This is a genomic window from Butyricimonas sp. Marseille-P2440 (assembly GCF_900091675.1).
Lineage (GTDB): Bacteria > Bacteroidota > Bacteroidia > Bacteroidales > Marinifilaceae > Butyricimonas > Butyricimonas synergistica.
Map to the genome: position 1 here is coordinate 1,862,494 of NZ_LT594610.1, position 57,671 is coordinate 1,920,164.

53 protein-coding genes (2 of these 53 only partly in view) are annotated in these 57,671 nt (G+C 48.9%); 7 read left to right on the forward strand and 46 right to left on the reverse strand.

Annotated elements, in window-relative coordinates:
• The 12 genes from BN8899_RS18890 to BN8899_RS18945 form a co-directional block, all read right to left on the reverse strand.
• Positions 1-3,417: the 5' portion of a SusC/RagA family TonB-linked outer membrane protein gene (locus BN8899_RS18890; RefSeq protein ID WP_231932428.1), read on the reverse strand. Its footprint begins 54 nt before the window's first position; 3,417 of the gene's 3,471 nt are visible here — the first part of the coding sequence; its start codon is at positions 3,415-3,417; its stop codon lies off the left edge, out of view.
• Between the two features lie 52 nt (positions 3,418-3,469).
• Positions 3,470-3,982 (reverse strand): hypothetical protein, encoded by a 513-nt coding sequence (locus BN8899_RS18895; RefSeq protein WP_065220523.1) that lies wholly within the window; start codon positions 3,980-3,982, stop codon positions 3,470-3,472.
• Positions 3,983-3,989: 7 nt separating this feature from the next.
• The gene (locus BN8899_RS18900; RefSeq protein WP_065220524.1) at positions 3,990-5,648 is read right to left on the reverse strand and encodes a S8 family serine peptidase; all 1,659 of its coding nucleotides are present in this window, start codon (positions 5,646-5,648) and stop codon (positions 3,990-3,992) included.
• 6 nt (positions 5,649-5,654) lie between these two features.
• Positions 5,655-8,012, reverse strand: a complete 2,358-nt coding sequence (locus BN8899_RS18905) for a S9 family peptidase (protein ID WP_065220525.1) — start codon at positions 8,010-8,012, stop codon at positions 5,655-5,657.
• A gap of 38 nt (positions 8,013-8,050) precedes the next feature.
• Entirely contained in the window at positions 8,051-8,587 is a 537-nt protein-coding gene (locus BN8899_RS18910; protein WP_082987134.1) for a TlpA family protein disulfide reductase, read from the reverse strand.
• The gene (locus BN8899_RS18915; protein ID WP_065220818.1) at positions 8,584-9,078 is read right to left on the reverse strand and encodes a peroxiredoxin family protein; all 495 of its coding nucleotides are present in this window, start codon (positions 9,076-9,078) and stop codon (positions 8,584-8,586) included. The genes BN8899_RS18910 and BN8899_RS18915 overlap by 4 nt, the downstream gene beginning before the upstream one ends.
• 48 nt (positions 9,079-9,126) lie before the next feature.
• Complete coding sequence (locus BN8899_RS18920; protein ID WP_065220526.1) at positions 9,127-9,642, reverse strand: TlpA family protein disulfide reductase; 516 nt, start codon at positions 9,640-9,642, stop codon at positions 9,127-9,129.
• Positions 9,639-10,145, reverse strand: coding sequence for a TlpA disulfide reductase family protein (locus BN8899_RS18925; protein ID WP_065220527.1), 507 nt, complete (start codon positions 10,143-10,145; stop codon positions 9,639-9,641). The genes BN8899_RS18920 and BN8899_RS18925 overlap by 4 nt, the downstream gene beginning before the upstream one ends.
• Before the next feature lie 31 nt (positions 10,146-10,176).
• Positions 10,177-12,042, reverse strand: a complete 1,866-nt coding sequence (locus BN8899_RS18930) for a TlpA family protein disulfide reductase (protein ID WP_065220528.1) — start codon at positions 12,040-12,042, stop codon at positions 10,177-10,179.
• A 32-nt stretch (positions 12,043-12,074) separates the two neighbouring features.
• Positions 12,075-12,632 (reverse strand): hypothetical protein, encoded by a 558-nt coding sequence (locus tag BN8899_RS18935; protein ID WP_065220529.1) that lies wholly within the window; start codon positions 12,630-12,632, stop codon positions 12,075-12,077.
• Between the two features lie 15 nt (positions 12,633-12,647).
• Entirely contained in the window at positions 12,648-14,078 is a 1,431-nt protein-coding gene (locus BN8899_RS18940; RefSeq protein WP_065220530.1) for a hypothetical protein, read from the reverse strand.
• A gap of 95 nt (positions 14,079-14,173) precedes the next feature.
• Positions 14,174-14,743: an RNA polymerase sigma-70 factor gene (locus BN8899_RS18945; RefSeq protein ID WP_065220531.1), complete on the reverse strand. Its 570-nt coding sequence runs from the start codon at positions 14,741-14,743 to the stop codon at positions 14,174-14,176.
• A 237-nt stretch (positions 14,744-14,980) separates the two neighbouring features.
• Between BN8899_RS18945 and BN8899_RS18950 the strand changes: the two genes are divergently transcribed.
• On the forward strand, positions 14,981-15,571 hold the full coding sequence (locus BN8899_RS18950) for a DUF4251 domain-containing protein (RefSeq protein WP_018335937.1): 591 nt from the start codon (positions 14,981-14,983) through the stop codon (positions 15,569-15,571).
• A 121-nt stretch (positions 15,572-15,692) separates the two neighbouring features.
• Here the strand turns inward: BN8899_RS18950 and coaD are convergent, their stop codons facing one another.
• Positions 15,693-16,166, reverse strand: a complete 474-nt coding sequence (gene coaD, locus BN8899_RS18955) for a pantetheine-phosphate adenylyltransferase (RefSeq protein ID WP_018335936.1) — start codon at positions 16,164-16,166, stop codon at positions 15,693-15,695.
• Between the two features lie 206 nt (positions 16,167-16,372).
• On the opposite strand from coaD, the gene BN8899_RS18960 reads away from it, so the two are divergent.
• A complete protein-coding gene (locus tag BN8899_RS18960) occupies positions 16,373-18,220 on the forward strand; it encodes a biotin/lipoyl-containing protein (protein WP_065220532.1) in 1,848 nt (615 codons plus the stop codon).
• 127 nt (positions 18,221-18,347) lie between these two features.
• On the forward strand, positions 18,348-19,349 hold the full coding sequence (locus BN8899_RS18965) for a hypothetical protein (RefSeq protein WP_065220533.1): 1,002 nt from the start codon (positions 18,348-18,350) through the stop codon (positions 19,347-19,349).
• Between the two features lie 80 nt (positions 19,350-19,429).
• Here BN8899_RS18965 and BN8899_RS18970 read toward each other — a convergent pair whose 3' ends face one another.
• From BN8899_RS18970 to BN8899_RS18990, 5 genes are all read right to left on the reverse strand, one after another.
• The gene (locus BN8899_RS18970) at positions 19,430-19,939 is read right to left on the reverse strand and encodes a hypothetical protein (RefSeq protein WP_018335933.1); all 510 of its coding nucleotides are present in this window, start codon (positions 19,937-19,939) and stop codon (positions 19,430-19,432) included.
• Positions 19,940-19,971: 32 nt separating this feature from the next.
• Positions 19,972-20,679 carry a hypothetical protein gene (locus BN8899_RS18975; RefSeq protein ID WP_065220534.1) on the reverse strand — a complete coding sequence of 236 codons (708 nt, stop codon included), beginning with the start codon at positions 20,677-20,679 and terminating at the stop codon, positions 19,972-19,974.
• A gap of 223 nt (positions 20,680-20,902) precedes the next feature.
• The gene (locus BN8899_RS18980) at positions 20,903-21,316 is read right to left on the reverse strand and encodes a hypothetical protein (protein WP_018335931.1); all 414 of its coding nucleotides are present in this window, start codon (positions 21,314-21,316) and stop codon (positions 20,903-20,905) included.
• A gap of 120 nt (positions 21,317-21,436) precedes the next feature.
• A complete protein-coding gene (locus BN8899_RS18985; RefSeq protein ID WP_197496246.1) occupies positions 21,437-22,921 on the reverse strand; it encodes a RagB/SusD family nutrient uptake outer membrane protein in 1,485 nt (494 codons plus the stop codon).
• 12 nt (positions 22,922-22,933) lie between these two features.
• Positions 22,934-26,137 carry a SusC/RagA family TonB-linked outer membrane protein gene (locus BN8899_RS18990; protein WP_065220535.1) on the reverse strand — a complete coding sequence of 1,068 codons (3,204 nt, stop codon included), beginning with the start codon at positions 26,135-26,137 and terminating at the stop codon, positions 22,934-22,936.
• Between the two features lie 374 nt (positions 26,138-26,511).
• Between BN8899_RS18990 and BN8899_RS18995 the strand changes: the two genes are divergently transcribed.
• On the forward strand, positions 26,512-27,672 hold the full coding sequence (locus tag BN8899_RS18995; protein WP_148375538.1) for a DUF4468 domain-containing protein: 1,161 nt from the start codon (positions 26,512-26,514) through the stop codon (positions 27,670-27,672).
• Positions 27,673-27,729: 57 nt separating this feature from the next.
• Here BN8899_RS18995 and BN8899_RS19000 read toward each other — a convergent pair whose 3' ends face one another.
• Positions 27,730-28,368 (reverse strand): SanA/YdcF family protein, encoded by a 639-nt coding sequence (locus tag BN8899_RS19000; RefSeq protein WP_065220821.1) that lies wholly within the window; start codon positions 28,366-28,368, stop codon positions 27,730-27,732.
• A gap of 202 nt (positions 28,369-28,570) precedes the next feature.
• Here BN8899_RS19000 and BN8899_RS19005 point away from each other — a divergent pair, with 202 nt between their 5' ends.
• The gene (locus BN8899_RS19005; protein WP_065220536.1) at positions 28,571-29,731 is read left to right on the forward strand and encodes a DUF6051 family protein; all 1,161 of its coding nucleotides are present in this window, start codon (positions 28,571-28,573) and stop codon (positions 29,729-29,731) included.
• Positions 29,732-29,800: 69 nt separating this feature from the next.
• Here BN8899_RS19005 and BN8899_RS19010 read toward each other — a convergent pair whose 3' ends face one another.
• From BN8899_RS19010 to BN8899_RS19090, 17 genes are all read right to left on the reverse strand, one after another.
• Complete coding sequence (locus BN8899_RS19010) at positions 29,801-31,666, reverse strand: SLC13 family permease (RefSeq protein WP_065220537.1); 1,866 nt, start codon at positions 31,664-31,666, stop codon at positions 29,801-29,803.
• Positions 31,667-31,778: 112 nt separating this feature from the next.
• On the reverse strand, positions 31,779-32,651 hold the full coding sequence (gene atpG, locus BN8899_RS19015; protein WP_065220538.1) for an ATP synthase F1 subunit gamma: 873 nt from the start codon (positions 32,649-32,651) through the stop codon (positions 31,779-31,781).
• Between the two features lie 82 nt (positions 32,652-32,733).
• Entirely contained in the window at positions 32,734-34,308 is a 1,575-nt protein-coding gene (gene atpA / locus BN8899_RS19020) for a F0F1 ATP synthase subunit alpha (RefSeq protein ID WP_018335923.1), read from the reverse strand.
• A gap of 19 nt (positions 34,309-34,327) precedes the next feature.
• On the reverse strand, positions 34,328-34,879 hold the full coding sequence (gene atpH, locus BN8899_RS19025) for an ATP synthase F1 subunit delta (RefSeq protein ID WP_065220539.1): 552 nt from the start codon (positions 34,877-34,879) through the stop codon (positions 34,328-34,330).
• 11 nt (positions 34,880-34,890) lie between these two features.
• Positions 34,891-35,388, reverse strand: a complete 498-nt coding sequence (gene atpF / locus BN8899_RS19030) for a F0F1 ATP synthase subunit B (protein ID WP_065220540.1) — start codon at positions 35,386-35,388, stop codon at positions 34,891-34,893.
• Positions 35,389-35,397: 9 nt separating this feature from the next.
• Positions 35,398-35,655, reverse strand: a complete 258-nt coding sequence (gene atpE, locus BN8899_RS19035; protein WP_018335920.1) for an ATP synthase F0 subunit C — start codon at positions 35,653-35,655, stop codon at positions 35,398-35,400.
• Between the two features lie 31 nt (positions 35,656-35,686).
• The gene (atpB, locus tag BN8899_RS19040) at positions 35,687-36,787 is read right to left on the reverse strand and encodes a F0F1 ATP synthase subunit A (protein WP_065220541.1); all 1,101 of its coding nucleotides are present in this window, start codon (positions 36,785-36,787) and stop codon (positions 35,687-35,689) included.
• A 7-nt stretch (positions 36,788-36,794) separates the two neighbouring features.
• Positions 36,795-37,028 carry an ATP synthase F1 subunit epsilon gene (atpC, locus tag BN8899_RS19045; protein WP_018335918.1) on the reverse strand — a complete coding sequence of 78 codons (234 nt, stop codon included), beginning with the start codon at positions 37,026-37,028 and terminating at the stop codon, positions 36,795-36,797.
• Between the two features lie 114 nt (positions 37,029-37,142).
• A complete protein-coding gene (gene atpD / locus BN8899_RS19050) occupies positions 37,143-38,651 on the reverse strand; it encodes a F0F1 ATP synthase subunit beta (RefSeq protein WP_018335917.1) in 1,509 nt (502 codons plus the stop codon).
• A 146-nt stretch (positions 38,652-38,797) separates the two neighbouring features.
• Complete coding sequence (locus BN8899_RS19055; RefSeq protein ID WP_065220542.1) at positions 38,798-39,190, reverse strand: hypothetical protein; 393 nt, start codon at positions 39,188-39,190, stop codon at positions 38,798-38,800.
• A gap of 100 nt (positions 39,191-39,290) precedes the next feature.
• Entirely contained in the window at positions 39,291-40,949 is a 1,659-nt protein-coding gene (locus BN8899_RS19060) for a tetratricopeptide repeat protein (protein ID WP_065220543.1), read from the reverse strand.
• A 17-nt stretch (positions 40,950-40,966) separates the two neighbouring features.
• Positions 40,967-41,905 (reverse strand): PstS family phosphate ABC transporter substrate-binding protein, encoded by a 939-nt coding sequence (locus BN8899_RS19065; protein ID WP_065220544.1) that lies wholly within the window; start codon positions 41,903-41,905, stop codon positions 40,967-40,969.
• Between the two features lie 113 nt (positions 41,906-42,018).
• On the reverse strand, positions 42,019-42,843 hold the full coding sequence (locus BN8899_RS19070) for an energy transducer TonB (RefSeq protein ID WP_018335913.1): 825 nt from the start codon (positions 42,841-42,843) through the stop codon (positions 42,019-42,021).
• A gap of 3 nt (positions 42,844-42,846) precedes the next feature.
• Positions 42,847-43,518, reverse strand: a complete 672-nt coding sequence (locus BN8899_RS19075) for an ExbD/TolR family protein (protein ID WP_065220545.1) — start codon at positions 43,516-43,518, stop codon at positions 42,847-42,849.
• A gap of 34 nt (positions 43,519-43,552) precedes the next feature.
• Entirely contained in the window at positions 43,553-44,155 is a 603-nt protein-coding gene (locus BN8899_RS19080) for an ExbD/TolR family protein (RefSeq protein WP_018335911.1), read from the reverse strand.
• 24 nt (positions 44,156-44,179) lie between these two features.
• On the reverse strand, positions 44,180-44,995 hold the full coding sequence (locus BN8899_RS19085) for a MotA/TolQ/ExbB proton channel family protein (protein ID WP_018335910.1): 816 nt from the start codon (positions 44,993-44,995) through the stop codon (positions 44,180-44,182).
• 338 nt (positions 44,996-45,333) lie between these two features.
• Positions 45,334-45,726 carry a hypothetical protein gene (locus BN8899_RS19090; RefSeq protein WP_040371206.1) on the reverse strand — a complete coding sequence of 131 codons (393 nt, stop codon included), beginning with the start codon at positions 45,724-45,726 and terminating at the stop codon, positions 45,334-45,336.
• Between the two features lie 260 nt (positions 45,727-45,986).
• On the opposite strand from BN8899_RS19090, the gene BN8899_RS19095 reads away from it, so the two are divergent.
• Entirely contained in the window at positions 45,987-47,324 is a 1,338-nt protein-coding gene (locus BN8899_RS19095) for an MATE family efflux transporter (protein ID WP_065220546.1), read from the forward strand.
• A gap of 107 nt (positions 47,325-47,431) precedes the next feature.
• Positions 47,432-48,130, forward strand: coding sequence for a 6-phosphogluconolactonase (gene pgl, locus BN8899_RS19100; protein ID WP_065220547.1), 699 nt, complete (start codon positions 47,432-47,434; stop codon positions 48,128-48,130).
• 107 nt (positions 48,131-48,237) lie between these two features.
• On the opposite strand, the gene BN8899_RS19105 is transcribed toward pgl, so the two are convergent.
• From BN8899_RS19105 to ettA, 10 genes are all read right to left on the reverse strand, one after another.
• On the reverse strand, positions 48,238-48,600 hold the full coding sequence (locus BN8899_RS19105) for an RNA recognition motif domain-containing protein (RefSeq protein ID WP_065220548.1): 363 nt from the start codon (positions 48,598-48,600) through the stop codon (positions 48,238-48,240).
• Positions 48,601-48,800: 200 nt separating this feature from the next.
• A complete protein-coding gene (locus tag BN8899_RS19110; protein ID WP_018335905.1) occupies positions 48,801-48,983 on the reverse strand; it encodes a hypothetical protein in 183 nt (60 codons plus the stop codon).
• A gap of 83 nt (positions 48,984-49,066) precedes the next feature.
• A complete protein-coding gene (locus BN8899_RS19115) occupies positions 49,067-49,915 on the reverse strand; it encodes a leucine-rich repeat domain-containing protein (RefSeq protein ID WP_065220549.1) in 849 nt (282 codons plus the stop codon).
• A gap of 350 nt (positions 49,916-50,265) precedes the next feature.
• Positions 50,266-50,706, reverse strand: coding sequence for a hypothetical protein (locus tag BN8899_RS19120; protein ID WP_065220550.1), 441 nt, complete (start codon positions 50,704-50,706; stop codon positions 50,266-50,268).
• Positions 50,707-51,309: 603 nt separating this feature from the next.
• Positions 51,310-51,993 (reverse strand): tyrosine-protein phosphatase, encoded by a 684-nt coding sequence (locus BN8899_RS19125; protein WP_018335820.1) that lies wholly within the window; start codon positions 51,991-51,993, stop codon positions 51,310-51,312.
• A 3-nt stretch (positions 51,994-51,996) separates the two neighbouring features.
• Positions 51,997-54,318: a GumC family protein gene (locus BN8899_RS19130; protein ID WP_231932430.1), complete on the reverse strand. Its 2,322-nt coding sequence runs from the start codon at positions 54,316-54,318 to the stop codon at positions 51,997-51,999.
• A gap of 41 nt (positions 54,319-54,359) precedes the next feature.
• Positions 54,360-55,127: a polysaccharide biosynthesis/export family protein gene (locus BN8899_RS19135; RefSeq protein ID WP_065220552.1), complete on the reverse strand. Its 768-nt coding sequence runs from the start codon at positions 55,125-55,127 to the stop codon at positions 54,360-54,362.
• 376 nt (positions 55,128-55,503) lie between these two features.
• Positions 55,504-55,632: a hypothetical protein gene (locus BN8899_RS21305; protein ID WP_255366265.1), complete on the reverse strand. Its 129-nt coding sequence runs from the start codon at positions 55,630-55,632 to the stop codon at positions 55,504-55,506.
• A complete protein-coding gene (locus BN8899_RS19140) occupies positions 55,622-56,428 on the reverse strand; it encodes a hypothetical protein (protein WP_065220553.1) in 807 nt (268 codons plus the stop codon). The genes BN8899_RS21305 and BN8899_RS19140 overlap by 11 nt, the downstream gene beginning before the upstream one ends.
• Before the next feature lie 11 nt (positions 56,429-56,439).
• Positions 56,440-57,671 carry the 3' portion of an energy-dependent translational throttle protein EttA gene (ettA, locus tag BN8899_RS19145; protein ID WP_065220554.1) on the reverse strand. The gene runs 445 nt beyond the window's last position, so the window shows 1,232 of its 1,677 coding nt (coding positions 446-1,677); its start codon lies off the right edge, out of view; its stop codon occupies positions 56,440-56,442.

Consider the following 57,671-nt stretch of genomic DNA (forward strand, 5'->3'; position numbering starts at 1 on the left):
CGACGACGCAGAGCCCGATTGGGAGGTCGGATCCTGTCCTTTCAGCTTCTTGGAACTCCAGGTAAAGAGATTGGAAGTCGAGAACGACAGATACATGGCGCTCACTCGCATCCTCTTGCACAAGTCATCCGGCAAACTGTACCGGAAACTGAGACTTTGCAATTTCAAATAATTGCCGCTCACGACCCGAATATCGGCGTTATTGTACATTTGCCAGATATTCTCCCCGAATTTATAAGAGTTTTCATTTTTCCACCAAGGACTGTCTACGGTTTTCGCATAATCCGCCGAGGACAAAATGCCCGGGATATTGGTCCGTTTCTCGTCTCCCGGCTTTTTCCAACGGTCCACTAACTCACGGCGCAAGTTCTGCACCGGTTGCGGGGCGCTCACGTTGGAACTCGTGTTGTCATACAGCTTCATCAAACGTATCTTGGAACCAATGCTGTAAGCCAAATTAAAACTCAAGGTAAACTGACGGTAACCGAACGTGTTGGAAATACCCCCTTGCAAATAAGGCACCCGGCACCCGGAATAATCCATCACCGTCAGGCACACCCCGTCATTCGTCATCTCGGCATATTGCTCCCAATTTTCCTCCCCGATCCGGGCAAAAGTAGGCGCCCCGTTTTGCGGGTCCAAGCCGGTAAATTCATACGAGAAGAAGGAATTCAACGGTCTTCCCGCCACCTGCGCACTTCCGTTCAGGTAATCTTCATATGTGTAATCATCATGCAAAGTCCGATCCCCTTTCTTGTTCTCCGTCACCTTGTTGATCAACTTATTCAACACTTGTCCCAACTGCGGGTCGATACGCCAAGTAAAACCCCGTTTCCCGCCACTGGCAGCACCTATGCCCGGGGGGATCGGGTAGAGTTGGAAGGCAAATTCCACCCCGGTGTTCTCCACCGTTCCTTGGTTAACGGTGTACTGGCGTACACCGTTAACAATAGATATTTTTTTCTGAAGAAAAGCATTTTTCGTCTTTTTGTAGAAATAAGAGAAACTACCCCTTACCCGGTTCTTGAAAAAACTGAAATCTACCGTCGTGTTAAAACTGGCTGTCTTTTCCCACGACAAATTCGGGTTGGGGAATTTATGAATCGTTGACCGGTAACTATCCATCTGGGAATGCCTATCCCCCTTCTTGATGATCAATTCCGGGCTCTCAGAATCCAACATATTTCCCTGGTACCCGAACGAAGCCCGCCAGGAGAGATCATTCACCCATCCCCAATTCGGCATCAAATCCTCCTTCATGTTCCAACGGGCGGAAAGCGACCACACGGGCAACAATTTATCGTTCGCCCGGCTACCGAACTTGTTGGAAGCATCGATACGCATATTGGCATTCAGGATATACTTGTTCTGGTAGGAATAAGACACCGTGGCATACCCCGACACCGCATTTTTCAACTCATCTTTCAACACGCCGCGGGCATCCTGCGTGGACACCAGCCACTTTTCGAAATCCGGATAACTCTCCGCATCGAACGTGGAAATCAACATGCCCCGCTCTTTCAGGTATCCCCGGTGCGTCTGCTTGATCCCCGTGTACTTCGTGGAGGAAAGCTCTCCTCCCACGGAAGCCGTGATCAGGTGATCCTGCGCCTCATCCAGGAATATATTGTAATTCAACTGCCCGCGCAACATATAGTTCGTGTTCTTCGTGTTCTCTTTCCGCAATTCGGCTCCGAAAGGCATCAACACTTCCTTAAACTGGCTTCCGTCATATACTTTACCCGCCAAGGCAGCTGCATACGCTGATTTCTCCCCGAAATAGGTTTCTTGGTCCGAATTGTTGATCGTGTACGAGAAAGTCGCTTCCGCTTTCAGGTTCGGGAAAATCTTATATCCTAACTGGGTCGTCAAAGAGAGTCCGCTCATATTCATTTCCTGTGACGTGTTGTCCCGTTCCTGCAAAATATTATAATTCACATCAAAATTTCTCCCGTCAAACCGTTTGGGATAATACCACATCGACCCGTCCTCGTTGTATGCAGGTACACCGCGACTGGTATTGTAAGCATACCCCATTAACCCCACCTCGCTGGGGGTATAGTGCTTTTCCTGTACATTTCCGGACAAACCGAATGACATGGTGAATTTATCGTAATTCAAATTCAACCTCATCATCGCAGTATAGCGGTCACCTTGTTCCTTTTTCAATACCCCGTTCTCCCGGCTGTATCCCAAGGAGGCGTAATACTTCATATTGGCGGACCCTCCGGAAATTGACAGGCTGTGATTGTGAGAGAACGCATCCCGGCAAATAATATCGAACCAGTCCGTGTTATTGCTCTCGTAAAAACTGACCCTCTCCACAAACTCCTCGTGAGTGATCTTACCGCTATAATAATCCCTCAAAGCAGCCTCGTACCCCACCCACGAACTGATGTTCGAGTAACTCAATCCTTTCTCTATCGCCTCGCGGGAATAATCGATACGCTCCAAGGCATTCATCACGTTTACATTCCGGTCCGAATAACGGGAACGCCTCGTGTAAGTTCCTGTAAAACCGTAAGACACGGTCGGGGGACCGGGTTTTCCCTGTTTCGTGGTGATCACTATCACCCCGTTTGCCGCCCGCGTACCGTACAATGCCGTGGCGGAAGCATCCTTCAACACGTCGATCTGCTCAATATCATTCGGGTTCAACCCGGAAATCGCATTACCCAACAGATTCACGAAATCCAAGTCATTGATCTGCTCCGGACTCACGTTCACGGGGTCGGTCAATGGAATACCGTCCAAAACCCACAACGGCTCCTGCGTCCCCAGTATCGTGGAAGTACCCCGGACCCTCAATCGCGGGGCGGCACCCACCTGCCCGGAATTCTGCATAAAGATCATGCCCGGTACATGCCCCTCCAGCATCTTGTCCACCGTGGTAATCCCCGGCATCATGATGTCGTCCATCTTCAATGAAGTCACAGAACTCGTCAAGTGCCGTTTCTCGATAGTCTGGTATCCGGTGATCACCACTTCTTCTATTTCCTGGGTTTCATCTTCCATGATTACTTTCAGATCGGTTTGCCCGGTAAATTTAATCTCTTTTGGCTTTTTTCCGATAAAAGAGAAACAAATAATTATTCCGTCCGTCTTCTCCGGCAACGGAAGTACAAATTTCCCATGGGCATCCGTGACCACGCCCCGCGTGCTCCCTTTGATAACCACATTCACTCCCGGCAAAGTATCCCGGTCTTGCCCGAGTACCACGCCCGTCAATACTTTCAATTTCGCTTGCGGCAATGCCTGTCCGTCAAATTTCAGGGTGGAATACCCCGCTCCGGTCGAACCGTGGGCCAGCGTCCCGACGGAAATCATCACAAATGCCACGATCAGTTTCACCATCCCGCTCCACCGAGCAGCTGCCGAACTTTTCCCGTGTAAAAAATAGGTACAATTTTCTCTCATAAGTATGTATTGGTTAAAATAAAACATCCATTTTCATCATGATATCAACACATTATACTTTTTTCCCTTTAAAAACGACTTTCGGTTCCGCCACCATCGGGACGACCACCAAAGTCAACTGGACCTCCATTTCCCGGTTTTGGATCTTTCCCTGGTGGGAATAATTCAAGGTTTGCGTGTTATAACTCACGCTCCCCTTCCCCTCCAAACGGTAAATCGATTCAGCCTGAGTCACCGTGCAGACAGACGGTTCCAGAACAATCCCCTCCACGGGCATCTTAAAATCTACCAGTTCCATGCACACCTCCTTTTTCTCGTTCAACTTCACTTCCACTTTACAAGGAATCGGTCCGTCCGGCAAAAGCTTCTGCCCGTTCGCCGTCATATTGGCCGCCATTTTCTTCAAATGATCGGGCAACACGATCGTCGCTTCCCCCTCGTAAATACCCAGCAGAGGAGCAACATCCTCCACCTCCGCCCCTTTCTCCCGGGTACAAATCCGATACACGGCAACCGTGGCAGCGGCAAGCACAACTATTCCGATAATGAATAATGTCCGCTTCATCTGCCGTCTATTTTGATTTTTTTACATACATCTCTTCCGCGATCTTCACGGCTCCCAAGGCATTCAACACGCCCCCGGTGGCACACAACTCCCCGAAATCAACTTGCTCCGATGCACCGCTCAATCCCGGTCGGGTCACCTTCTCCCCTTTCCGGGATGTCACCCCTTCCAGTATGGCCTGTTTCACTTCCCGGGCGCTCAATTCCGGGAAATAGTTCCAAATCAGGGCTGCCACTCCCGTCACCACCGGAGCCGCCATGCTCGTTCCCCGTAAATTCTTATATTTATTACCCGGTACGGTAGAATAAACGCCATCCCCGGGAGCGAAAAGATCGACTTCCCGTTTCCCGTAATTGGACGATCTTGCCGGCTGTCCCGACATCCCGATAGAACCCACGGCAATCCAATGCTTCAAATCCTTTTTCCCGGCCGCATGTTTCGACGGGTACAAATGATGTTTCTCGATCGATGCTCCGTCATTCCCGGCCGCGTGTACCAATAAAATGCCTTTCTTCTCGGCATAGCGCAACGCTTTCGCCACCATGTCCTGACCGGGAGAAGTACGTTTCCCGAAACTCATGTTGATCACCCGGGCGCCGTTGTCCGCTGCGTAATAAATGGCCGCCGCCACGTCCTTATCCCGCTCGTCGCCATCTCCCTCGTGCAGGCGGATAAACATCAGTTCCACGTCGGCAACGCCGTCCATGCCGACACCGTTATTCCGGGCAGCCCCCACGATACCTCCCACGTGCATCCCGTGCAACGAACTCTTTTTCCCGTCAAGACGGTTGTTCCCGTATTTCCGGTCGGCACCATCGTGAAGACGGTCACCCAAAGCCGCACGCTCCTGCTCGGAAATCTTCGTCACTTCGATCCGTTTCCGGTACTCCTTTTCGGCTTCCTGCACGAAACTGCCCCGTTGGGCATACAATTTCGTCCAGGACATCAGCGGATTGCTTCGCAATTTCCTGAGAAAGAACTCGTAAGCCGCAACCCGGTCGGCATCCGGTTCATCCTCCTTCATGATCGAGGCCAAATCCCTGCCGGAAAAGGCTTTCCGATCCGTGTCTATCGCCCGCAATTCCTTTTCAAATTGCTCCGTGTACCGCTCGGCTACCTCCGCGTCGGCTACATTTTGCTTTGCCTGGCCGATAGAAGAGAACGGCTCTACCTCCTCTTTGAAATAACGATATTCCCGACGTTCTTTCTTCGACAAACGGGCGATATCCTTTCCATCGAACTTTTCCGACAGGACAAGGTATTCCCGGTCCGCCTCCAGACTCCCGGTTTCCAGCTGGGTGCCATCCTTCCGTCCCGCAAAATTCCACCCGTGCACGTCGTCCACGTACCCATTCCCGTCATCGTCAATCCCGTTTCCCGGAATCTCGCCCCGGTTCACCCACAGCACGTCTTTCAAATCTTCATGGTCCAATTCCGCCCCCCCGTCGATAATCGCGACGACCGTCTTTGCCTTCGGCTCGTATTTTTTCAAATAATCATACGCTTTCCAAATCTCCGCACCGAAGAATTTCTCGGTATCCATGGATCCCATCTGCCAGTATTGCGCCGGCAAGACTTTGGGCTTCTGCCCGCCTTTCGGCTGGGCAGAAGCGGCATAAGCCGCAAAAATGAAACTAACACATGATATAAATATTCTCGTATCCATTATATCTTACTTTCTTAAATAATCATCCAACTCGATAAACTCCTCGCACGAATAATCCCCTAACAGGTATTTGGCAAAATGGAACCACATCTTCCGCTCGAAGAAATCCAAATGGGTGCCATTGTAGGCATGTTCCTGCCCCGGCAAAATCACCAGATCGAAATTCTTTCCCGCCAGCAACAAGGCATTCACCAGGCGAAGCGTGTGTGCCGGGTGCACGTTCTGGTCCACATCGCCGGTCACCAGCATCAAATGGCCCTTCAGGTTCTTCGCCAACTCGATGGTCGTGGGTACCTTGAATTCAAACTTCGTCTTCCCGCTCACCGCGCTCGAATCCTTGGCGGTTTTCGCGTTCTTCTTCGGCGCACCCTCGGCTACCTCCTTGATCCCGTGGAACGTCTCGCCCCACCATTTGTTGTAGATCGTGTTATCATGATTCCCGGAAGCCGACACCGCCACCTTATAGAAATCAGGGTAAGTCAAGATAGCCGCCGCCGACATGAATCCTCCCCCGGAATGCCCGAATATCCCCACCCGGTCACGGTCTATAAAGGAATACGTGTCAGCCAATTGCTCGATGCCGTATTTATCGTCTGCCAAAGCGTAATCCCGCAAATTGCCGTACCCGAACGTGTGATACCATCTCTCCCGGAAAGGCACTCCGCCCCGGTGGCCGAACGTCACCACCACGAATCCCACTTGAGCCAACGGCATATTGAAATACCCGGTAAGCGTGAAATAACGCGGCACCGCATCGGCCTGAGGACCGGGATACACATACGAAATAATCGGGTACCTCTTCGTCGAGTCGAAATCCACCGGCTTCCACATGTAACCGTACAAGTCGGTCACCCCGTCAGCGGCCTTCACCCGGATCGGTTCCGGCATCTTCCAACCCGTCGCGTACAAGCGGGACAAATCGGGTGAAGACAACTCGCATATCAACTTCCCGTTATTATCCCTCAACACGCTGTGCGGTTCCAGGTCCGGACGGGAATAATTGTCCACCAGGTAACGAAACGACTCCGAGAAAGTGACATCGTGCATGCCCTCTTCCGGGGTCAACACCACCACTTTTCCCTTGTCGATCGAAGCCTTGTTCACCCGCGCGCAATAGGGATTGCCTCCTTTCACCTGCCCGTAAGCCTCGAAATAAATCTCCCGGCGCACCGTGTCGGTCTTCAACACCCGGCCCGTCGTCCAATTGCCCGCGGTGATCGCGTTCAACAAACGCCCGTCGCAGTCATAGTGATACAAGTGCCCGTAACCGGTACGTTCCGACCACCAGATAATGTCATTCCCTTCGCGCAAGAATGAAACATGAAAATAATCATCATTCCAATAAGGCTTGCTCACCTCATTGAACATCACTTTTACCTCGCCCGTCTCCGGATCGATTTTACAAAATTCCATCTCCTCGCAAGTACGCTTTTTCCGGGTGAAGAACACGTGCTTCGTCACGGTCGCGTACTTGACCGGCAGATAGAGCTGGTATTTCTGTCCACTCCACTTCTCCGTGGCAACCTTCACCGGCTTCTTCTCGTCCACCCGGAAGAAAAACACCTCCGGCCGGCTCCCGAAATCATCCCCCGGGACGGCAAACTCGTATTCATTCAACGCGGGACGCTTCCCCAAACTGTTCACCACGGCGAACTTCTGCGACTTGTAATTCCGGTAATCCGTACGTTCCGCGATAAAACTTTTTCCCCCGGCAAACCAGGTGACATTCCCCTTGGCGGGATTTTTCCCCTTGTCATGCACCGCAAACGAACACTCCTTCGCCCCGTCCGTCGTCAATTGCGTTTCTACCGAATCTGCCACGGAAAGCAGGTAAAGATTATGCTCTTTCACGTACACCACGTACGTGCTGTCCGGGGAATACGTCCCCACGTACGTCTTTTTCTTCGGCTTGGATGCAGATACCTTCCGAGGTTCTTGGGGCATCGAATCTAGGCAAACCACCTTCCGGCTCTTCAGGTCGTACTTGAACGGTTTCTTGGCGACCTCAAAGAAACAGACATCATCATTGCCTTCAAAAAACTTAAATACCAATCTCAAATCCGTCGGGTTCATCACCTCCCCCGTTGCCTTGCTGATCTCCCCCGCCATGTATTCCCGGTCGAACATCTCCCGATGGGATTTCCGCTCCGGATCGACAAAATAATAACGGGTCCCCTCCGTCGTCGTGTAACGGTAATAAAACTTCTCGCTCTTCTTCAGGAAAGTAGGACTCACCTTCGTGCTGCCCACCAGCGCTCTCAAACTCCGGTCCGTGAACCGTTCCGCCAACTTGTAGTTGGCATGCTGTCCCATTCCCGAAAGGGCGAACAGGCAAGGGATTATCCATAACAAATATCTATTCATCACATACAAAATTTACAATCCGCGTTCCAATAACAACACTATTTTCTGCTTTTTTTCTTTTTATATTTCTTCAATATCTTGGTGATAATCTCATCCGTCAGATCATTGGGGCTTCCCTCCCAGCGGACGATACCGCTCGGGTCGATCAACAACGCCCAGGGAACGAATATCAACTTCATAGCCTTGTATGTCAACCGTTCCGGGTCTATCCCTTTGTAATAATCGGCATCAGGCTCCTCGGGTAAACGCACCTTGCTATGATTTACCCCGATAACCACCATCCGGTCCTTATACTTCGTATGGAATTTATTTAATTTGGGCACCGCCTTCCAACAAGGAGGACATCGAGAACCGTAGACCTCAAACAAAATAAACTTTCCTACGGTATCCGGTTCTTCCGTCAACCACTCCCGTACCACCAACTCCGGAGCCCTTTGGTTCAAATAAGACTTTGCAAAACCACGTTCAAATATTTTAGCGTTATCCGTTTTACCGCCATCTTGATCTTTTTTTCCCTGAGCGGAAACAGTCACTCCCAAGGTAACAGCAAACAATATCAATACAATACGTTTCATTTCTTATATTTTTTAATGATGTCCTTCAATATTTCTTCCGTCAATCTATCCGGAGTTCCCTCCCAACGTACAATTCCTTTCGGATCGATAATCATCGTGTAGGGTACGAATTTCAATTCCAAATCGCCGATCATGCTCTTTTTCGTGTCTACCGCACTAAAAAACTCTATTTTTACCCTTTCTGTCGCTTTCACTTTTTCTGCCGGATCAGACCCCATTCCGATAAATACGACCCCATCTTTGAACTTCTTGCTCAATTCATTCATATGCGGCATATATTTAATACACGGTCCGCAATTGATTTTCCAAAACTCAAGCACGATGAACTTCCCCGTCGTATCCGGTTTTGCCGAAACCCATTCCTCAACGGTCAACTTCGGGGCTTTTTTTCCTAAAAAAGATTTCACCATACCTTCACCCCAATAAATACCCTGTCCCTTCACCCCGACGACAAACATCACCGCAAATACCAACAATACAAACTTCTTCATAAATCGTAAATCATAAATCACAAATCCTCCACCGCATCCCATGAAACACTACTTTCTGCTTTTCTTCTTTTTATATTTCTTCAATATCTTGGTGATAATCTCATCCGTCAGATCATTCGGGTTTCCCTCCCAGCGGACGATACCGCTCGGGTCGATCAACAACGCCCAGGGAACCACTCTCAATACTAATGCTTCACGTGTTACATTATCTTTATCCACCCCTTTGTAATAATCAGCATCCGGCTCCTGCGGCATGCGGGCCTTATGACTGTTCACCCCGATGATCACCATCCGGTCCTTATACTTCGCGTGAAACTCGTTCAACTTCGGTACCGCTTTCCAGCAACCGGGACAAACTGTTCCATATATCTCAAACAAGATGAACTTGCCTGTCGTATCCGGCACCTCCGTAAGCCACTCCCGCACCACCAACGGCGGCGCCGGCTGGTTCAAGTAAGATTTCACGTACTTGTACACTTGATCTTTATTACCCTTTTTCTCCTGGGCGGAAACAGACACTCCTAAAATCAAGGCAAACAATAGCAAAACAATCCTTCTCATCATTTCTTGTATTTTTTAATAATTTCTTGCAATATCTCTTCCGTCAAGTTCTCCGGTCCCCCTTCCCAACGCACAATTCCCTTGGGATCAATCACCAGCGTGTGAGGGACAAACCTTAATCCTAACTCCTGCTTGGTTGTCATTTTCGTGTCTACAGCAATGAAAAACTCGATGATTTTCACCCAATTCGTCATCTTCACCTTCTCCGCGGACTCTGACCCCAAAGCGATAAAAACCACCTCCTGCTTGAATTTTTTGTTCAATTCATTCATGTGAGGCATATTCTTGACACACGGGTTACAATTGGTTTTCCAAAACTCCAACACGATAAACTTCCCCGCCGTATCCGCCTTAGCCGACACCCACTCCTCCACAACTAACTTAGGAGCTTTTTTATTCAAAAACGACTTCACCAACCCCTTTTCAATATACCAATCCCTCTTCTCCTGTCCCATCACCCCGGTAACAAACATCACCGCAAATACCAACAATACAAACTTCTTCATAAATCGTAAATCATAAATCGTAAATCATAAATCACAAATCCTCCACTGCCTCCCGCAACTTCTCCCGCAACGTCTCGCATCCCATGAACCCCAACGACTCGTACCGTACCTTCCCATCTTTCCCTACTAAAATGTAATAAGGATTCCCTTGAATGTTAAATTGTTTCACCAACGCACGGTCCTGCTTTTTCGGCAACCGGTAATGATCGCCCCCGATATTGGGTATCATCTGCTGCCACAACTCATCCGGCGAAGCCTCGTTCGTCAGGAACACAAAAGCCACTTGGTCCTTGAACTCCTCCTCCACGGGGTGCATCATCTTCATCGCCTTGATACAAGGCACACAAGCCGTCCCCCAACAATCGATAAACACCACCCGTCCCCGGTAATTCTTCAGGATCTCCTCGAACACCTGCTCGCCCGCTACCTCCTTGGGCAACGTGCATATCCGGTATCCCGGTTTGGAAATATGCTCCTTCCATAATGCCGGTCCCTCCGCGTATGCCGTCTCAAATGCCTTCACCACATCCGGATTAGACATCGTACGCACCACCGCCATCTCCTGTTCCCGCAACGGCAAACAGAGAGCGATACGGTTCTGGCACGCCAACGCCCGATAGGCATCCAACACGTATCCCGTCCCGAAAACGCCCTTCACCTCATCCTCCGACTTAAACAACCGGAAAAAAAAGTCTTTCCCCGACCACTCCGCCAGCATCAAATCATAATTATTCAGATCAATCCCCGCCAACCGCTCAAAACACCCCGCGGTAACCCGAGGCAAGCGCGCATCACCCATGCCCCAGCCATACACGTTCACCATGCACGCCCGAACACGTTGAATCCGGTTCACGCAAGCCAGCTGGAGCTCCAACCCGGCATAATAGCGGTACTCCTCACTCAAGGAACGGTCCCGCTCCAAAGCCTCCAAGGCCTCCCGGTACGCCTTCAGGCAAAGATCAACATACTTGTCGAAATCCACCGCAACATCCTTGTCCCAAGACAAATCACCGGAATCCGCGTTTAAATCCAGGCGAGCCAACAGCCGTTGATTCAAATCCATCCGGTTGCCCCGGAAATACCCCGCAGCACGGCGCTTCCCGTCCCGGAAATAGGTGCTGTACCGCAAATTAGCTTCCCGCAAATCGATATACAACTCGGCGTTCTCCCCCGGATCCACCACTACGCCGATATTCCGGGCACCGCAATGCACCTGGAACAAGGTGGTCATATACTGGTTCACCTCCAACACCACCGAACCGTCCTCGCCCACCAGCATCTCCTTACTTCCCGGCATCAGCCCGTCCCACGAAATCGCCAGCAACTCGCCCATCTCCCGCTTGTACCCCAGCAAATGCACCTCCAACCGGGTCCGCCCGGAGCGGTACACCGGCTTCTCCCACGAGCGGGTATGGTCAAATTTATACTTTCTCAAATCTGCAGGCACCCGCTTCAACACGTCGGTGCGCTTTTTCTCCAACTGGATATCCAGGATTTCATAAGATCCCCCTTTACCACTCTTGTAAAAGACTAAATCCACCGACTTCACGGACTCCGGCAAAGCGGGGAATACCAGATCGAAACACGGGTTAGCCGCATCGATCTCCACCCCACTCATGATATTCGAGGGCAACGTTACGCCCCGGCACTCCCGCAACGCGTAATGCTGTCCGTCCGCTTGCAGGTAAAGCCCGCTATTCACCTTCGTCAACCGTCCCCCGCAAGCCGAGGCGTCCAAGGTCACCACCGTTTCCTCGGGGCCCAACGTCACCTTGCGGACCTCCACGTCGTCCACCGTCCGCCACGTGAACAACGGCTTCTCGATAACACGAGTCTGCCCGATGCCGCTGAAACAGGATAGTAACAGCAGCACAACAAAAATACTTTTATTCATCATGCTAATTCTTTAACTCTATCTTTACCAAGACTCTACCTTTTCTGGAACGTCGTCTTCATTTTCACGCCATCCTTTGCCGTCGATAACACCAGATCCCAGTCCCACTCGCCGGACACCATCTTTACCGGGGGAAATACCAGCGTCAGCATGCCATGCTTGGCATCCCACGTCAACGCCGTCTTCGTGTCCGCGGGCAACTTCCCTTCCTGCACGGATTTAATCTTATACGTGCGATCCGGGCTTCCCGTCTGCAAATAAGCAGTCGTGTCAATTCCCCTCAGCTTTCCCTTGCAACCGCTCACATCCAGGCAAACCATGCAAATCGTATCGTTGATCACGTACTTCAACACCTTCACCTGCTTGTTCGTGGAAGAGACATTCACCGGGGTAATATTCTGTGTCAAACGGATCATAGGCTTTTGCCCCGAAGCCGCAGCCGCTTGGAACAATTTCTGGAAATCGATACTTCCCTTTTTGACCGTATCCGTTGCAACTGATTTACACTCTCTTTCTGACAAACTCTTTCCGCTGTTCGCGTACAAACCACCTCCGATAAACGCGAACACGACTAAAATCAAAATTCTATTCATCCCTTTAATATTAAATTATTCTGTATAACGTTCTACAATATCCGGCACATTAATATTTATCGAATAATCATCTGTCCTGTAACGCCGAATCTGGAAATACCAACGGAAATTCGAGTCCCAATCACCTTTCAACGATACACCCGGTTGCGGGCAGGCCATTCCGCCTTTCCCGATAAACCGGAAACGGATTTCGGCTTTACAAATTTGATTGGTTTCTATATACGGGGTCGACGGATCGTCTACATTCGATAACGAAGGATCTCTTACCCCCGGCACATAATCGACACTCCTCGGATTCATCTCGCTCCACAGCAACAAAAAGGAAACTTTATACGTATTCTCACCCACCTTTTCAAACTCACTGCTATTCTTCAAATAAGCCATGGCATCCTCATCCGTCCGTTGGTTCGGGTCTTTATGCGCAACGTCAGTTAAGCCTCTCCACGGATCAAGATACATCACCGCACTAATCAAATCATCGGAACTACGGAATGTACACTCCACCCACAAGGAATCCCGTCCGAAAATACCTTCTTCGGCATCCAGCCACGAGAACTTCACGCCTTCCACCTCCACGTCTTCCACGGGTATATATTCGTGTTGGTCGCTTACTTTATTAAACACTTGTATCTCATTCAGCCAAAAGGCGTCGATCGGCGTCAAGGTAATCTTGTCCGGAATGTCATAATACTTGGTATAATTAAATATGCCACCACCAGTATTGCCGATATTTCCCCCGAGAGAAAAACGGGAATCCGTCACCAGGCCATTATTACCGGCAATCAAGAAGGAATACAGCTGCTCGTACATCACTTGCCCTAAACTCCCCAGATAAGCCGCACGCCCCCGGGCAGACTTCAAAAACTTGGAATCGAACTTTTCGCCGTCACACCCCGCAAAGGTGATCGCGTGGTCCGGTACCCCACGCCCGCTCGGGTCCAAGTACACCGTGTTGATAAACGACCCGGTATAGGAGGGCAGATACACCAAAAAATGATTGCTCCGCTTTTCCGAGGGATTCGTCGTGAAATATTCCATCACCTCATTCGCCATCTCCCGCGCATCGGCAAGTTTCATCTTGGCAGTTTCCCGCTTGCTCTTGATATACGACATCTGGATATAATTCTTGTTCGAGTCGTTCACGACCAACCCGAACGTCTTGTCGTACTTGTAACGCGCCATATTATCCTTGAAAAAAGCTTGCGTGTTCAAGGTAAGTCCGGACAAACGTTTGTGCCACAATTTCAACGTGTCCATATCCGCCGGCACGTAATACACCACATTCAGACAATAATGATCTTCCGGGCTCGCACTCCAGGTTTCACTCAAAGGTTTGTTTTCCTCTGCTTCCGACTTCGAGGAGGATACATTATAAGCATCTACCGTACAGGCCGCTGCTAATACGGAAAACACAAAAAATAAGCACCATTTTCTATTTTTTCTCATAATCCTATTGGTTTTGGTTATCCTATAAATTTGCCCCTACGACAGGAAAAAGAAAAAAATGGGTGACAAAAATCAATAAAAAATTACGAAAAAAATCAATTACCTCCTAAAACCACCAATAAAACAACAAGATAAGCCCCCTCGCTTAAATTAGACCGTAATGTAGCCAAAGCCCGGGAAAGCGCCGTCTTCACCGTGTTAACGGAAACGCCCAATTCTTCCGCCACCTCTTTATAGCGCTTGTCATCCAGAACGATTGCCGTAAAAATCTCCCGGGTACGGTCGGGCAAGCGGTCAATTTCACGGTAGATCTCCTCGACCCGGTCATTCCATTCCGCATCGTCCGGGGTTTCCGTGTCGGAAAACTCCAGCAGCGACTCCACCGGCTTCATGGTTATTCCCGCCCGGGACTCCAAAATATTCAGGCAACGATTCCGCACAGCCTGGTACAAATAAGAACGCAAATAATGATCGATCATATCGAAACGCTTCCGTTCCCAAAACTTGATAAACACTTCTTGCACCACGTCCTCCGCCTCCTCCTGCCGCGGCAAAAATTTCAAGGCATGCATCACCAAGGGACGATAAAAATGCCGGAAAAGTAATTCCAGCCCATGTTTATCCCCCTGCTTCAAAAGCACCAATATTTTATCCGCTTCTTCCATGCAGCCCATCGATTTACGACCCCAAATCATCACCCCCGAAACCTATCCCTCATCAAGAATACAAAAATAGACTTTTTTCCTCTCTTTCCAACTTTAGAAATTATTTTTCCGCTTTAAAACACAGAAACCATAAATTATTAAACTTTTTTTCAACGAGAAATTAAACCCTCTCGCTCTTATTGCCGTATATGCCATAGAACAAGCTAAACTAATTAATAAAAACAAAAAAGAGACGCTATGAAAAAAGTTATTTTTTTATTGGCAATGACTACATTCCTTTTCAGTGACTTTGCCATGCAGGCACAAACCAAAAAAGAAACAAGGGAAAAGAGAAAAGCACACAGGGCATGTATGCGTATGCACCGGAAAATGGTACGTGAACAACAAAATATGATCGCTTATCAGGATGCCGTAAAAGCCCTCAAAAGCAACAGTTGGGTATTACAAGCCAACACCCTGTTCAACAATTTCGGGGGAGCAATACCTGTTACCAACAACACGAACTTCGTGGCCATGGACAACAACCAAGTATCCGTGCAACTGGCATTCAACGGGTTTAACCCCGGACCAAACGGGCTAGGCGGAATCACGTTGACCGGCTGGCCTTCCAGCATCAACCAGAGAGTGGATAAAAACGGCAACATCACCTACACGTTCAACGTCATGGGAGCCGCCCTTTTTGCCCAAGTAACCGTGCGTATGAGTTACGGCAGTAACTACGCTACCGCCACCGTAAGTTCCAACACGAACGGACGGGAATTAACCTTCTCGGGCAATCTGGTTCCATATAGCCAGTCGAATATATTCCAGAGCGGATTTAGTTTCTAGATAACTATATAAATACTCTCGTTTAATATTCAATAACTCAATTTCACACGTGAAGAGGGCGTTTCCGAACGCCCTCTTTAGCTTATATCCGATAATAACCCATCTAAATCAAAAGGTCTCCTTATTGTCGTAAATCCTCCGTTGTAACATGAGAAGGCAGAAATTTAGTCGCATCGCCACCATTCATAAACACATCCCGGACAATCGTCGAACTGATAAAAGTATGCTCGGGCGACGTCAGCAAGAACATGGTCTCCACATTGGAATCCATCGCCTTGTTAATCTGTCCCACCGCCCGCTCGTACTCGAAATCGGCAGCCGTACGCAATCCCCGGATAATAAAACCGGCATGCTGTTGCTCACAGAAATCCACAGTCAAACCGGAATAACTCATCACGCTTACCTTATCCTCACCCTTGAATACCTTTTCGATAATCGCGATACGGGTATCGACATCCAAGAACTCTCGCTTTACAGCGTTAATACCCACGGCAACAATGATTTTATCAAAGATTTTCAACCCTCTTCTCACGATTTCCTCGTGACCGATAGTAAACGGATCAAAAGATCCCGGGAACACAGCAATTCTTTCCATGACGCATTTTTTATAATTCACTTGATGCTTTAAAATAAAACATCCGATCTCAAGTTACAAATTAAAATCATCTTTGTCAATTATCCAAAAATTTGTTAGTTTTTCTTCGTTTTTTCGAGAATTTTATTAGGAAAACTCCTTTCTTTTCAATAGATTTGAAGCATTAAAAATAGAATAAACACATAACAATTAAATTCTTATAAAACATGACACGAAAATTACTCATCAGAGATTTGACATTAAGAGACGGTCAACAATCTTCATTCGCTACCAGAATGAATCAAAATCAAGTGGACCGCGTGTTACCTTTCTATAAAGACGCTAAATTCTACGCGATGGAAGTATGGGGCGGTGCTGTACCCGACTCCGTGATGCGTTATTTGAACGAGAACCCGTGGGACCGTCTGGAAAAAATCAAAGCTGTTGTCGGTGATGTTTCCAAATTGACAGCCCTATCCAGAGGTCGTAACCTGTTCGGTTACGCTCCTTATACCGACGAGATTATCGAAGGATTCTGCAAGAACGCCATCGAATCCGGTCTAGGTATCATGCGTATTTTCGATGCTTTGAACGACGTGAACAACGTGAAATCCACCATCAAATACGTGAAAAAATACGGTGGCATGGCGGATTGCGCCGTTTGCTACACGATCGACCCCAAATACCCGAAGCTTAGCCTAATAGACAAGCTGAAAGGCAAAAAGAACCCGGAACCCGTTTTCACGAATGAATATTTCCTGAATAAGGCAAAAGAAATGGAAGCCCTCGGCGCTGACATGATTACCATCAAAGACATGAGTGGATTGATCAACCCGAGCCGCATTGCCGAATTACTTCCGCTTTTCAAGAAAAACCTGAAAATCCCGGTAGATTTCCATACCCACTGTACCCCCGGTTACGGTCTGGGCGCCGTGCTCAGCGCTATCGTGAACGGCGTGGACATCGTGGATACCAATATCTGGAACTTCGCGGGTGGTCCCGCGGCCCCGGCTATCGAGTTGATTTACATCTTCTGCAAGAAATTAGGCATCGAGATGGACGTTAACATGGAAGCTGTTGCCAAAATCAATAAAGAGCTGTACAACATCCGGAAAGAATTGGAAGCGTTCGACGCTGTTAAACAATTCCCGAATCCGTTCAACCCGCTCACGGACACGCTGCCGGCTAACATCGACAAATTGTTCGACGATGCCATCGCCGCCGCCAAGAGCAACAACGAAGAAGCCTTGTTGCAAGCTTGCCACGCCATCGAGGCTTACTTCAACTTCCCGAAACCGAACGAACTCGTGAAAAAAGCCGAAGTCCCCGGGGGTATGTACACCAACATGGTTGCCCAATTGAAACAACTGAACTCCATGGACATTCTCGAGGACGCCATGAAATTGATCCCCACCGTTCGTTTGGCGGCAGGTCTTCCTCCACTGGTAACCCCGACCAGCCAGATCGTGGGCGCCCAAGCCGTGAACTGCGCTTTGGATATCAAAAACAAAAAACAAATGTACTCCAACACCTCCAACCAATTCGTTGCCCTGGTAAAAGGAGAATACGGTAAAACTCCCGTGCCGGTTGATCCGGAATTCCGTCTGAAAATTGCCGGTACCCGCGAGGAAACCCCGTATGACACTTCTAAATACAAAATGCAAGAAAATCCTGTATTGACCGAATTCGGTGGCGTGAAATTAGCCGAGAACGAAAAAGAAGTTCTTTTGCTGGAACTCTTCCCCGCTGTTGCCAAGACCTTCCTGACGAAACAAAAAGAAGCCCGTTACCTGGCCACACACAAGGAAGGACAAACTCAACAGAAAGAAGATATTCAAAAAGACGAACCCATCACGGGAAAGGTTATCGAGGCTCCCATGCCGGGAAACATCTTCAAGATCCTGGTGAAACCGGGCGACATGGTGACCAAAGGACAGAACGTGCTTGTACTCGAAGCCATGAAGATGGAAAACAACATCACATCCGACTACAACGGTAAAGTAAAACGTATTCTTACCCAAGAAGGCAAATCAGTCAGTGCCGGGGCTAAATTAATCGAAATCGAAAAACTATAACCTTAACTTCCAAAATAGAAATAGGGGTTGTGTCAAAACACAACCCCTAATTTCATGATACCAATAATTATCGTTATTTTTGCCTCCCGATCACACGTATTGATAAACAATTTAAAACGGAACATTCATGAGAAAACTATTGTACGCGTTATGCCTGCTCGCTTTCGCCGCATGCAACGACGACGATGACGAGAAAGTCATCACCGATTTTGACAAACCGTACGGCAACCACACCCCCGCCGAACTCATCGAGCTCATCAATGGAAACATCCACTCGTGCGAGGAGCTATACAAGGAAATAAACGAACACATGAGGGAAACCGACACCAAGTTGCAAGACGTCATCGACCATTACGGGCTGGAAATGCCTATATACTCCTTGGCACGCTCCGCCGCCCCGGAAACAAGCGCAACGACGGGCTTCACCGGCGTGCGGTTGACTTGGAACAGGCAGAAGCAGGACTTCGACACCACGATCGACGCCAACGGGTTCATGACCGCACTGCTCCCCTCGTCCGTCACCGACGACTCGAGGAATGACCTGGAATTCGTTTTCGCGGTCGACCACTCTTCCGGGTTACGCGTGACGCAAAAGACATTCAAGGACGGGCAACTCCTGTGCGCGCTCACGCGTCAAGAAACGAACTCGGGGAAAACAACCGGCATGACGGGAGAATATCCCCCTTATTACATGCACATCGAGCACACGATATCCTCTAGCGACATCGTTTCCAGGACCCGATACACCATCAACGAGATAAACTACAGCAAAGAAGGGGGAAGCTCCTACTTGTTCCGGCTGGACTCCACGGAGAACGACGCCAACATCACGATGGAATACAACAACGTCCGCCTCCGCTCGAAGTTTCTCCAGTTCAATAACATCGTCTCGTTACTGAATAACGTGCTTGGCCAGGACGACGAGCGCACCCTAGACATGTGCGACGAGCTCTTCCAGGCAAACATGCGCCAAAACGTGGTCGTGTTCACCGACCGCGACGAGAAAATCGGCGAGTGGCGAATGATAATCCGGAGAAGCGGAGACAAATCCGATAACTGGATATGCACGTTCAAGGACGGCACGGAGCACAAGTTTCCCTTCCTCCTCCCAAACAGCAGGTTCGATTAACAAGTTCAACGAAATTTATAACGTAAATAGGGTGTGGTATCAAAAACACACCCTATTCACTTTTCAACAATTTATAAGCTTTATAACTCTAGCGCCACGCCAAGGTACTTCTGGCTGAACTTGCCGTAGAGTTCCACAATCTCCGGGTCACGTGACAAACCCGAGTTCAAGCCCGCCAGCGCGTAAAGGCGGGAATACTCCAGTATCTTAGCGGACATAGTTTCCGTCGCCGTACTCCCCAGGAATTTCTCCGCCGCCTTGTCGATCAGGTCGTAAGCCTCCGGCTGGCGTGCGATAGCCTCAAAACACTCGGAGAGGCATCGCCCGCGGGCGATCCCCCGCTCCTCCTCCGCCTTGTCGTCCAAGGGGAGAAGCGCCGTGATGTCATCGTATTGTGCCAGCTTGGCGGTAGCAATCATCAAACTCCCGGACATCTCCGGCTGGCGGCTCAAGGACTGGTACAGGGAACTCGTCGAGAGAATTTGTTCCGCCTTCCGGTCGGGTACCGGCACCTCGTCGTTGTCGTCGTCCGAGCAAGACACAAAAAACGCGAAAAAAGCAATGAATAAAATACTACAAATTCGTTTCATAATCACATAAATTTAAACTGACGCGAAGATAATTATTCCTGGTGAATAACAGCAACGTTGTCCAACCGTATCTCAAAATGCGTGCTCCGGGAAAAAGCCTTCCGGTCCGGGGCGGCAAAGAAGCAATAGACTTGCAGCGTCGCTATGCCTTTCCGGCGAGCTAAGTCGGCAAAATCCTCCGCCACGGTGAAGCCGCCGCATCCTCCGTCCCTCGTTCCCTCCACATCAATCGCCCAATCTTGGTAAAAGCCGAAAAAATCTTCTCGCGGGTGATCCAACAGAAGGATTACCTGTAACTCACTTGTCCCCGCTCTCGCCCCGGGACCGTCTTCCGCCACCCAGGTTACCTCGTACCGTAGTCCCTGCCCCGTGTAGTTTACCGCCATCCCCGCGGGATTGCATAACGTTCCTTCTGTCAGCACCAGCTGGGAATAGCTCCTGATTTGCCGCCGCTCGTCGAATATTCCCTTGTTTACCCGCGCGAAATAATTGTTCGCCATCTTCCCGTGCGGGGCTCCCGCTAATTTCCACACCTCCCACTTCATGATCCTTCGCACAGCCGAATACAACATATTCATGCACGTCACGGAACTCATGCATACCTCCTGCGCCTGGCTACTTTTCTTTCGCGGTCCCGGTCCCCGCCGCAGGATGACTTGCCCCATACGGGTATACGCGAACAGGTTGCGCCCCACACGTCCCGACATTTCATTGAAAAGATCGCTTTTTATGATTGCCATCGTTTTATCGTTTAAAGGTTATTACTCATTCTTCCCGCTCACTTCCCTAATCCTTCCCCCACTCTTCCCTATCTCAAAAGTAGGAAAAATTCCATTATATAACAAGTATTAAACGCATTATTTCGTTTTTCAATCGAATAACAATCGAATAACAACCGTTTAAAAGATAGGTAAAAGTTGGAGAAGAGTAGGAGAAGACACGGGGAAACACACAGGATTCTAGCTAATACCTGGGAAAACCTATTTCCTCGCCGTCCTCGGCAATATACTCGTCCAATTCTTGGCAATCGGTGTCCTCGTCTTCTTCAAATTGCATGGAGAGATTGTTCACGCGCGCGAACTGGTGGCAACTTTTAAAATCGGCATAGCGTTCGTCGACCTCTTCCTGAAATAACTTTACCCGCTCTTCCGCGGACAAACTATCCAACTCGTCCTCCTGCTCTTGTAAAATATCCAGTATAAACTCAGCCGCCCAACTACCCAACTCCCGTTCCAGCGTCCAATCGGGCTCAATGCCATCCAAGATTTGGAAAATCTCGTGTAAATAGGGAGTATCCCCCCAATCCTCGTACAATTGAATCACGTCGCCGTCTTCCCCGTATTCTTCTTTTAGCCTTTCAAGCACCTCTACATTCATAGTTACATCTTTTTTCAGTTATTTCAAAGTGCTAAAATATGAAAATCGGTCGAAAATTCAAAAAGAACTTCCGACCGATTCGTTCGTAAAGTCAATAGCGGGCTAATGCCTTAGCCCGCATTACAACGGCCATCCCGGATTAGGTTCCACCAGCGGTTCAAGGCTCAGAACGGTGTTAGGAATAGGGAAATAGAGCAAATCCGGGTCATCGCGTCCCACGAGCGAGGGCACCAGCTCGAATGCTTTGTCGAAACGCACCAGATCCCACCAACGCTTGCACTCGAACGCGAATTCCAGCAATCTTTCCTGCAATATGGCAACGTCGTTTTCCTCGGGGCTGCCGTTCACGAACTCGTGATTCCCGTAGTCTTCCCCGTAAGCACGTTCCCGTATCTCTTTCATTTCATCCGTCGGGTCTTGTTTCAACCCGTTTTTCGCTTCCGCCTTCATCAACAACACGTCGGCATAACGATAGAGAATAATGTCGTCCACGAAATAACGTACCCCCGAAACAACCGTACCTCGTCCCTTCATAGCCATCGTCCCGTAATACGTGCGTTGTCCTTCTATATTCTTGTATATTTCCAAGAAAGTAACATCTTTCCGGCTATCCCCCGGGGCGTATTGCTCCCGCAAGTGCTTGGATGGCGACTGTTCCATCAGCCCGCCCCCGGCACCGATTGTCGCCAGTATATCCGGTTCAATATCGGGAGAAACGGTAGCCGGCGAAATATGCATCATGTCGAAATAGTTATTATCCGCCTCGTTCAACTTGTAACTCACGGCCATCAATATCTCGTCGTTCCCTTTGTTCTCGTAAGCGAACACGTCTTTAAACTCGGGCAACAGGCGAATCCCCGCGATCTTCTGCACTTCCTCGCAAGCCGCCAGAGCCTCGCAGAAATCTGTATCACCCCCGTTTTTCCTGCGAGCCGTCCAAAGGTAAACATCCGCCTTCAAGGCGTAAGCCGATGCTTTCGACCAATGGTTTCTTCCCTTCTCGAAATCCGTGGAGGGGAATAACTTCAAGGCGTCCTCGATATCGTCCTTGATAAACGTGAACAACTCTTCCTCGGTGGCCCTCGCTTTTTGCACTTTCGAGGCATCGTATCCCTCCATTGCCTCCGTCCGCAGGGGAACCCCGCCCCATATCTTCACCATCGTGAAATAAACGTACGCCCGCATGGCATGGGCTTGTGCCAGAATCAAGTTACGCTTGGACTCATCCGTGAAAGGAATTTCCGGCACCTTCGTCAAGATCAGGTTCGCGGCGTTCACCGTGGCATAGAATTTCTCCCACGTCGGACCGAAACTGGCACTCAAGTCGTTATCCCGGTATTTCTTGTAATTATCGCCCACGATAGCCTCCGATTCCAGCGTTTCGCTTCGCATCTCCCCCCAGATAAAAAGATTATCCGTGGTATTATCCCGCAGGTACACGTACATTCCTGCCAATCCGCCTTCCGCATCCGCCTCGGTCTTCCAGAAGGAATCCGCCGTGATAACGCTCGTGGGATCGACGTCCAGTATGTCGCAAGCCCCCATCGTGAGTCCCATACCCATTACTAGGGCTACCAAATAGTTATGTCTTTTCAATTTACACATGGCTCGATTCGTTTAAAATGTGATAGAGATTCCTGTAATGATATTTCTCGGGATAGGATAACGTCCTTTGTCCTCTCCGCCTTCTTCCGGGTTCAATCCGGAGTAATTCGTGAAATAGTGCAAGTTATTTCCCGTCACGTGCGCGCGCACCCCGGCAAGCCCCACTTTCCGCAACCACCGCCTGGGGAACTCGTAACTCAAGGAAACCTCCCGCAAGCAAAGGAAATCACCCTTTTCCACGTAAATATTCACTCTCTCCGGCAGACAGTACGAATTGTTCCAGATATAGCAAGGCATGGAAGCGTCGTCGCCCTGTTCTTTCCACGAATTCACCGCCATATTCTTCGTGAGGTTACCGTCACCCTGTAAGTTACTGTTCATGAAACGGGCGGCGTAATTGTATATCTTGTGCCCCAGCGTGTAATCGAAACGGAAAGAGAAAGTAAACCGGCGGAACGAGAGTTTGCTTGAAAAACCTCCCGTCCACTTGGGATAATAATTCCCGAGATACACTTTGTCTTTGGAATCGATCTGCCCGTCCCCGTCGACATCCCGCAATATGGAATAACCGCCGTACTTGGTCTTATCGTTACCCGGGATCAAGGTATTCACGGTCGGGTCGGCTTGTGCCTCCTCGTCGGTAGCGTAAATGCCGTCGATCACGTGACCGTATATATCCCCCACGCGCCCGCCTTCCTGCGTGCCGCCCATCCAGGCGTATTCACCCCGGGAAGGCACCCACACGTATTCCCCGCCGATGCGGTTATTCTCTACCCCGTTTTCCGGCAATTTCAATATCTTGTGCTTTGTCTTCGTCACCGTGGCAGCCATAGTCCATTGCACGGCACTCCACCCCGGGAGAATATTAGCGTTCACTTCCAACTCGAGCCCCTTATTCTCCAAACGTCCCAAATTGGTATAAATATTAGGGAATCCGGTGGAAGGAGGCAAAGAAAGTTGGGTAATCAGGTTATCCGTTACGCGGCGGTAGTAATCGATCAGGATACCCACGCGTTGGTTGAACAAACCGATATCCGCACCAATATCCAATGTCTTGGATTGCTCCCATTTCAATTCCGAGTTCGGGATCACGGTGTTCTGTATTGCCGAGGTGCCGTCATAGATTTTACCCACGGCATAGGTGCCCCGGGCTTGAAAATCTTCCAACCCGCTGATATTTCCAGTCACCCCGTAGCTACCTCTCAATTTCAGCTGGAAAGCACTCAATGGCTCCCAGAACTTCTCGTTGTGCACGTTCCAACCCACAGATACCCCCGGGAAGAATCCCCATTTATGGTCTTCACCTAGGTTGGAAGCCCCGTCGAAACGGGCGCTCAGCGAGATTAAGTACCGATCTTTGTAATCGTAATTCACGCGACCGAAAAATCCGGCTATCACTTGCGTGCTTTCATCCCCTTTCACGCTTTTTGCCGAGGCGGAAGCGTTCAACGTGGGGATCAGGTCGGTTGCCGCACCCTGTCCCACGGCGTTCAGCGTCGACTTTTCCCTGCCAAAATAAGAGAACCCGGCTTTCACGTCCACGTTATGCGTTTCGGCAAACAGCTTGTTATACCCCAACACCAAATCCATCTGTCCCTGCAACGTCTTCGTGAAAAAACCTTTCGCCTCCCGCGTATCGTTGAAAGTCATCGAACCGTTCCAGTAGGAAGGGATGAAGGAATAACCGTCCGTCGTGTACTTGTACATAGATAATTGCGGGGTAAACCTGAATCCCGGCAGGAACTCCCAGTCGGCTGCAATCGAGAGAGCCAGGTTATCCTTGCTGTTCTTCGCTTTATCGTTATTCAGGTGGTAGACGGGATTACCGATACTTCGATTCTGCCCGGGCGCCAGCGTACCGTCCTCGTACGTGTATTTCGCCGTGGGAGGAAGGGATGCCGCCCGGTAGAAAATATCAGCCAGCGCGTACACCTCGTTGTTGCTCGACGTGGTGTACATCACCCGTCCCAACACGTTCAGGTTATCCCGCAATTTTAGACTACCGTTCAAACTGAACGTAAGACGGCGGTATTTTGTCGTGATTACCGTACCTTCGCTATCCATGTACCCGAGCCCGGCATAGAACGAGGCTTTATCGTTCCCTCCCGACACGGTCAGGTTATGGGAATAGGTGTAAGCCGTCCGGTAGATCAAATCCTGGTAATCCGTATCCTTGAAAATAATCGTCTTGGAAGGATCGATCGGGTCGGGCATACTCTCCCACCCCTCATTCAGCTTGTGCTTGTTCGCGTCCGTCAGGTATTGCGTCGTGTAAGCCGTGTTGTTCGTCAGGTCGTTTCCCGTCCCGAAACCGAGAGCCGCCCCGAGCCGCCCCATCGCACTGGCATTGTAGCGGGAAGCATACTGCATACTTTTCCGGTTCAACTCGATATACTCCCGCCCGGAAGCCAAATCGTACTTTTCCCCCGGCTCGGACACCGTCAGCCCGAACGAGTAATTCGCCTGTATCTTTCCCGGCTTCCCGCTTTTCGTGGTCACGATAACCACCCCGTTGGAAGCCCTTGCCCCGTAGATCGCCGTGGAAGCGGCATCCTTCAACACTTGAAGCGACTCAATGTCATTGCTGTTCAAGTCGGCAAGGTCGGTACGGATAATCCCGTCCACGATATAAATCGGCGTCGCGCCGTTCATGTTATTAATGGAAGTACCCCCGCGGACAATCACCCGCGGCGCCGCCCCCGGTTGCCCGGAAATACTCTGCACCTGCACCCCGGAAACATTTCCTTGCATGGCTGACGCGAGATTCGTGTAGGGCACGTTCTCCAACGCCGCCAGCGGCAACTTCGTGATGGCGGAAGTTACCTTCTCGCGTGCCTGCGTTCCGAAACCCACCACTACCACCTCGTCCATCCGGATGCGGACGGGGCGCAAGGTCACGTTCAACGTTTTCTGTGACTTCGACAACTTGAAGGTTCTGGATTCATATCCCAGGAAACTAAATTCAAGGATACTGTCTTGTGGCATTAAATTCAAGGTATAATTGCCATCCTCTCCGGTAGCACTTCCTCTTGTCGTTCCTTTTATCAAAATAAGAACTCCCGCCATAGGCTCCCTATTCTCATCGAGAACCCTGCCTTTTATGGAACGTCGCAATTCTTTCGCTTCACCCTCTTGTGCGGATAAAGTGAAAGGCAATGCTGATAAAAGAAAGATCCATAAAAACGAATTGGCTAATGTAGATTTCACTTTTTTCATACAATTTTTTATAATCTATTTTCTATAACCTTACTCGAGTATCGCTCAAAGATTGTACCGTGAATAACAGGAAGAATACAACGAACTTGACTTCAATAATATATAAAATAAAGAATCCGCAGGAAGATGTGGAATCTCCCCGCAACTTGTGGAAAAACATCTCAATTTCCCCACGTACCAAAAAATATGCCCGAAACCGTCTATAATCGTAAATCGTAAATCATAAATCTTAAATTACAAATTCTATTGGCTGAATACAAAATATTTCTTTAACTTTGAGTGCAGCTTCTATTGTTTCGCCCGGTCTGACGGGGCGGCAATAAAGTGGTGTAGGGCATTACCCGTACTGAAATATTTATTAAAACAGACATACTATGATGAAACGTCTTTTATTTATTCTCTGCCTCCTTCCGGCATTCGCGTTCGCGCAGGAAGAAACCGACATCAAATACATGGCAGGAGCCGTTCCGGTAGTGAATGGCAAAGTGTTGTTCAAAAAAGAAATCAAAGCTCCCAACCTATCCAAAGACCAAATCTTTGACGCCGTACAAGCATGGGCGAACACCCGGTTCAAAACCGACAAGGGCAACTGGGGACAAGTAGCGTACTCGAACAAGGAAGAAGGGCAAATCGCCTGCTACGGCAGCGAACACATGGTATTCGCGGACAAGACCTTCTCCCTCGACCGGGCAAAAGTGAACTACCGGGTGAACTTCATCTGCACCCCCGGCAAATGTGACATGGAAATCACGAACATCCATTATATCTACCCGGAAGACAGCAAAGACCGCCTTCCCGCCGAAGATTGGATCACCGACGAGCAAGCCATGAACAAAGACCAGACGAAACTAATCAAGCGAATCGCCAAATTCCGCATCAAAACCGTGGATATGGTCGAGAGCCTATTCGAAGGCGCAGAAAAGAGCCTCGGCGTACAACCCTCGGCACCCCAAGCGATAGCCGCAGCCCCGGTAGTGACCCCTCCGGCACAAACCGTGGAAAACATTGCCGCCACGTCGGGCGACGCCCTGCAAGGATACAAACGGATAGCCCCGGACAAAATCCCCGGCAACATTATCAAAATGCTCTCCGAGGAGTGGATGCTTATCACCGGAGGCAACGGCGAGAAATACAATCCCATGACAGCAAGCTGGGGCGGCTTGGGATACCTGTACAACAAACCCGTGGCTTTCTGTTTCATCTCCCCCGCCCGCTATACCTACGACCTCATGGATAACGGAGAAACCTACACGCTCACTTTCTACACGGAAACCTACCGGGAAGCGTTGAACTATTGCGGTCACAACTCCGGCAAAGACGCCGACAAAGTGAAAGGAGCCGGGTTGACCACCATCACCACCCCTTCCGGAAGCAAGGCGTTCTCAGAAGCATGGATGATTATCGAGTGTCGCAAAATGATCTCCCAAACCATCAACATCGACGGCATCTCCGACCCGCAACTCAAAAAACAATGGGCGGGCAAAGCCATGCACAAGATGTTCATCGGGGAAATCCTCAACGTGTGGGTCAAATAAACAATTGAAAATGAAAGGAGGTGTGTCTTGACACACCTCCTTTCATTTTATTCTTTTTCACTCCGGAATCTCTATTTTCTCACCTAAATGGCGGGGTTGTTTGCTGGTGAAGAAATCAACATACACTTTTACCCGAGCCAACAATTCGCGTAGTTGGGTTTTAAAGCCTTGTTGAATATCGACGTCCTTGGCATTGTAGCCAATGGCATGAATCCCGTAATGCCGGGCGAGAAAGATGGCCCGCTCGTTATGGAATTGCTGGGAAATTACCGTCACGCTATCCTGCCCGAATATCTCCTTGGAACGCACCACGGAATCCAGCGTGCGCAACCCGGCGAAGTCGAGCACGAGTGCCTCTTTCGGCACGCCCCTTTTCAGCAAGGAATCTTTCATTGCCTGCGGCTCATTGTAATTATGGCGACGATTGTCACCGCTAATCAGGATATATTTCACTTTGCCCGCCTCGTACAGAGCTGCCGCAGCAGCAATACGGTTGTCAAAATAAGGATTGCTCCTCCCGCTTCTGACACGGGGCGAAGTACCGAGCAACAATCCGACTTTGTTGTACGGGATTAGCGTCGTGTCACGGAAAATCCGACCTTTGGCATAACCGGTAATCCGGTAATTGCAAAAAAGAATCCCCAGGCAACAAAGCAAAAGAGGCAACACGAACGCGTACACGAAAATACGCTTCACAACCTTTAATCTTCTTGGTGAACGTGATTTCCGCCTCTCACTTCTATTCGAAACCGTTATGTCTTTTCTCCCCACGGGCTTTATAATTTTAACTTTTTCTCCACAAAAGTACATTTTTTTGCCAACAATTTTACCCTTTACACGTAAATTTCATTACAAGGACCCCATATTCGTCCTTGTTTTAAAATATAATCGTAACACCATGGAAATCAACACTAGGAATAAACAATTAAAAGCTATTTTCTCTTATGAAAGGAAGATAGAAATAGAGAACAGACCTCTAGAAATCCGCCCGTATCACTTCACCCAGAACATCGGGGTAAAGGAGATCGAACAATACCAGCAATTAATCCCGACGAGCGAATTCTGTTCCGTCCCGGACAACAATATCCAAGAGAACAAAAGTTTTCCCTACACTATTTTTACCCCGAAAGGAGCCCGAAAGATGAATCAGGCGATCCTGCTCTTGCATGGGCTGAACGAGCGAAATTGGGATAAATACCTGACGTGGGCAGAATACCTGGCGCTTGCCACAGGCAAAGCTGTAATTCTATTCCCAATTGCATTCCACATGAATCGTACCCCGAGCAACTGGTACAACCCGCGGGCATTGATGCCCTGGGTGGCACGGCGGAAGCAAGAAGTGAAATACCTAGATAATTCCACCTTTGTCAATGTGGCATTAAGTTACCGACTTTCGGCTACACCCCTCCGCTTCTTTATTTCCGGCAAGGAATCCATGTTTAACCTGTGGCAACTACTCTCGGAGATTAAAACCGGGCAGCATCCCTTGTTCAAAAGGGATACCTCGGTAAACATCTTTGCTTACTCTATCGGGGCTTTCCTCGCACAAATACTGATGATAGCGAACCCCGACGGGCTACTGGACGCAAGCCGCCTGTTCCTGTTTTGCGGGGGCTCGATATTCAGCCAAATGGACGGCAGCGCACGGGACATCATGGATTACGAGGCATATCGACGGGTGAAAAACTATTTCATGAACGATTTCCTGAAGCAGGACGAAGAACATCGTATGCTTCCCGTCCTATACGAAGAAGACTTCATGGAAAAAGCCTTCAAAGCGATGATACGCCCTGAAATCATGCAAGATTACCGGGAAACCTTCTTTGAACGGGCACAAGACCGCCTGCGGATCATCAGCTTGAAAAAAGATTCGGTCATGCCAACCTGCGGCGTCGTGGAAGCCCTAGGCTCCCGCAGCGCCGGGAAGATTCTGGAAGAACTGGACTTCCCGTATGAATACTCGCACCAGAATCCGTTCCCGACGAACACGGGCGCAACCCCGGAATTGCTATATGCCGCCTTCGAGAGCATATTCAACCGGGTGGCGAATTTCCTGTAAGGATTTTTTCAGCCCCCTTTTTATAGAGAAAATGTCAGCTACGCTGACAGAGGAGTTCATTTTCAATTATTAAAACGGGAACAACAGCGGTAACACGAGTACCATCACCACGCCCATGATGACCTGCAAGGGCAGACCCACTTTCACGTAATCCATGAACGTGTATTTTCCAGCTGACATTACCAGTGCGTTAGGCGGCGTGGAGAAAGGCGAAGCGAAACACATACTCGCAGCAACCGTCACAGCAAACAGGAACGGGTAAGGGCTTATCCCCGTGCTTACCGCAGCTTGCAATGCGATCGGGGCTAAAAGTACCGCCGTCGCCGTGTTGCTGATAAACATGGTCATCAGCGACGTGGTAAAATAAATACCTGCTAACAGGACCACGGGACCGCAGCTCCCTAAATAACTTACCAGTCCGGAGGAAATCAGAGAAGAAGCTCCCGTCTTTTCCAGAGCCAACGACATTGGGAGCATGGCGGCAATCAACACGATACTCTCCCAGTTGATTGTCTTGTACGCATCCTCCACGTTCCGCAGGCACCCCGTCAGTACCATCAATAATGCCGCCACGATCACCGCTGCCACGGGAGGAATCGGTATAAAATCGAAAACCATCGCCACGATCATCAACAACATAATCACCGCCGCAACAGGAGCCTTGTGATCGAGGGTAACTTTAGCCGCTTCAGCCAACGGCTGACCGACCACAACCCACTCGGACTGCATCTCGTTCAGACGGGCAATATCCTGCCATGTGCCCTGTACCAGGATGGCATCCCCGGAATGCATCTTCTCGTCCTTCAGATCTTGTAATATGTACCTTCCGCCCCGTTGTATTCCCAGGACGTTGACACTATACTTCTCCCGGAAACCGGAATCCTTCACGGCACGGTTGATCAACTGCGAATTCGGCATCAATAACACCTCGGCAATCCCGATTTCCCCGAAGTTAACATCCCGTTTGGTGTGCTTATCAGAGATTTCGACGGTATGCGCATCCAGCAAATCCAACCCGTTCTCGCCCACCAACAATTCTACCCGCACGAACTGTCCCAACACGTAAAGAACGTCACCTTCCTGCAATGCCGTATTCGGACCTGCCAATCGCTGGTCGATCGTCTTCATAAAAGGATTCTGGGTATTCGATTCCCGGCGGATTTCCAAGATTGTCAAGTTATACTTCCCCGTTATATTCAATTCTGACAGCGTCTTCCCGCAGAATGCCGAACTTTTCTTCACCCCCACCCGGAACAGGTTCTGTGCAATCTGATACTCGTAAGCCAAGTCCTTCACCGACTTGTTTTTTACTTTCTTCTCCACCTTTTTATTATCCTTCTTCACCAAAAAAATCCGGCTCAACGGGATCAACACCACGATACCCACGAGCACGCAAATAATACCCACGGGCGTGAACGAAAAGAACGACAACCCCTCGTATCCAGCTCCCACCAGAACATTCTGAATCACCAAGTTCGGCGGGGTACCGATCAGAGTTGCCATACCTCCCATGCTACTGGCAAAAGCCAAAGGCATCAGAAAACGACTCGGGCTGACCTTCGCACTCACCGCCATACTCACCACGATGGGAAGCATCAACGCTACCGTCCCTGTATTGCTCACGAAAGCTCCGATAGCCGAGGTCACCAGCATAATCAGAATGAACAACTTCAACTCGCTCTCTCCCGCGAGTTTCAATATTTTGCTACTAATCATTTTAGCCAATCCCGTCTGAAATATCGCTCCCCCGACAACAAACAACCCGATCATCATAATCACGATCGAATTGGAAAAACCGGAAAGCGCTTCTTCCGGGGTCAACACGTTAAATAAAATCAAAAGAACTAAAGCACAAAGGGCGACGACATCAGACCGGATTTTACCATTCACAAAAAAGAAAGCCGATAAGGCTAAAATAATCAGGGTTACAGCCATATACTATTATATTTGCAGCATTATGTTTCTAAATCTCACCTTAAACCTCACAAAATTAAAATTTTAAACAATTGAAAACTTATCAATTTAAAATCTAAAATCAATAAATTTTTTATTCCAGCGCACCCCCGGCGATGTCCATTAACTCGGCGGTGATATTCTGCTGCCGAAGTTTATTGTATTCCAGCTGAAGGCTCTTCAATAGCTTGATAGCATTGTCGTTTGCCATCTGCATGGAAAGGATACGGGATGCTTGCTCAGAGGTCTGATTCTCGAGCAGGTACCGGTACATGATGGAATGAATCACCAACGGGTAGACCGTTTCTAAAATCTCTTCGCACCCCGGCTCGTAGATATACACCTTATTCAGTTCGCTCCCGGAAAGGGTTTTCGTTTCTCGAGGAATCCACGGGAGTAATTGTACCCGGGTAATAATCTGCGTCCCCATACTCTTGTAATGGGAATAGATCACGTCCACCCGGTCGATTTCCTTGACTATAAAACGACGGATCAACTCGTCCGCCAACGCCGTACATCCCTCTGCATACTGTTTCGCATCGAAGAACTCGGGAATCTCCATCGTTTCCACTCCTGCAGTCCGTTTTACCTCGTTCACGATCTTTTTGCCTACCGGATAGACCTGTACCGGGGACTTTACTTGTGTGCTATACTCCTTCAACGTTTCCAACAACTTCTTGTACAGCGTCAAGTTGAAGGCACCACACAATCCCTCGTTGGAAGCAAAAATAACAACTGCCACCCGCTGAACCGTTCTTTCCTGACTCAACGGCGACTGATATTCACACGTCATTGTCGCGATGTGATCCAATATATTTTGTAATTGCTCCATATAAGGTCGAGCGTTGTTTAACGCATTCTCAGCCTTCCTTAACCTCGCCGACGAAATCATCTTCATCGCCCCGGTAATCTTTTGAGAAGAATGTACCGAACCTATCCTCCCTTTCAGTTCTCGTGTTGATGCCATATTTATAAGTTCATAAGGTTTATAAAGTTCGTAAAGCCTGTAAAGCCATTTTAAGCCTTACAAACTCGATGAACTTTATAAACTAATTAAACGTTTGTGCCACGTCGCCCGCCACTTCTTCCAGCAGCTTGGAAACGTTCTCGTCCAGAATACCTTTGCTCAGCGGGTCGAGAATTTCTTTCTGATACCTGGAACGCAGGATTTCCAAAAACATCTTCTCGAATTCGGCGACATGCTTTAACGACACGTTGCGCAACAATCCCTGTGTGCCGCAATAAATAACGGCAATTTCTTCCTCCACGGACATCGGGGCGTGCTGCGGCTGAATCAACAGCTGGGCGTTTTTCCGTCCCTTGTCGATCACCATTTCCGTCACGGCATCCATGTCGCCACCGAACTTGGAGAACGATTCCAATTCGCGGTATTGTGCCTGATCGATCTTCAGCGTCCCGGCAATCTTCTTCATCGCCTTTACCTGTGCATTACCACCGACACGGGACACGGAAATCCCCACGTTGATTGCCGGGCGTACTCCTTCGTTAAACAATCCCGATTCGAGGAAAATCTGCCCGTCCGTGATAGAAATCACGTTCGTGGGAATATATGCCGACACATCGCCCGCCTGCGTCTCGATAATCGGCAAAGCGGTCAGGGAACCTCCACCCTTCACCATCGGTTTCAGGTTTTCCGGCAGGTCATTCATTGCCTGTGCCATCTCATCGCTGGAAATAATACGTGCCGCTCTTTCCAGCAAGCGGGAGTGCAGGTAGAAAATATCACCCGGGTAAGCCTCACGACCGGACGGACGGCGCAGAATCAAGGAAATCTCCCGGTAAGCCACCGCCTGCTTTGAAAGGTCGTCATACACCACGAGCGCATTGCGCCCGCTATCCCGGAAATACTCGCCAATCGTGGCTCCGGCAAACGGGGCGTAATAACGCATGGCTGCCGAATCGGAAGCGTTGGCGGCTACCACCACGGTGTACTCCATGGCTCCCCACTCCTGCAAGGTATTCACGAGCATTGCCACCGAGGATGCTTTCTGCCCGATAGCCACGTAAATACAATAAACAGGGTCACCCTTATCGAAATTCCTTTTCTGGTTCAATATCGTGTCCACAGCAATAGAGGTCTTTCCCGTCTGGCGGTCACCGATAATCAGCTCCCGCTGCCCCCGCCCGATAGGCACCATCGAGTCGATCGCCTTGATACCCGTCTGCAAAGGTTCTTTCACCGGCTGACGGTAGATCACCCCCGGAGCCTTACGTTCCAGCGGTAACTGCATCAACTCGCCCGGGATAGCCCCGGCACCGTCGATGGGGTCACCCAGCGTGTTGATTACACGCCCGAGCAGTCCTTCACCCACTTTAATGGAAGCGATGTTCCCGGTTCGTTTCACCGTGTAATTCTCCTTCACGCGGTCACCGGCATTCATCAGGATTACCCCCACGTTATCCTCTTCCAAGTTCATCGCAACACCCCGAACTCCATTCTCGAATTCGAGCAACTCGTTCGCCTGAACGTTATCCAACCCGAAGACATGAGCAACGCCGTCACCTACTTCCATCACGCGCCCCACTTCTTCAAAAGCCATTCGAGTATCCACCTCCTTGAGCTGCATCTCTAATATGTCCGATATTTCATTCGCTTTCAACATAAATTTTTACAATTGAAAATTAATAAACTTCTCCCAAGCCAAGCCCGTCACCTATCTCTTTGAGTTCCTTCATTAACGAGGCATCCAATTGCTTCGTACCTATCTGCAACACGAAACCGCCGATAATTGTCGAATCGATCTTGTAGGCAAATTCGATCTTCATGGAAGCGTAACGGCGCTTCACGAAATCCTCTATCCGTTCCATCGTTCCTTTCGGCAACTCTGCCGCCGTGGTTATCTTTACCCGGACAATGCCGTAGGCTTCCCGGTAGAGTTTTTGGAACATCAAACAAATCTGCCTCACGTACATCTCCCGGTGATTCCTTATCAATAAACGAATCCCTTTGATATAGGCTTCTCCCGGCTCGATACCGATAGCCGTGGAAAGAAGCATTTCCTTATCCTCGGGTGATAATAACGGATTCAACAAAGCTTTTTGCAAATCGGGATGCGCGATGTAGTTTGCCTCAAACAATTTCATCTTCTCGTAAACCAAATCGGCAGCACCCAGTTCTTGCGAGTATCGAAGCAAAGCCTTCGCGTATCTACGAGCAATCAATCCTTCGTCCATATCTTCCTCCTTTACTCTTTATTTTCAAGCTCGTTCAACAACTTGCTTATAATCTCTTCCTGAGATTTATCGGAAGTCAAGTCTTTCCGCATCACCTTCTCCGCAATCTGCAAAGACAATGATGCCACTTGTACCCGCAATTGCCGTTCTGCTTCCCGTTTTGCTTGCTCTATCGATAAATTGGCAGCCACCCTCACCCGTTGCGCCTCGTTCTCCGCTGACTTGCGTGCATCCGCTATCATCTCCCGTTTCAGTCGTTCGGTCTGCTGCAACACGTCCAGCTGTTGCTTGTGGGCTTCCGCCAGCAACGCCTTGGCGTCCATTTGCGCCTTTTCCCGGTCTTTCTTCGCTTCCTGGGCATAAACCACACCTTTATCGATAAAGTCCGCCCTCTCGTCCAACATACGGACAATGGCAGGCCAGGCGTATTTTGCCAGGATGCCGAAAAGAATCAAAAAGACGACCAGCATCCAAAACACTAATCCGAGTTCCGGTGTAAACAATGACATAGCTTCTTTTTATACAAACAATGCTAACAAACAAACGATTATCGCGAAAAGGGCAACACCCTCTATCAATGCGGCAATCACGATCATATTCGTTCTGATATTATTCGTTTCCTCCGGCTGACGGGCAATGGAATCCATCGCAGAGGAACCGATCTTACCGATGCCGATACCAGCACCAATGGCTGCTAAACCTGCTCCGACACAAGCACCTATCTTTGCCAGACTCATCCCGGCTGCCGCAACTTCCAATAAAATTAAACTTTCCATAACCTTACTTATTTTAGATTTATTGATTTTATTAATTCTGTGATTGAGAATCACTCAATCGTTTCACTCTTGCCAACCCGATAAATATCGTGGAGAGCAACATAAACACGTATGCCTGAATAAAACCGATCAGCACGTGAATCAAGTTCATGAACACGGCGAACAGTACCGAAAATATCGTCGTCACTCCCACCACGACCTGTCCCATCGCACTAAATATGAAGATCAGCGAAATCAGTACCAGAACGATCAAGTGTCCTCCCAGCATATTCGCGAAAAGACGAACCATTAGGGCAACAGGTTTCGTGAACACCCCGAAGATCTCGATAATCGGCAACAGGGGCACCGGGCATTTCAACGCAACCGGCACGTCCGGCCAGAATATCTCTTTCCAGTATTCCTTCGTCCCCGAAACATTGACCACGACAAAAGTACAAACCGCCAGCACGAGCGTGATAGACATATTTCCCATCACGTTCGCCCCTCCCGGGAAGAAAGCGACCAAGCCCATCAAGTTGGAAATGAAAATGAAGAAAAACAACGTCAGCAAGTAGGGAGCGTATTTCCTCGCTTCTTTCCCCAACACGCTCACGATAACTTCCTTGTACAACATTTCCACGACCATTTCCACGCTTCCGACGCCTTTTCTCGGGGCTTTATACTTGTTCTTCCGGTAAAAACGCACCAGAGAAAAAACGATCAACAACGTGATCAAGGCACTAATCATGATCGAGAACACGTTCTTCGTGATCGAGAAGTCATACGGGCGATACTCGTTCCCCGCGGCATCCGTGCCGACCACTTTCCCCTCGTGATTCCCGCCACGGGCAATATAGAACCCCTCGTAGACCTTCCCGTCCTTCAGGCGGCGGGAACTGAACACGTGCCAACTTCCGTCCTCTCCCCCCACGATCACGGGCAGTGGAAGGGTTACCCGTCCCACGATCTTCCAACCGTACTCGTCACCCAGATGCTCGAAAATGGTTTCTTTCGGGTTAAACGCCTGTGCCTCTTCCTCCACCTCCTGTCCCAGCGAATCTACCCGCGTAACAATATTATCCTGTGCCAAAAGCATCGATGCCCCTGCCAGCAGAAAGAATATCGTCAATATATGTCTTGCATAACTTTTCATTCGTGTATCAATTTATACATACCACCACGTTGTTGTCCCGAACCTCCACGACTCCCCCTTTTATATCGATGCTTTTCTCCCCGTTCGTTCCCCGGTAAATCAATTTCCCTACCGTCAACGTGGATACCAGCGGAGCATGATGATCCAGTATCGTGAACTGTCCCACCGTACCGGGCAATTTCACCATTTGCACCTCACCTTTATAAAGCACTTTTTCCGGAGATACTATTCTTAAAACCATCTTTACAATTTTAGATTTTAAATGATTCCAACCGCACTAGCCAACGCTTATTTTGTGATTCAATGATTTCCGATTCTGTGATTATAAATCACCTAATCCATTAATCGGCAATCACTAAATTGTTTTCGCTTTCTCCATCATCTCCTTGCCTTTCTTGATCACGTCGTCGATTGTTCCGGCGTTCATGAAGGCTTGCTCGGGATACTCGTCCATATCGCCATCCAGAATCATCTTGAAACCGCGTATTGTTTCTTCCAGCGGCACCATGACTCCCGGGATACCCGTGAATTGTTCCGCCACGTGGAAAGGTTGCGACAAGAAACGCTGTGCCCTTCTCGCACGAGCCACGACGATCTTATCCGAATCCGACAACTCGTCCACTCCCAAAATAGCGATAATATCCTGCAACTCGTTGTAATGTTGCAACAACTCGATCACCCGCTGTGCCGTCTGGTAATGTTCCTCGCCGACAATCGCCGGGTCGAGGATACGGGAACTCGATTCCAACGGGTCTACCGCCGGGTAAATACCCAATTCCGTGATCTTACGGCTCAACACTGTCGTGGCATCCAAGAAACTGAACGTCGTGGCTGGCGCCGGGTCGGTCAAGTCGTCCGCCGGCACGTATATTGCCTGAATAGACGTGATTGACCCGTTCTTGGTGGAGGTGATACGTTCCTGCAATTTACCCATCTCCGAGGCAAGCGTGGGCTGATACCCTACCGCCGAAGGCATACGTCCCAACAAAGCCGATACTTCCGAACCCGCTTGTGTGAAACGGAATATATTGTCAATAAAGAACAAAATCTCCTTTCCCCCCTCGTTGGAGTCGCGGAACATTTCCGCCACGGTCAATCCCGACAAAGCAACCCGCAGACGTGCACCGGGAGGTTCGTTCATCTGCCCGAACACGAGCGTAGCCTGCGATTGGCTAACTTTTTCCATGTCCACGCTTTCCAGATCCCATTCCCCGTTCGCCATTTTCTCCCGGAATTTATCGCCGTAGTTGATTACCCCCGACTCAATCATCTCCCGCAAAAGGTCGTTTCCTTCACGGGTACGTTCACCGACTCCGGCAAAAACGGAATACCCGTTATGTCCCTTGGCGATATTATTAATCATCTCCATGATTAGCACGGTTTTACCTACTCCAGCACCACCGAACAAACCGATCTTTCCTCCTTTGGAATAAGGCTCCAACAGGTCGATCACCTTGATACCCGTGAGCAACAATTCCTCCTGAATAGACAAATCCTCGAACTTCGGGGCTTCCCGGTGAATGGAAAGCGTATCCTTGTATTCCAGCGGCGCCAGATAATCGATGGCACTACCCGTCACGTTCAACAGGCGTCCCTTGATCTGGTCGCCCGTCGGCATGGTTAACGTTCGTCCCAGGTCAATTACCTTCATCCCGCGGTACAACCCGTCGGTTGTATCCATTGCCACGCAGCGCACGGTGTCTTCCCCCACGTGCTGCTCCACCTCGACGATCAATTTCGTCCCGTTATCCCTCTCGATTTCCAAAGCCTCGTAAATTGGCGGCAAATCTCCCCCGTCATTTTCGAAGATTACGTCCACAACAGGACCAATCACTTGCGTCACGTACCCGACATTCTGTGTCATAATATAGATTTTAAAACGTTCTTTAAATGCTTGCTTTTAACTTTAACGTATCTTCACCGGGAATGGTTTTCCTTCCATCGAATTTTCTGCTCTTTTTTACACGTTTTTTTTATCACGTGCACGATAATTATATCCCGGCAATACTGTTAAATCACTAGACGATCAATCCAATGGATGTAAGAACCCTGGACGTGTTTCTTAAATAAATAGTCTCGGAATTTCTCCAACCGGATCACGTGGAGAGATTTCAATACCGAATCCTGATATGAGAACGACTTCAAGAAACCAACTTTTTTCTCCTTATCCGTACTCGTGTCACCCGACAGATCTATTTGACCGGGAAGGATGAACGAACTACTAATGAAATCGTAAGCCTTGGTCAGATCGCCGAGGGTAAATCTCCCGTTCAAACGGACAGGAACCGGACATTCCGCCGTGGCATCCACGTCCTGTGCCAACGTCACTTCTCCGGACATCACCCGACTCCCGAAGCAAAACGTTATAACAACGACCGACAATATTTTTAGCCACAACTTCATTTTCCGTTTCTCTTATTGTTTCGTGAGCAATAGTGCAATTTCCATACCAAAACATTTCATTTGAAGAACTATTTCTGAACAATTGAAAGTTGAAAATTGCTTAAAGTTTGATGCTTTCCAGCGCCTTCAAGGCAATCTCGTCTTTGGCGTCCAATGTTAACACTTTGGAGAAGAACTCCTTTGCTTCCCCGTATTCAGCCTTTGCCGGATCCGGATTGCCGTTATTCTTCGTGGTGATGCCATCGGCAATGACGTAATGGTAGTAACCCAGGTATTTATAACTTTCTATCAATTCCCTTTTGTAACGTTCCGGGTTGTTCAAAGCGATCTCCACCACTTTCTCGTAATAAGGTTTCGCCAAACCCTCCACGGTTTCCGGGTCGAGCATTGAATTCACACGGGCACGCCATAAGTATCCCACGTAGCTGCCCGGTACTTTTTCGCTCAACGAGGCAAACAGGCTATCGGCTTTCACCAACTCCGCCTGTTGTTCGACGGCTACCGTGTCCCGGCAAGCCATGTTGTAATAACATCTCCCCAGTTTCAACAAATCCTCCGCCGAGGCTTCTTTCACGAAATCGATATACCGGTTGTAGTACACGACAGCCGAATCCAACTGGTTGGTCTTCACGAAAATATCAGCAATCTCCTTGTTTAACTCCTGATGTTTGTCATCAGCCAGTAAAGCCTTCGCGTAATACACTTGTGCATCTTCATAATTCTTGTTCGCAGCAAGTTGTTCGGCATAACATAAAAAATCCTGGTAAATCTGGTGATCTTCCGGAGTCGATTCGATAAAATGACGGATAGCCTCCAAGCACTTCTCCCCGTCCTCCCGTTTTGCCAGACAATAAGCATACAGACGTTTGGCGACCAGATTGTCCGGTCGTTCTTTCAACACTTGCTCCAACACCGGCAGCATCTCCGAGTATTGTTTGTCAAAATACAGGATTCCGGCATACCGCAACAAATTCTCGGTATCGTAATAACCGGAACGAATAAACTTCGTGTAATTCTCTGCCGCGGCTTTACTATTTCCCGACATCTCGTGCAATTCCCCCAACGAACTGTAAACACCACAGAAATCAGGCGATATTTCGCACACCTTGTTCAACTTTTCGAGGGAAAGTGAACGATTGGTAGACATATAGAGCCGTGCCTGCTTCAAGTATGCGCCCAAACAATTCGGGGAAAAATAAACCGCCATCTCGTATTTGGCACAAGCATCACCCGTGCGCCCCTGCATTTCCAACACATCCCCCTCCACGAGATAAGGCAAACCGCTCTTGTCGTCCAATTCCTTCGCCCGGTTCAGATACTCCATCGTTTTCGCGACATCCCCCTCGTGCAGGTAAGCCCGGGCTATAGCGACTTGCAAAGTGGCATCTTTCTTGTATCCTTTCGTCCCGAGCGCCTCTTTAAACAAGGATTCCGCACCCGAGGGATCGTTTTTCAGTTTCAATCCCCCCTGCCCTATTCGGTTGTAAGGATAATCCGGTTGTACCGCCACGCCTTTGTCATAATAGAAACGGGCAGAATCTCTTTGTCCCAGTGTCAGGTAACATTCACCCAGGTAATAATACGCCTCCGCCCGTGCCGACGGGTCGGTCAGTGCCGGCAAATTATTCAGGAAAAATATCTTCGCAGAACCCATCATTCCCGACTCGTAGAAATCTATCCCGACCCGGTTGTCCGCCGCTTTTGCGCTCACGGAAAAGAGCGAGAAGAAGAATCCGTATAATATCCATTTCGTTTTCATCGTTTTCAAGTTTTAAGTTAGATTTGGTCTCTCACGTTCACGATATTCACGGGCATCGTGGCGGGCAACAATCCCGTTTTCAAGATGATACGTTGCCCCCGCGAACCGGTAAAGAAGGACGTCAACCCCGAGGGCAACACGCTCCGGGGATCGTTCAAGAGAATATAAATATCCCGGCGTAAGGGGTATTGTCCCGTGTAAAGGTAATACTGGTAAGGTTGGTAGCTGTTCCCGTAGGTCGGGCGGTCGGCACGGCTGACACGGGCTACCTGTACCTCCCGGAGAAAATCCCGGCAAAGCGAGTCCCTCTCGTCGCTGATCCAATTTACCCCGATTACCCCCAAGGCTCCCGGCGTGTGTGCCACGTAGTCGATCACCTTCCGGTTAGTCCCGGCGGCGTGGCAACGATCAGACAATTTCTCTTGCCCGCAGATCGAGTCGATCACGTAACGCACGGTACTCGAATTAGGATGGTCGAACACGACCTGTATCTCTCCCGCGCGGGAAGCCGGGGTAAGTTCATCCCAACGGGTGATCTTCCCGGAAAACACTTTCCGCAAGGTACTCACGTTAAATATCGAATCGGCATTTTGCCTGTTGACAATCAAGGCAATCCCGTCCGTGGCTACTTTCACCGACTCCGGAAAAAACTTTCTACTATGGAATGACTCTAATTCGTTTTCCGTCAAAGGTCGTGTTGCCAACACCCACCGCACGCTGTCGCGCAACAATAGGTTAATCGCCTCCACCTCGCTCATGTAGAGCGGAATGACACCTGCCTGGTTGTATTGTGCCTCGAAAACGTTAATGCTTTCCTCCGCCAGCGGGGACAACGTTTCGTCGACAGCAACCCGGATAACCCCGCTAAACAGGGTATCCTGGACTCCCGATGTTTTCCCTTTACAAGCCACAAGGGACATCAGGCACAACAGCCAAAAACCGATTCGAATATTCATGATCGTTATTATTTAAGTTACCAGTCTTCAAATATGCCTTCGGCAGATACCGATTCCGGATGATAACATCCCTTCACCTCACCCTGCCGAAGGCTCTCCCGACTGCAACATTCCTACTTTTGTAATTTAAAGGAAATAGGTAACGTGAACCGAACGGATACCGCCTCGCCCCGCTGTCTTCCGGGTATCCATTTCTTCATCGCTTTGACAACCCGGATCGCCTCCTTGTCTAAAGACGGGTCCACGGAACGAAGTACCAGCACGTCGCGTACCGCACCGTCACGCCCGATGACAAATTGCACAATGACCTTTCCCTCTACATTCATTTCCTGTGCGATAGACGGGTAGTGTATCTCTTTACCTATCCATTTCATCAGGGCTGCCATACCACCGGGATATTCCGGGGCTTGTTCCACGACCTGAAATACCTCGTCGTCGCTCGCCACGATCAACTTGTGATCTTCCAAGTCGGCAATGTCCTGCCCGTTATCCTCGTCGTTTCCTTTCACGTCAGCCACGGAAATAGCCGCTTTCGCTTGGTTCACTTCCTCCTGCGTCTTCATCTCGTCCGCCTCGTTCACCTCCTCGTCCTTTTTAATTACAGGGGCTGTAAATTTGATCGTCGTCTTCAAGGTAGGGGGAGGCGGCACGTTCACCGCCACGATCTTGTTCTCTTCCTTCACCTCCGGCAATTCCATTTTTATATTGGAAAGCTCGGTCACCGTTACCATTTTCTCCTGTGCCTTCACCGGGGTCAGGAATCGGATAAAGGCAGGAAGCACCATCGCCAGCACGATACAGCCTATAATCACGATATAGGCTACCAGGTGGCGCCGGGAGGACTGCTTACGGAGTTCGTAAGCGCCATAGTCCTTGTTCTTCCCGGCAAACACCAGTTCGCACCACTCCATCGAATTTATATGAATATCTTTTGCCATAACCTACTGTTTTAACTCCCGGTACTCGACAACTTCTTTCAGATCGTCGGCGTACCCGTCATGTGTTTTATCCTGTAACAGGCGCAAGTCGCCCGGCGTGATGTCCATGATGGCGTAACGTCCGATATTGCATATCTGCATCTCGTCGAGCACGTCTATCAGGTTCTTGTAATTAGAGAAATCCGTTGCCTTGATCAATACCACGGGCGAATCCTTGTCCTTCCGGACTTCCGCCGCCTCCGTCATGTACTCGTCGTTCGTGATCTCCAGGTTTGCTTTCTTCTGTTTCAGTTCCCGGATTTTCTGCATCACCATCTGGTTGCGTCCCAATAGTATCGCACGCAGACCGTTCGGGGAAAAGTCCGTTTCCTGTATCATATCGGGGTTCTCGTAATCCGGTTCACCCATGTAGTAATACACTTTTCCCTCTTTTCCCAGCAAGACGGTCATCGCCTTGGAAGCCTTCACCTTGTTCTGCTCCTGCTCGTTCAGCAAATCCTTCCTCGGCATACTGATTTCCATCGTCTGGGGCTTACTCATGGAAGTACAGAGCATGAAGAAAGTAATCAGCAACATATTCATATCCACCATCGGCGTGAAGTCCACCCGGATACTGAATTTTTTCTGCTTGCCTTTCTTGCGTTCCCCGCTTCCGTTTTGTTCTATCTCTGCCATAATATTCGTTTCAAGTTTTAACCTGTAACTTTCGTCACACTTGGGGCATATTGCGCAGGGAGGTAATCAGGTTGTACCTGTTCTCCCGTAAATCCTGCAATGTTGCCATGATATCCTTAATCAACGGGTAGGGCGTGTTCTGGTCTGCCTTGATCGCGATCACCAGCTCTTTGTTCACCTCGCGGGCAAACTGCATCCACGACCGGAACTGGTTGTTCGTGCTATCGCAAGGAATCCCGTAATTCATCACTACCTTGTCCTGATCTTCGGGGGACAACGCAAGGAATTGTTTCATCCCTTGAATCGGTACCCCGAAAGAATTGCACAGGCTGAACTTTTTCAACTCCTCGTTGGTAAATTCAATCTGGTAGTTCTCGCCCATCTTTTTCAATACTTCCATTCTGTCCTGCGGCTTATCCAAGCTCATAAACACTTTCCCGGACGGTTCGACCAATATCGACACGATATTGTTGTCGGGAATCTTGATATCCGAAACCGACTGCGGCGGGTTCACCTTCACCGGCTCCTTCTGGATAAACGTCGAGGTCAGCATGAAGAACGTCAACAACAGCACCGTCACGTCGCTCATGGCAGTCATGTCGATAAATGTCGATTTCTTCTTTATTTTCTGGCTCATGACTCGAGTATTTACGGTTTCAAGCTACTTTTTCACAGAGAATGTTTGCACGATGTAAGCACCGATTTCGTCGATACTGTGCGTGATGCCGTCAATCTTGCTCGTGAAGAAATTGTAAGCGATAACGGCACAGGCTCCGGTGGCGATACCGAACGCCGTGTTCACCAGCGCCTCCGAAATACCGGTAGACAAGGCGATAGAGTCCGTCCCCCCGGCGGAAGAAAGTGCCGCGAACGATTTGATCATACCGATCACCGTCCCGAGCAATCCCATCAACGTCCCGAGCGTGGTGATCGTCGCGATCACGCCTAGGTTCTGTTCCATAGTAGGCAATTCCAACATGGTCGCCTCCTCGAGGTCTTTCCGTACAGCCAGCTGCTTTTCTTCTTTTGTCAAGGTATCACAAGTATCTACCTGAGTATAAGTCGAGAGCGACGCCTTAATAACGTTTGCCACGGTTCCTTTCTGCTCGTCACATGATTGGCGGGCAGCCTCGATGTCCCCGTGCTCCAACTGATCTTTGACCGTGGTCACGAATTGTTGCAGGTTCTTCTTCCCCTTTGCCTTACGCAGGGCGATCAAACGTTCCACGCTCAGGGTCAACACGGTAAACAATAACGTTTGTATAATAGGTACGATCACACCACCTTTATATATCGTACCCAACAGGTTTCCCGGTAGCGGGTGATTGTTCGGGTCATTATTAATGAAGTTAGCCGGGTTGCCGTACACGAAATGATAAATAATCATCGCCAGGATAAAACACAAGATGATGATCGGAAATGCAGAAATACCAAAATTTCTCTTTGTTCCTTTTGTAGATGTTGCAGTCTTTTTCATAACAAATTTATTTTGAATTTTTATAACGCGGAATATAAAGCCAAGAATACTAACCCGAAGACAACAAGCATGATAGCTATCGGGTATACTGTCTGAAACAATGCTGATTTTGTCACTTTACTCATTTTTGTATTTGTAGTTTCCATAGGTCTATTTCTTTTAAATTGTTGTATTAAAAATAAGGATGCAAAATACCTGTCCGTATCCCGACACGAATACCGATTTCATGATAAGCACCTGTAAAACAGAGTGTAGCATCCCCCTTTATCATTTTATACAGGCATACGAAACACCTGTACCATAATGACATGGCACGGACAGACTAAACCTATGTATGGCTAAATGACTATTTTACACAAGTCGAACAGGTAGAACCCCTGTATATGACGAATACCTAATAACTCGGAAAAACTCTCGATGGAATGTTCTTCCCGGATACTGTACTCCGACTTGTGATTCGCGAGTTGCATTTTACGATAGAGAGAAAAAGTGATTTGTTGCTCCCGACTTTTCGCGGTGGAAATTTCTTGGCTGGAAAGAACCCGTGACCGTTCCACCGCCCAATGTTTATCGGTAGTAGAAGTTGCCACTTGGGAAGTGCCGGATTGTTCCGTGTTTTGAGCCGGGGATTCGGGTTTAGTTCCCTTGGAATCTGTGTCTCCAAAGGCGTTTACCCCGATTGTTAAAAGCAAGAGTAACAGTGAAAAATATCGAAATACTGTTCTTTTCATTTCTCTCTTTTAGTATCCCAAAGATAACTATTTATTTTATCTCTGCAAATTTTTTTAGCTTAATATTAAGGTTAAATTACTTAAAATTCAGCCTTTTGATTTCTTATACGAGAAAGCCTGTTATGTTTGTTTCACACTTTCCAACTTTTCATCTTACAAATTTTCCTTTCCGGTTTATGCCACACCATCTTACAATCTTCACGAACGACTCCGATTTATAAACTAAATTCATATCTTTGCACCCGTTTAAAAACAAAGGCATGAGAATAAGTTCATTGTATTATAGGGACAACGTCCGGATCGCTTTCCCGATTATGCTTTCGCTGGCGGGACAGGCGGTGGTGCAGATGGCAGACAACATCATGGTCGGGCAACTCGGGGCTCCCGAGCTGGCAGCGGTGTCGCTTGCCGGGGCGATCATCATGAACACGATGGTGATCGGCATGGGAATTGCCACGGGACTGACTCCCCTCGTGGGACAAGCCCACGCGCAGGACGACCACGAGCGGGTGGCGGGATTTTTCCAGAACTCCCTCTTGCTGAACTCCGCGGTTGCCCTCCTGCTCACGTCTTTTCTTTTTATACTCATGCCTTACCTGTCGATGATGGGACAACCCGAGGAAGTGGTGGCGTTAAGCAAGGGATACTACGTGCTGACCTCCCTCTCCCTTATCCCTTTTATTCTTTTCATGACTTTCAAGCAATACATGGAAGGCATCGGCAACACGAAAGCAGCTATGGTCATCACGATCTCGTGCAACGTCATGAATATTATCCTGAACTACATATTTATATACGGTAAATTCGGGGCTCCCGTCCTTGGCGTGGCTGGTGCGGGATTGGCAACCCTTATATCGAGGCTCATGATGCCCGTCGCGTTCTTTCTTTACATCCGCCGTTCCGGGGTATACTCCACCGTGTTCCGGTTTTTCCGGCGGACGAACACCAGCGGTCGCAAGACCCGCCAGCTCCTGCAAGTGGGTTATCCCATCGCCGGGCAAATGGTGGTCGAATACCTTTCCCTCAGCCTCATCACCGTCATGATGGGTTGGTTGGGTACGGTGGCACTTGCCGCCAACCAGATCGTGCAATCCATGATCAGCCTCACGTTCATGATATCCAGCGGTATTGCCGGGGCTTCCACGATACTCGTCAGCCACGAGTACGGGCGTCATAACTTCGCCCGAATGCGTCGTTATGCCCATGCCGCCCTGCGTCTTGCCATGGTCTTCATGGCGGGAGCCGCCGCCGTCTACGCCCTTTTCGGCGCACAAATCGCTTCCGTCTTCACGCCCGACCGGGAGGTGGTCGAGGTTGCCCGCCAACTGTTCTTCGTCGTTGCCGTGTTCGAAATATTCGATGGGCTACAAGTCACCGCCCTCGGCGCCTTGCGGGGAATCACCGACGTGAAGCACCCGATGGTGTATGCCTTCATTTCCTACGTTTTTGTCGCCGTACCCCTCGGTTACATCACCGGCATCCTGCTCGGCTTCGGGGCTTCCGGGTTACTTTCCGGATTCTGTGGCGGGTTAATGTTCGCCGCCACGCTCTTTATCCGCCGATTCAACAAGAGTTGCCGTCAAATGATGTCCCGTTAAGATTTTTTTATACTTTCAAGGCAACATTATTGTTTAAATGACGAATAAAATGTAACTTGCATCGTATAAATTACATAAATAATACTAAGACTTATATACTATACATCATGAAGATAGAGACTTATAAAACACCGGAAGAAGCGTTGCGTGCGACCAGCGAAGCACTCGCCTCGGTGATAAAAAAGAGCAAGTCGAAGCCGTTCCACTTGGCATTGTCCGGGGGAACAACCGCGCAAGCGTTGTTCAAATTGTGGGCGGAAGAATACAAGGAACTTATCCCGTGGAACAATCTCCGATTCTACTGGGTTGACGAACGTTGCGTGTCGCCGGATGACGACGAAAGTAATTACAAGCACGCCGACCAGTTGTTATTCACCCCGTTGGCAATCCCCTCCAACCATATCCACCGGATCTGGGGAGAACAGGAACCCAAGGTAGAGGCAGAACGCTATTCCGAGATGGTGAAATGGGAACTTCCCGGCTATTCCAGCACTCCCCGCTTCGATTGTGTTATCCTCGGCGTGGGAACAGACGGGCACGTGGCATCCATATTCCCCAATGACATAAACCTACTTACTGACCGTCGCGTATATGCCGTGTCACAACATCCTATCACAGGACAACAACGCATCACCATGACGGGTCCCGTTATCCTGAAAAGTTCCGCTATCTTGATTCCCGTGATCGGTAAAGAAAAGCAAGAAATCATGGAGCAAATCGCCCACAAGGCAAAAGAATACCCCGCATCCTACATCCTCGCTCATTCGCCTGCAGCAATGGTATTCACGGACAGGGAAGTAAACTAAAAGTTAAAGCATTCAGCGATTGCCGATTAAATCTAAAATTTACAAGGATAAAAAATAAACGGTAGCTCAAAAGCTACCGTTTATTTTTTATCCTTGTAAAGACTTTCTTAAAATCTTCTTTCTCTGTCTCTATCAAAACTACGTCCGCCGCCGTTTCCGCTACGACGATCGCGTCCGCCGCCACCGCCACGGTTGAAACCACCGCCACGATTCCCGGCAGGTCTATCGGTTCTCGGTTTAGCCACGTTCACGCTGATTACCTTGCCGTCATATTCAGCTTGGTTCAACTCGTCGATAGCTTTTTGTCCTTGTTCGTTTTCGGGCATTTCCACGAAACCAAAACCTCTTGAACGTCCGGTTTCTCTGTCCATGATAACTTTTGCTGAAGAAACTTCACCGTATTCTTCAAATAATTCTTTTAAGTCCGCGTCAGTCACGTCGTAACTTAGATTTGAAATGTAAATGTTCATTAATACAAACTTTAAAATAATTAATAACTGCTTTGAGGTTGAATATTGCCTAATGAAAGTCTGCTTAACGATACATTTAAAACACGATGAAAGGCAAACACTCTGTTATCAAATCAAAACTCAAATATCACTGCAAATTTATAACAATAATTCAAACAAACAAATACCGCAGAAAAAATTATTCCACAGTGATAAAACTTTCATTTTCGGCACTTTCTGTCCAAACCATCCCCCTTTTCATCCTCGAATTCGGTCTTGTCAAATTGTTGTTGCGGCATCTGATTTTCGCCTACCCAACTCTTGTCCTGTTTGGATGGAATATTCTTCTCCGCACGGCGATCTTTCTCTTCGTGTTCCTTTCTTTCTTCCTCTTTCTCTTTCATGATTTCTTCATTTTAATTAACAACACCGGTTACCCGAAAAGTAGCCAAGTTGTCATGTAAACGAGAAAAAGGAAAGACAAGTTTCATTTCACAGTGACATTAACACGAGCATTGCTGCCGTTAGCCGCCTGGTAATCGTCCCACCGGACTTTCTGCCGGGCGGTCAGTGTCAATTCCAGCGTCTGCTCCACCGCTTCATCCGAGAACTGGTTGCCGCAAAAAAGCCGGAATTCCTTCCCCAACACCATGCCGGTAGCATCCAGAGCGGCGACATGATTGCCATAACAATACAAAATCATTAACGAGACACACCCGGACAAGTCCATCCCAATGAGACGATCGTTATGGCAATACAATTCTTTTAACGCCGCACATCCTTTCACGTCCAACGACGCGAGAGAAATATTATCATGACACCTCAGGCACTCTAACGCCCGACATCCCGTGACGTCAAGCTCGGAGAGTGAGGTATTATAGCAATACAATCTTTCCAAGGAAGTACACCCGCATACATCCAGCGAAACAAGTGAAGTATTATGATTGCAGTATAACTCTTTCAATGCCTTGCACCCCGAAACATCCAACGAAACGAGAGGGGTATAGTAACAAATCAATTTTTCCAACGATGTAAAATATTTAATACCTTCCAACGACTTGATATTCATCCTACCGACATTAAGCCACGTGACTTTTGCCACCTCTTTCGGGATAATGTACCCCTTCTCGTCAGCATACCCAAAGCTGATGCAATAACGCCGGAACACCGTGTCCGGGATCAGAAAACTCTCTTCTCCGGACATATGCTCCCCGGCACTCGGAAGTAAACCGTCTCTCTCTTTATCCGCCAATGGAACGACGACCCCAGCCGTACTTGTCTTCATACCCGCCAGCAACACCAAGATTCCTATCATTAACACGCACTTCCTTATCATTAGTTCTTTCTTTGTTTTAATTCTTCAATTACTTCCACCACGTCCTCCGAACATAGGGAAAGAGATGTACCCCCCCAAACCGGACGTAAACGTATGAATAATCCATCGTTTATTGCTATCGTCAATAAAAAATGAATATCAAAACAGACAATTTCGTAACTTATTATTTGCTAGGAACAAAAAATAAACATTTATCATTGTCGTTTATCGAAATTATTAATATTTTCGCGTATAAATAAACGATCGTTTATTTATACAAAAATTTCACCAGCATAAAAAACACTATTTCATTAATCTTGAGCATATTATAGAAGGATACCTCCTTCCCGGATGGGAAGGAGGCGCCTGTATCAATCACTTACCGGATAGATACACTTTGAATTGGATGCACGCCTATTGTCGTGAAACACCGCAAAAATATAAATGTAAATATTAGCGATAACCATCGCCTTGAAATCGTATTCCCGAACCAACTTGCCGTCCTCCCCGGCAACAGCCTTGCACAGGGTGCGTGCGTTGAGCTGCACAAACCGGTTCCCGGCGAATTTCCCGCGGGCACGCTCTACTAACCCGACAAGAATGGCGTCGAACACGACCGGCGCCATATGCCCGCATCCCCCGAAACCTTTAATACGCACATCGCATGCCTCCCGATCCTCGTCATTCCTGAACGTGGGTTTCGCCCCCCCCTTCTTGGAACTGATAATTTTTCCGGAAGGACTCATGTGATACTTTTTGTCCCCGATACTCCTACGTATCTCGAACAGGAAATCTGACTTAACTTCTGCCATAACTCATTTTTTAGTTAATAATAATTCTATTCCTCCGTATTAGCTTCGGATGCAAACAATCAAAAAAGGCTTCCATAGGAACATTGCGAATGACGGCCCCTTTATTATATAAAAAAAGCAAAAATTTCCCCCTCACCCCCACAAAATCGTTCCCGTTTTATACTTCATTTACAATTGACCGTTTTTTTGAATTTTAATCGATTTTTTCAGATATCGGCTTTCCCCTTGCCACACGCGGGATACAGCACTACTACGCTTTGCGTTAACCTACTCTTAAATTGCCCGTGAATTGGTCTTAACCCGGCAGAACTGTTTAACGACACGACAACGACACGCTGACGCCTTTTTGCAATAACCGCAACGCTTTCACCTCCCCCCGGACTATCGCCGTCAAAACCGTGAAAAACGGGGGCATAAACGACAGAATTACTTGTCTTTTTGTTTTTTTACCCTGCCAAGAGGGGAATTTTTCACAAAAAAATCTATTATACAATAAAAGAGCATTCTATGATACGAACAGATTTGGACTTGATAAACGTGAAAAACGGGTAAGAATAGGAGGAGCCGAAAACATTCAAAAAAGTAATATCCTAAAAAAAGTAATTAAAAAAGGGCTCCTCCTACCAATTTTTCCAGAATCATCTCCTGTCGCAAGTTATGAATATCGCCCGCGTAATAATCCACCAGACCCGTACAGTACAATTTTCGGGCACCGGCGAGCGCTTCTTTCCCGTAATACCCCGCGAACGAGAGCAGGTTGACTTGAATGCGGCATCCCAACACCTTCAGGCGTTCGCAATGCTTCACCAGGTCGGCTGCATAAAAAGCGTAGCGTTCCGGGTGAGCCATCACGGGCACGTATCCTCGACCAAGCAACCCGAAGATGATCTCATCCGCGTGGATCGAGGGAGCCACGAAACTATGCTCGACAAGTACTTCCCGCCCGGGAGAAGCGATAATCTCGTCCTGCAACAACAATCCCAACATGAACTCGCCCATGCGGTACTCTGCCCCCGCATCCACGGCGAGGCTTATCCCCTCTTGCGCCAATCGTGCCTTCAGCAACATCAGCATACTCTCTATATCCCGACGCCCGTTCATCAACGCCGGATAAGCCACGTGGGGCGTGCAGGTCAGATGCTGCAATCCCAACGCCACCAGCCGCCGGATGACCTGCACGGATTCGTCCATCGACCGCACCCCGTCGTCCAGCCTGGGCAAAAGGTGGGAATGAATATCCCGCCGGTAATCGAATATAAATTTCTCGTGGCGCTTAAAAAATAACATACCTTATTTATTATCATGTTCCCGGTAATACCCGTAACCGTATCCATAACTGTAATAACCATAGCCTCCACCGCATTCGGCACGCACGCCGTTCAGCAATATTCCCATCACGGGCAAACGTCCTTCCCCGTTTATCGCCGCAACAATCCTCAACGCATCCTTCCTCAACACGTTCGCCCGTACCACATACACGCAAGCATCCGACAACTTGCCCAAGGCGAATCCCTCGGCAAGAATCCCTACCGGGGGCGTGTCCAAGATGATACACGAATAACGTTGCTTCATCGCTTCCAGCAACTCGCTCACGCGGGAATCAGCGAGCAATTGCACCGGATTGGGTGGCACCACACCACCGAACAGGACGTCCAAATGGTCATCCACCGGACAAATCAACCCCGCCACATCGTCCACAAGCCCTGCCAGGTAAGCGGACAAACCTTTATCGCGATTCTGCCCAACGAAATTATGCAGGCTAGGATTCCGCAGATCGCAACCAATCAACAAAACCTTCTTCCCTGTCTTAGCGTACGCATTCGCCAAATGCGTGGCGATTAATGATTTCCCCTCGCCAGGAATAGTCGACGTAACCATAATCACGGGACAAGCTTGTTGCTTCAACATATAATTCAACTTTTCACGTATCAGGTGCATGGATTCCGACTGCACGAAATCTTCCCGTGTAATCAACTTCTCTCCAACCACTTCGGGAAACGTCCCGAGCAGGGAAACCCCAATTCCCCTCTCGATATCCTCAACATTCCTCACTTTATTATCCAGCATATCTCTAGCCAACACGCCCCCGACCGGTAACATGATACCCAACACCATCCCTACTAGCAACAGCATGGCTTTACGAGGCGACACGGGTGCATCCCCGGTATCCGGATCCTCGATGATTTTCGCTGTCGGCACGTACACCAGCTTCGCGATCTCCGCTTCCTCCCGCTTCTGCATCAGGAAAAGAAAAAGGTTCTCCTTCAATTCTTGTTGGCGGGCGATAGCACGGTATTGCTTTTCCTGGGCGGGCACGGACGTCAAACGTTTATCCACGGAAATATTCTCCAGTTCCATCGTATTTATCTTGATCTCCAACCTTTTTTCCACGTTGGCAACAGCCTCGCGGATACTCATTCTCATCTCCCGCAACTGCGCATCCAAGCCCGTCACGATAGGATTGTCCTCCCGGGCACTCAGCAAAAGTTTATTTCTCCGCAACACCATCTCGTTATAGCGGGATATACCGCCGTTCACTCCCTCGTCAGAAATACCCAAATTCTCCGGCAGCAAGCCGAAACTCGCATCCTCCCACTTTTCCAATAACACCCGGATACTACGTACCACGTCAAATTCGGTCTGCAATTTCAATAATTCCGTACCCGCCAATTTCTTACGTTCCATCACGAACTCGGCATCGGCAACGATGTTCGTCAACTTGTTCGTCCGCTTGAAACGCTCGGCATCATCCTCTATCGTACCCAACTCCCGGTTAATCACTTCCAGGCGGGCATTGATAAACTCCACGGTCTTGGCGGAAACCACCTGCTTGTCTGCCACCCCATTCTCGTTATAACGATCAACCAACGCACGAATCAAGTCGTTTCCCCGCCTCGGCACGGCATCCTTTACCGCCAAGCGAAGCGCATTCGTGTTTTTATCGAGAGGAGCCACTTCCAGTTTCTTGTAAAAATCCTTCGTTGCCGAGGCGTAAGAATATAAATACACACGAACCACGCCTGACGGACACTCCCCGTTCCTCTCCACCGAAATCGCATACCCATCCACCGGGATTCGTTCCGAAAAGCACCCCGCGTGAATGATCTCCCCGGACGGGGCTGTCACGACCGCCGTATCGCCCGAGAACGCCACCGTGAAGCAAGTATCCCTTATTGCCCCGGGGTTGTCTACAAGCACCTTAATAGGAGAGTCCTTGTACAATTCCGTAAACCTCAATATCCCCTCCTCGAAATAGCGGACGTTCAATTCCAGATCACTCACGGTTTCCCGCATCAGGTTTTTGGATTGCAACTCAACCAGTTCGTTTTCCACGTACTTGTCCCCCTGAAAGAACCCCATCTCTTTCATCATCACGCTTGTACCTAATTCCCCTTTCTTCGAATCACTAATCATGACCTTGCTCGAGACATTGTAAATAGGCTCCCGTGTTACACAATAAAACAACATCGCACCCACGCACAAGGGAATGGACACGAGAAACCACCTCCATCGTGCCATAATCTTGTAAAACAACACCCTCAAATCAATCGTTTCTTCCTGCTCGGACACAGGAATCTCATTACCATTCACGTTCATACACGCTTGTTTCATTAAAATTAAAAAATGCAACCAACCCGGAGAACCGCCGCAACCTACCTCAGAATCAGAGCTAACACCGCCACGAATGTCGACACGCTGGATAGCACGTAAGGCAAAAAAGTTCCCACATTCCCTCCCACAATGCGTCCCCTGCTGGGCTCCACGTACACCACGTCATTCTGCTGAAGGTAAAAAAACGGGGAATAAACCAGATTGCCGGAGGTTAAATCCAAACGGGCAAAAGTCTTCTCTTTCCCGTTCTCGCGCATGACCAGCACGTTCCGCCTTTTGGCATTAATCTGTAAATCCCCCGCCATGCCCAGCGCATCGAATATGGACACTCGCTCACTGGTCACCTTGTAACTGCCCGGATTCCGGACTTCTCCCAAGACAGTCACCTTGAAATTCTGAAATTGTATCGTCACGATTGGATTTTTCAAGTACACCGCAAGTTTCTCCTTTAGCATTTCCGACAACTCAACTCGAGAGATCCCGTCCACACGCAACTTTCCCAACACGGGGAAATCGATGTACCCTTCTTTATCCACGAGATAGCCCGGAGGGGATTGCTGTCCCGTCGAGGCAACCTCTCTTCCCAAACCAATCATCGGAGTATTGAAAGGCAAAGCCGCCTCCGGGTCGTCACATGAAACCACGATAGATAGTAAGTCATCAATATGGATAACCGTTTTATACTCGAACTCCGATTCTAGCCGTCCATTCTCCTTCACGTCCTGCAAGTAAACAATATCTTTACTAGAAGCACACGAGAAAAAAACGATCCCACACGCTATCGACACAATCCACTTGTTTACAGACATATAACTCCTTCTTTTATGTAACATTACGCTATCATTAAACCAACGTTTTTTGATTGTTAAATAAATGAGGATTTACACGGCAAGAAAAGATCGGAATATTATTTATAATTAAATGATTATTATGGAATTAACCACTTACCAGGAATAGCTTGTTGTGGTCGATTTTACGATATTTATAATTGTTCATTTATTGAGCTACAAATATATATATTTTTCAATACAGTTTGAATTATATTCCATATTTTATATATACACATTTTACATCCAAGAGAAGGAAATACGATACAGAAAAGCCATGAAAGCCTTTGCACGAAAAGACAAAACAACAAAACAGGTTTTTGTTTCTAAAAAATCGAATGTATTTCTTTAACAATATTTACGACAGTATACCCGTTTCCCGAACAGAAGGCATAAAAATAACCGCTTTCACCCGGCTATCAACTTCACCCCGAATGAAAACGGCTCTTGTAATACTTTTCCCCCGCAACGACTTTTCAGGCATCAAATCCCGGTCTTTTGAAAGAACGGGCATTCGGGAAGAAAGCGTCAATATCTTCTTCCAATTGTTCCAGCACCACGATTGCCCGAGATGCCTCCAGCCCGAAGCCGGGTACATGATCCCGTATCACCGCCCACGCCACACGGGAAATCTCGACAGCAAGCAACATCACCTTTGCCGACCCGTTGTAATCCTCCTCCTCCTGCGTGGCATTCAACTTGTCCGCGTAAAGAAAGTACCCGCAAAGGGCACGCTTCATCTTGGAGCGAATCAAATCCATGTACCAATTTACTTCCAACAAGGCATCCTCCACCTCCCGTGTCCGGGGCGACTTCCCCTGTGGTATTTCCACAGAATCAAACCACCGGTAAATATCCTCTTGACATTTGTCCGCCAGCGTGTGATAAATACGTTCACATTTCATCATATCCTCGCTCTCGACCTGCCTCGCCACTTCCTCGTCCTGATCCTCCAAATCCTCGTAGTCTTCTCCCCAGAAGCCCTTGTCCACTTTTTCCGCCGAATAAATATCCTCGATCCCCACACCTCGCTCATCCGCTAACTCACGCAACACGTCAAAAGTCGAGTCAAATATATTCTTCAGACGAGCTAACGCTGACTCGTCATCGTCAGGCATATCCTCCCCCAGATTCACCCTCGTTCTTTCCTTCAATTTCTTCCCCATCATGTAACTCATACAGCGAATCTGGAGTTTACACCGTTCACACCATCTGTCGCAATAATTGTAGATACCCGGCACAAAGCCGTTATCTACAATTTTCTTTTCTTTCTTCTTAGGCACGTTCTTTTCTCTTATCCGATTAATTTTTTATACCGTATACGCTTCGGGGTCACGTCCCCCAACCGCTTCCGTTTGTTTTCCTCGTACTCGGAGTAACTTCCCTCGAAATAAACCACCTTGGAATCACCCTCGAATGCAAGAATATGCGTGGCAATGCGATCCAGGAACCAACGGTCGTGCGACACTACCACGGCACACCCGGCAAAGTTCTCCAAACCTTCTTCCAGAGCCCGCAACGTGTTCACGTCAATATCATTCGTCGGCTCGTCGAGCAGCAACACGTTGGCATCCTCCTTCAAAGCCATGGCAAGATGCAAGCGATTCCTCTCCCCGCCGGACAATATCCCGCACTTCTTCTCCTGGTCGGTTCCGGAAAAATTAAACTTGGAAACGTAAGCACGGGCATTCACCTCCCGTCCGCCAAGATTAATCATGTCACTACCCCCGGATATTACCTGATAAACCGTCTTTTCCGGGTCGATAGCCTTATGCTGTTGATCCACGTAAGCAATCTTCACCGTCGAACCGACCTCGAAAGTTCCCTTATCCGGCGTCTCGGAACCCATAATCAAGCGGAACAAAGTAGTCTTTCCCGCACCATTCGGTCCGATTACCCCGACAATACCCGCTGGCGGTAACTGGAATTCCAAATCATCGAACAGCACCTTATCCCCGTAAGCCTTTGCCACGTGCTCCGCCTCGATCACTTTATTCCCCAGACGCGGACCGTTCGGTATATATATTTCAAGTCTTTCCTCTTTCTCCTTCACGTCCTCGTCCATCATCCGGTCGTATGCTTTCAAACGGGCTTTACTCTTTGCCTGACGGGCTTTCGGTGCCATCCGCACCCATTCCAACTCCCGCTCCAACGTCTTTCTCCGCTTACTCGCCTGCTTTTCCTCCTGTTCCAGACGATTGGCTTTCTGCTCCAACCAGGACGAATAGTTGCCTTCCCATGGAATACCCTCTCCCCGGTCCAGTTCCAGTATCCATCCCGCCACGTTATCCAAGAAATAGCGGTCGTGCGTGACACAGATCACCGTACCCTCGTACTGGTGCAAATGTTGCTCCAACCACTCCACCGACTCCGCATCCAGGTGGTTCGTTGGCTCGTCGAGCAACAAGATATCCGGCTCCTGCAATAACAGACGGCACAAAGCCACCCGCCGCCGTTCGCCTCCCGACAAGTTTTTCACCAAAGCATCCGATTCCGGGCAACGCAGGGCATCCATAGCCCGTTCCA

Bases quoted from the DNA above. Each gene is read 5' to 3' on its own strand.
- BN8899_RS18895 (WP_065220523.1), bottom strand. From the start codon at position 3,982: ATGAAGCGGACATTATTCATTATCGGAATAGTTGTGCTTGCCGCTGCC.
- BN8899_RS18900 (WP_065220524.1), bottom strand. From the start codon at position 5,648: ATGGATACGAGAATATTTATATCATGTGTTAGTTTCATTTTTGCGGCT.
- BN8899_RS18905 (WP_065220525.1), bottom strand. From the start codon at position 8,012: ATGAATAGATATTTGTTATGGATAATCCCTTGCCTGTTCGCCCTTTCG.
- BN8899_RS18910 (WP_082987134.1), bottom strand. From the start codon at position 8,587: ATGAAACGTATTGTATTGATATTGTTTGCTGTTACCTTGGGAGTGACT.
- BN8899_RS18915 (WP_065220818.1), bottom strand. From the start codon at position 9,078: ATGAAGAAGTTTGTATTGTTGGTATTTGCGGTGATGTTTGTCGTCGGG.
- BN8899_RS18920 (WP_065220526.1), bottom strand. From the start codon at position 9,642: ATGATGAGAAGGATTGTTTTGCTATTGTTTGCCTTGATTTTAGGAGTG.
- BN8899_RS18925 (WP_065220527.1), bottom strand. From the start codon at position 10,145: ATGAAGAAGTTTGTATTGTTGGTATTTGCGGTGATGTTTGTTACCGGG.
- BN8899_RS18930 (WP_065220528.1), bottom strand. From the start codon at position 12,042: ATGATGAATAAAAGTATTTTTGTTGTGCTGCTGTTACTATCCTGTTTC.
- BN8899_RS18935 (WP_065220529.1), bottom strand. From the start codon at position 12,632: ATGAATAGAATTTTGATTTTAGTCGTGTTCGCGTTTATCGGAGGTGGT.
- BN8899_RS18940 (WP_065220530.1), bottom strand. From the start codon at position 14,078: ATGAGAAAAAATAGAAAATGGTGCTTATTTTTTGTGTTTTCCGTATTA.
- BN8899_RS18945 (WP_065220531.1), bottom strand. From the start codon at position 14,743: ATGGAAGAAGCGGATAAAATATTGGTGCTTTTGAAGCAGGGGGATAAA.
- BN8899_RS18950 (WP_018335937.1), top strand. From the start codon at position 14,981: ATGAAAAAAGTTATTTTTTTATTGGCAATGACTACATTCCTTTTCAGT.
- coaD (WP_018335936.1), bottom strand. From the start codon at position 16,166: ATGGAAAGAATTGCTGTGTTCCCGGGATCTTTTGATCCGTTTACTATC.
- BN8899_RS18960 (WP_065220532.1), top strand. From the start codon at position 16,373: ATGACACGAAAATTACTCATCAGAGATTTGACATTAAGAGACGGTCAA.
- BN8899_RS18965 (WP_065220533.1), top strand. From the start codon at position 18,348: ATGAGAAAACTATTGTACGCGTTATGCCTGCTCGCTTTCGCCGCATGC.
- BN8899_RS18970 (WP_018335933.1), bottom strand. From the start codon at position 19,939: ATGAAACGAATTTGTAGTATTTTATTCATTGCTTTTTTCGCGTTTTTT.
- BN8899_RS18975 (WP_065220534.1), bottom strand. From the start codon at position 20,679: ATGGCAATCATAAAAAGCGATCTTTTCAATGAAATGTCGGGACGTGTG.
- BN8899_RS18980 (WP_018335931.1), bottom strand. From the start codon at position 21,316: ATGAATGTAGAGGTGCTTGAAAGGCTAAAAGAAGAATACGGGGAAGAC.
- BN8899_RS18985 (WP_197496246.1), bottom strand. From the start codon at position 22,921: ATGTGTAAATTGAAAAGACATAACTATTTGGTAGCCCTAGTAATGGGT.
- BN8899_RS18990 (WP_065220535.1), bottom strand. From the start codon at position 26,137: ATGAAAAAAGTGAAATCTACATTAGCCAATTCGTTTTTATGGATCTTT.
- BN8899_RS18995 (WP_148375538.1), top strand. From the start codon at position 26,512: ATGATGAAACGTCTTTTATTTATTCTCTGCCTCCTTCCGGCATTCGCG.
- BN8899_RS19005 (WP_065220536.1), top strand. From the start codon at position 28,571: ATGGAAATCAACACTAGGAATAAACAATTAAAAGCTATTTTCTCTTAT.
- BN8899_RS19010 (WP_065220537.1), bottom strand. From the start codon at position 31,666: ATGGCTGTAACCCTGATTATTTTAGCCTTATCGGCTTTCTTTTTTGTG.
- atpG (WP_065220538.1), bottom strand. From the start codon at position 32,651: ATGGCATCAACACGAGAACTGAAAGGGAGGATAGGTTCGGTACATTCT.
- atpA (WP_018335923.1), bottom strand. From the start codon at position 34,308: ATGTTGAAAGCGAATGAAATATCGGACATATTAGAGATGCAGCTCAAG.
- atpH (WP_065220539.1), bottom strand. From the start codon at position 34,879: ATGGACGAAGGATTGATTGCTCGTAGATACGCGAAGGCTTTGCTTCGA.
- atpF (WP_065220540.1), bottom strand. From the start codon at position 35,388: ATGTCATTGTTTACACCGGAACTCGGATTAGTGTTTTGGATGCTGGTC.
- atpE (WP_018335920.1), bottom strand. From the start codon at position 35,655: ATGGAAAGTTTAATTTTATTGGAAGTTGCGGCAGCCGGGATGAGTCTG.
- atpB (WP_065220541.1), bottom strand. From the start codon at position 36,787: ATGAAAAGTTATGCAAGACATATATTGACGATATTCTTTCTGCTGGCA.
- atpC (WP_018335918.1), bottom strand. From the start codon at position 37,028: ATGGTTTTAAGAATAGTATCTCCGGAAAAAGTGCTTTATAAAGGTGAG.
- atpD (WP_018335917.1), bottom strand. From the start codon at position 38,651: ATGACACAGAATGTCGGGTACGTGACGCAAGTGATTGGTCCTGTTGTG.
- BN8899_RS19055 (WP_065220542.1), bottom strand. From the start codon at position 39,190: ATGAAGTTGTGGCTAAAAATATTGTCGGTCGTTGTTATAACGTTTTGC.
- BN8899_RS19060 (WP_065220543.1), bottom strand. From the start codon at position 40,949: ATGAAAACGAAATGGATATTATACGGATTCTTCTTCTCGCTCTTTTCC.
- BN8899_RS19065 (WP_065220544.1), bottom strand. From the start codon at position 41,905: ATGAATATTCGAATCGGTTTTTGGCTGTTGTGCCTGATGTCCCTTGTG.
- BN8899_RS19070 (WP_018335913.1), bottom strand. From the start codon at position 42,843: ATGGCAAAAGATATTCATATAAATTCGATGGAGTGGTGCGAACTGGTG.
- BN8899_RS19075 (WP_065220545.1), bottom strand. From the start codon at position 43,518: ATGGCAGAGATAGAACAAAACGGAAGCGGGGAACGCAAGAAAGGCAAG.
- BN8899_RS19080 (WP_018335911.1), bottom strand. From the start codon at position 44,155: ATGAGCCAGAAAATAAAGAAGAAATCGACATTTATCGACATGACTGCC.
- BN8899_RS19085 (WP_018335910.1), bottom strand. From the start codon at position 44,995: ATGAAAAAGACTGCAACATCTACAAAAGGAACAAAGAGAAATTTTGGT.
- BN8899_RS19090 (WP_040371206.1), bottom strand. From the start codon at position 45,726: ATGAAAAGAACAGTATTTCGATATTTTTCACTGTTACTCTTGCTTTTA.
- BN8899_RS19095 (WP_065220546.1), top strand. From the start codon at position 45,987: ATGAGAATAAGTTCATTGTATTATAGGGACAACGTCCGGATCGCTTTC.
- pgl (WP_065220547.1), top strand. From the start codon at position 47,432: ATGAAGATAGAGACTTATAAAACACCGGAAGAAGCGTTGCGTGCGACC.
- BN8899_RS19105 (WP_065220548.1), bottom strand. From the start codon at position 48,600: ATGAACATTTACATTTCAAATCTAAGTTACGACGTGACTGACGCGGAC.
- BN8899_RS19110 (WP_018335905.1), bottom strand. From the start codon at position 48,983: ATGAAAGAGAAAGAGGAAGAAAGAAAGGAACACGAAGAGAAAGATCGC.
- BN8899_RS19115 (WP_065220549.1), bottom strand. From the start codon at position 49,915: ATGATAAGGAAGTGCGTGTTAATGATAGGAATCTTGGTGTTGCTGGCG.
- BN8899_RS19120 (WP_065220550.1), bottom strand. From the start codon at position 50,706: ATGGCAGAAGTTAAGTCAGATTTCCTGTTCGAGATACGTAGGAGTATC.
- BN8899_RS19125 (WP_018335820.1), bottom strand. From the start codon at position 51,993: ATGTTATTTTTTAAGCGCCACGAGAAATTTATATTCGATTACCGGCGG.
- BN8899_RS19130 (WP_231932430.1), bottom strand. From the start codon at position 54,318: ATGAAACAAGCGTGTATGAACGTGAATGGTAATGAGATTCCTGTGTCC.
- BN8899_RS19135 (WP_065220552.1), bottom strand. From the start codon at position 55,127: ATGTCTGTAAACAAGTGGATTGTGTCGATAGCGTGTGGGATCGTTTTT.